Below are 57,671 nucleotides of genomic sequence, written 5' to 3'. Positions count from 1 at the left end.
GACCAGGTGCGCGACGCCGTCGCCGGCCTGCCGTGGGTGGAGCGGGTGGAAGTGCGCAAGCGCTGGCCCGACCGCCTCGAGGTGAGCCTGACCGAGCACACGCCGGTGGCGCGCTGGCCCGACGGCCGCCTGCTGTCCGAGGACGGCAAGCTGTTCGCGGCGCCCGAGGGTGCCGGTGCCGGCCTGCCGCTGTTCGAGGGTCCGGAAGGTCGCGCCAGCGAGCTGATGTCCTTCCACAGCCTGGCGCGTCCGCTGTTCCTGACCGTCGGCGCCAAGGTCGAGTCGGTGCAGCTCAGCGCGCGCGGCAGCTGGAGCCTGAAGCTCGACGACGGCACCGCGGTCGAAGCCGGCCGCGGCGACCCACAGGCCCGCCTCGCCCGCTTCGCGCGCCTGCTGCCCAAGCTGCGCGACAACGAGCCGCGCGTGCTGGTGCGCGCCGACCTCCGCTACACCAACGGCTTCACCCTGGTCTGGGGCGATCCGCCGCCGGCCATCCCGAACGAACCCGAGGCATCGCCCGGCGACGCCCCCGCCGGCACGCAGGAAGGAAACGCATGAACCGCAAAGGCGACAAGTCGCTGATCGTCGGCCTCGACATCGGCACCTCCAAGGTCACCGCCCTGGTGGGTGAGTACTCGCCCGGCCACGAGATCGAGGTGATCGGCATCGGCTCGCACGAATCGCGCGGCATGAAGCGCGGCGTGGTGGTGGACATCGAGTCCACCGTCCAGTCGATCCAGCGCGCCGTGGAAGAGGCCGAGCTGATGGCCGGCTGCGAGATCCGCTCGGTCTACGCCTCGATCACCGGCAGCCACACCCAGTGCCGCAACTCGCCGGGCATCGTGCCTGTGGCCGGGGGCGAAGTGACCTACGCCGACCTCGACCGCGTGCTCGAGGCCGCGAAGGCGGTCGCGGTGCCGGCCGACCAGAAGATCCTGCACGCCATCGCCCAGGAATACATCGTCGACAACTCGCAGGAAGGCATCCGCAACCCGGTGGGCATGAGCGGCGTGCGGCTTGAGGTGCGCGCGCACCTGGTCACCGGCGCCCAGTCGGCGGCCAGCAACGTGATGAAGTGCGTGCAGCGCTGCGGCCTGCAGGTGGACGACCTGATCCTGAGCTCGCTGGCGTCCAGCACCGCGGTGCTGACCACCGACGAGAAGGAGCTGGGCGTGGTGCTGGTGGACATCGGCGCCGGCACCACCGACATCGCGGTGTTCGTGCAGGGCGCGATCCGCCATTCGGCTTCGCTGCCGATCGCCGGCGACCAGGTCACCAACGACATCGCCCACCTGCTGCGCACGCCGACGCCGGAGGCCGAGCAGATCAAGGTCCGCTACGCCTGCGCGCTGGCGCAGCTGGCCACCGCCGAGGAATCGATCCAGGTGCCGAGCGTGGGCGACCGCCCGCCGCGCCGCCTGGCCCGCCAGGCCCTGGCCGAGGCGGTGCAGAACCGCTACGAGGAAATCTTCGAGATGGTGCAGGCCGAACTGCGCCGCTCCGGCTTCGAGGAGCTGGTGCGCGCGGGCCTGGTACTGACCGGCGGCGCGTCGCGGATGGAGGGCGTGGTCGAGCTCGCCGAGGAAATGCTGCACATGCCGGTGCGGGTGGGGATTCCCCAGCACGTCTCCGGCCTGGGCGAAGTGGTGGGCAACCCGGTGCACGCCACCGGCGTCGGCCTGCTGCTGTGGGGCAGCCAGTTGGAACACCCGCGCCGCCCGACGCTGTCGGCGGGCAAGGCGGGCACGGTTTGGACGAAGTTCAAGAACTGGTATCGCGGTGAGTTCTGAACGGCGTCACTGAGGTAGCGGCAAACGCAGCGAACAAGAAAACACAAACCCCTGGATTCGAATCACGGAGGACGCGGACATGGCACATTTTGAACTGATCGAGAAGTTGGCACCCAATGCGGTAATCAAGGTCATCGGCGTTGGCGGTGGCGGTGGCAACGCCGTCGCGCACATGGTGAACGCGGGCGTCGAGGGCGTGGAATTCATCACCGCCAACACGGACGCGCAGGCGATCAAGCAGTGCGGCGCCAAGCTGCAGCTGCAGCTCGGCGGCAACGTCACCAAGGGCCTGGGCGCCGGCGCCAATCCGGAAGTGGGCCGCCAGGCCGCGCTTGAGGACCGCGAGCGCATCGTCGAGGCGCTCGAAGGCGCCGACATGGTGTTCATCACCGCCGGCATGGGCGGCGGCACCGGCACGGGCGCCGCCCCGGTCGTGGCGCAGCTGGCCAAGGAGCTGGGCATCCTGACCGTCGCGGTCATCACCAAGCCGTTCCCGTTCGAGGGCCGCCGCCGCATGCAGGTGGCGCTCAAGGGCATCGAGGAGCTGAGCCACCACTGCGACTCGCTCATCACCATCCCGAATGAAAAGCTCATCACCGTGCTGGGCCGCCAGGCCACCATGGTGCAGGCCTTCCGCGCGGCCAACGACGTGCTGCTGGGCGCCGTGAAGGGCATCGCCGACCTGATCGTCAGCCCGGGCCTGATCAACGTCGACTTCGCCGACGTCCGCACCGTCATGTCCGAGATGGGCCTGGCGATGATGGGCACCGGCGTGGCCCGCGGCGATGACCGCGCCCAGGCCGCCGCCGAGGCCGCGATCTCCAACCCGCTGCTCGACGAGGTGAACCTGTCCGGCGCCAATGGCGTGCTGGTCAACATCACCGCCGGCCCGGACTTCACCATGGCCGAGTTCGACGAGATCGGCCGCACCATCGAGGACTTCGCCTCCGAGGACGCCACCGTCGTCATCGGCACCTCGCTGGACCCGGACATGCAGGACGAAGTGCGCGTCACCGTGGTGGCCACCGGCCTCAACCGCGGCGTCGTCCGCCAGGCCGCCCCGCGCGCCCCGGAGAGGGAGGCCTACCGCGCCCCGGTCAAGCTGGTGCGCAACGCCAGCACCGGCCAGGTGGACTACGACGCCATGGCCAACGTGACCGCGGCCCCGCCGCAGGCCCACGGCCACATGGGCCTGCGCGCCAGCCGCTCGGCCGAGCCGGCGTCGGCCGCGACCAGTGCCCTGTCGGACTTCCCGACCGACCACAGCTACCTGGACATCCCGGCCTTCCTGCGTCGCCAGGCCGACTGAGTCGAAAGGCGGCCGGCCGCCCGCGCCCGACCAGGCGTGGCGGTGCGGTTCGCAGCCGGCCGGCCAGGAAGGTCGCGTCCGGATAGGGTCTGGTCCCGCTTGCGGGGTTAGGCCTGCTGTCCCCAGGGGGTCAGGAAACCTTGGCCCGCCGGCCCTGCCGGCGGGTCCTTTTCCGGCCGAGGGGTCCAAAGACGGGCTTAAAAGTGTGATCCAGCGCACATTTGTTGCTGAAATGGGACGCTGGGAATAATGTTAGGTTTTCGTTCATTGCGCCCTGTGCTATGGTTCGAGCGGTTTTGCGCGCTCCTCCCGGAGAACGCCACAAAAATGATCAGACAAAGAACCCTCAAGAACGTCATCCGCGCCACCGGCGTCGGCCTGCACAGCGGCGAAAAGGTCTACATGACCTTGCGTCCGGCTGCGCCCGATACCGGCATCGTCTTCCGGCGCGTTGACTTCGAATCGCCGGTCGAGATCCACGCCAAGGCCGAAAAGGTCGGCGACACCAGCCTGTGCACCGCGCTGGTCGAGGGCAATACCCGCGTCATGACGATCGAGCACCTGCTGTCGGCCATGGCCGGCCTGGGCATCGACAACGCCTACGTGGACCTGTCCACGGCCGAAGTGCCGATCATGGACGGCTCCGCCGGTCCCTTCGTGTTCCTGCTGCAGTCCGCGGGCATCGAGGAGCAGGCCAAGGCCAAGCGCTTCATCCGCATCCTCAAGCCGATCAAGGTCGAGGACGGCGACAAGTGGGCCCGCTTCGAGCCCTTCGAGGGCTTCAAGGTCGGCTTCACCATCGATTTCCAGCACCCCATCTTCAACAAGTCGACCTCCAGCACCGAGATCGACTTCTCGACCACCTCCTTCGTCAAGGAAGTGAGCCGGGCCCGTACCTTCGGCTTCATGAAGGACATCGAGTTCCTGCGCGAGCGCAACCTGGCGCTGGGCGGCTCGATGGACAACGCCATCGTCCTGGACGATTACCGCGTGCTCAACGAGGACGGCCTGCGCTACGAGGACGAGTTCGTGAAGCACAAGATCCTCGACGCCATCGGCGACCTGTACCTGCTGGGCCACAGCCTGATCGGCGCCTTCTACGGCTACAAGTCCGGCCACGCGCTCAACAACCAGCTGCTCCGCACCCTCCTGGCCGACACCTCGGCCTGGGAAGAGGTCACCTTCGAAGATCCGGCCCTGGCGCCGATTTCCTACGCCCACCCCGCCCAGGCGGTGTAAGGCGGCTGTCATCCCGCGGTAGCGGAATGAGACAGGGGTCACAAAGTTTGACCCCCATTTAACGCCTGCTTAACGACTCGACCCCGAGGCCGGGGCATCATGCCCCGTCGGTGCCTGACCGGGACGACGAGGCCAGCCGCAGAAGCTGAGCCCGGAGCTCCGGATCGGAAACCGATTGGGCGGTGGCCCGCAGTGAATCGCGGACTGCCTCGGAGAGTGGACGGGCGGTACCGGTCCCCGTGGGGACGGGCAACACCGGAGCGGACACTTTCACCACGAGCGACCGGCCCCTGAGGCCAGCCGCGGCCGCCGCGTCCAGCAGGGCGTCGGCATGCAGCCGCAGCTTGGCCTTCCAGACCGGCGCGCTCACCAGGAATACCAAGTGCTTGTCATCCACGTTGGCCAGCTTGCACTGGCCGGCCAAGGTGGCGGGGAGACTCTGGCGCAGCAAAGGGTCAAGCGCAGCCAGCCATTTGGCGCGCTCGACCACGTTGGCGAGCCCGGAACCAGCCAGCGCTTCAAGCGCCAGCGGGGGCAGGGCAGGCAGCGATGCGGCGCCGCGGACGCGGGTTTTAGGTGGTTCAGACATGATGAATGTCATCATCGCAGCAAAATTCCTCCGGGCGCCAAAAAAACTGGCGTTCGACCAACCGAAGGTCGCGGGGATTGCACTGGGCGCCATCGCGCTGGTGCTGGCCACCGCCTTCGGGCTGGGCTACCTGGCCCGCGGCGCCAACGGCGCGGCCCTCCAGGAAATCGCCCGCATGCAGTCCCAGCTCGACGCCCAGGCGGTCGAGCTCGCCCAGGCCCGCGAAGAGGCCCAGCGCGAAGTCAACGCCATCGCCGCCCGCGTCGGTGAGCTCCAGGCCCAGGCCAACCGCCTCAACGCCCTCGGCGACCGCCTGACCCGCGTCGGCAAGCTCAAGGACGGCGAGTTCAATTTCGGCGAGCTGCCCGGACAGGGCGGTGGCGAGACCGCCGGCGACATCGCCGCCGGGGACCTGCTCGCCAGCCTCGACCAGCTACAGTCGCAGTTCGACCATTCCGGCCGCCAGCTCGACGTGCTCGAGGCCCTGTTGTTCGACCAGGACGTGGACGCCAAGCGCACGCCGTCCGGCATGCCGGCCCCGGGCTACATCGTCTCGGGCTACGGCAGCCGCAACGATCCCTTCGGCCGCGGCCGCGCCCACCACATGGGCATCGACATCGATGCCAACGGCGGCGACCCGATCACCTCCGCCGCCGACGGCGTGGTCAGCTACTCCGGCTGGCGCAACGGCTACGGCAACACCATTGAGATCGACCACGGCAACGGCTTCAAGACCCTGTATGCCCACAACGCGGCGAACCTGGTCAAGGCGGGCGACGTCGTGCGCGCCGGCCAGCTGATCGGCAAGGTCGGTTCCACCGGTCGCTCCACCGGTTCGCACCTGCACTTCGAGATCATGCTCGACGGTCGCCAGGTCAACCCGCGCCAGTACCTGGACCGGGTCCGCGGCTGAGCACCCCGGGCGGGCTTGATAGTCCCGCCCCCGTCCCCAAGTTAGACTAGACGGCCGCGACGCCCCCCGAGGGCTGCCGCGGCCGTTTCGTTTCGCGCCCTGCGCGGTCCTTTCCCTTACCGGTTTTCCCCATGCTCAACAGCTTGCTCACCCGCATCTTCGGCAGCCGCAACGATCGACTGCTGCGCCAGTTCCAGAAGAACGTCGCCGCGATCAACGCCCTGGAGCCCGAGCTGGAGCGTCTCAACGACGCCGCCCTCAAGCGCAAGACCGAGGAATTCCGGGAGCGGGTCGCCAACGGCGCCAGCCTCGATTCGCTGCTGGTGGAAGCCTTCGCCGTCTGCCGCGAGGCCTCGCGCCGCGCCCTCGGCCTGCGCCACTACGACGTGCAGCTGATCGGCGGCATGGTGCTGCACTCGGGCCGCATCGCCGAGATGCGCACCGGCGAGGGCAAGACCCTGGTCGCCACCCTGGCGGTCTACCTCAACGCGCTGGCCGGCAAGGGCGTGCACGTGGTCACCGTCAACGACTACCTGGCCAAGCGCGACTCGGCCTGGATGGGCAAGCTCTACAACTTCCTCGGCCTGACCGTGGGCGTGGTCTACCCGGGCATGCCGCATTCGGACAAGAAGGGCGCCTACGCCGCCGACATCACCTACGGCACCAACAACGAATATGGCTTCGACTACCTGCGCGACAACATGGCGCTGTCCAAGGACGACCGCTTCCAGCGCGGCCAGTTCTTCGCCATCGTCGACGAGGTCGACTCGATCCTGATCGACGAGGCCCGCACCCCGCTGATCATCTCCGGCCCGGCCGACGATTCCCCGGAGCTGTACGTCAAGACCAACCGCATCGTCCCGCACCTGGTGCGCCAGGAGAAGGAAGACGGCGAGGGCGACTACTTCGTGGACGAGAAGGGCAAGCAGGCCCACCTCTCGGAGCAGGGCATGGTCCGGGCCGAGGAACTGCTGCGCAAGGCCGGCATCATCGGCGAGGACGACACGCTGTACTCGGGCAACAACCTGGCGGTGGTTCACCACCTCAACGCCGCGCTGCGCGCGCATGCGCTGTTCCAGCGCGACGTGGACTACATCGTGCGCGACGGCGAGGTCATCATCGTCGACGAGTTCACCGGCCGCACGCTGGCGGGCCGCCGCTGGTCGGACGGCCTGCACCAGGCCATCGAGGCCAAGGAAGGCGTGCCGATCCAGCGCGAGAACCAGACCCTCGCCTCGATCACCTTCCAGAATTACTTCCGCATGTACGGCAAGCTGGCCGGCATGACCGGCACGGCCGACACCGAGGCCTATGAGTTCCAGACCATCTACGGCCTGGAAGTGGTGGTGATCCCGACCCACCGGCCGATGGTGCGCAAGGACCACGCCGACCTCGTCTACCTGGCGCGTCCGGCGAAGTACGACGCGGTCATCGAGGACATCAAGGACTGCTACGGCCGCGGCCAGCCCGTGCTGGTGGGCACCACGTCCATCGAGACCTCCGAGCTGCTGTCGAACCAGCTCAAGAAGGTCGGCATCCCGCACGAGGTGCTCAACGCCAAGCAGCACGAGCGCGAGGCGCAGATCGTCGCCGACGCCGGCAAGCCCAAGGCCGTCACCATCGCCACCAACATGGCCGGCCGCGGCACCGACATCGTGCTCGGCGGTTCGCTAGAGTCCGAGCTGCACAAGCTCGGCGAAGAGGCGACCGACGCCGACAAGGCCCGCGCCAAGGCCGAGTGGCAGAAGCGCCACGACGAAGTGAAGGCCCTCGGCGGCCTGCACATCATCGGCACCGAGCGCCACGAGAGCCGCCGCATCGACAACCAGCTGCGCGGCCGCGCCGGCCGCCAGGGCGACCCGGGCTCGTCCCGCTTCTACCTGTCGCTCGAAGACAACCTGATGCGCATCTTCGCCGCCGACTGGGTGCAGCGCGCCATGCGCGGCATGGGCATGAAGGAAAACGACGTCATCGAGTCGGGCCTGGTGACCAAGCAGATCCAGAACGCCCAGCGCAAGGTCGAGGCCCACAACTTCGACATCCGCAAGAACTTGCTCGACTTCGACGACGTCGCCAACGACCAGCGCAAGGTCATCTACCAGCAGCGCAACGAGCTGCTCGAGTCCGACTCGGTCGAGGACGCCATCCTCGCGATCCGCGAGGACGTGGTCACCGAGATCGTGCGCCGCCACGTGCCGGCCGAATCGATCGACGAGCAGTGGGACCTGCCGGGCCTCGAGCGCGCGCTGGCCGACGAGTTCGGCCTCGAGGTCGACCTGCAGGGCCCGGCCCGCACCGAGTCGGAGATCGACGACGAGCGCATCCTCGACCTGGCCCAGCAGGCGGCGACCCGCCTGTTCGAGGCCAAGCAGGCCCAGCTGGGTCCCGAGATGATGCGCAGCCTCGAGAAGCACCTGATGCTCAACGTGCTCGACCAGAACTGGAAGGAGCACCTGGCGCGCATGGACTACCTGCGCCAGGGCATCCACCTGCGCGGCTTCGCGCAGAAGCAGCCCAAGCAGGAGTACAAGCGCGAGAGCTTCGAGCTGTTCGGCGACATGCTGGCCAAGGTGAAGCTGGAAGTGGTGTCGCTGCTGGCCCGCGTCCGCGTCCGCAACGAGGAAGAAGTGGCGGCCATGGAAGCCGCCGAGCGCCAGCGCCTGGCCGCCAAGTCGCAGCAGATGCAGTTCCAGCATCCCGAGACCGGCGGCTATGGCGCGGACGAGGAAGCCGCCGAGGCCCAGGCCCAGGCGGCCCGCGGCGAAGGCGTGCTGGCCACCCCGGTCCTCCGCGACGAGCCCAAGGTCGGCCGCAACGATCCCTGCCCCTGCGGCAGCGGCAAGAAGTACAAGCAGTGCCACGGGCGCCTGGAGTGACCCCGGCGCATGCCCGGCGACCGACCTAAACCCCCGGTGCACGTGGTCGCGGCCGTCCTCCGGGACGCCCGCGGCCGGATCCTGCTGGCCCGCCGTACCGCCGGCCGCGACCTGGCAGGCGCCTGGGAGTTCCCGGGCGGCAAGGTCGAACCCGGTGAAACCGCGCTGGAGGCGCTCGAGCGCGAGCTTCGCGAAGAGCTGGGCATCCGCATCGGCCCGGCGCGTCCACTGGTGTCGGTGCCGCAGGCCTATCCGGGCAAGCGCATCGTGCTCGACGTCTACGAAGTGGACCAGTTCGAGGGCACCGCCCGCGGCCTGGAGCGCCAGGCCCTGGCCTGGTCGCCGCCGGAGAAGCTGGCCAGCTACCCGATGCCGCCCGCCGATCGCCCGGTGGTGGCCGCGCTGACCGCCGCCGATCGCTACCTGATCACCCCCGAGCCCGCCGATCGCGCCGGCTTCCTTTCGAAACTGGACAAAGCCCTGGCCGCCGGGGCGCGCCGCATCCAGCTCCGGGCCAAGGCGATGGCCCCGGCCGACCTCGCCATCCTGGCCCGCGACGCCCAGATCCGCTGCCGCGCCAAGGGTGCCCAGCTGCTGCTCAACGGCGAGCCCGGGCTGGCGGCCGGGTTGGGCCTGGGGCTGCACCTGCGCTCGGCCCAGCTGATGGCCCTGTCCTCGCGCCCGGCGCTGGCCGAGGGCCAGCCCGTGGCGGCCTCCTGCCACGATGCCGAAGAGCTGGCGCAGGCCGAGCGCCTGGGCCTGGATTTCGTGGTGCTGGGGCCGGTGCGCGCCACGGACTCCCATCCCGGGGTCGAGCCCATGGGCTGGGACAAATTCGCCGCGCTGCGCGAAGGCGTCTCGCTGCCGATCTATGCGCTGGGCGGCATGAAGCCTGCCGACGTGGCCGTGGCGCGCCGGCATGGCGGACAAGGCGTGGCGGGGATCCGGGGCCTTTGGCCCAAGTAAAGCTTCGGGACTGAAGTCCCTCCTACAGCGCCTCGTGCAGGAGGGACTTCAGTCCCGAAGCTTCTGTGCCAGGGACCGGTACCGCGGATGCAGCTTTCGCACCGCCGCCACCAGGTCCTGCACCGAACCATCGTTCACGATCACATCGTCCGCGATCGCCAGCCGCTGTTCGCGGCTGGCCTGTGCCGCGACCATGCGTGCTGCCAGCTCCGCCTCCAGCTGGTCGCGCTGCATCAGCCGGGCCTGCTGGACCGCGCGGGGCACGTCGACCACCAGGATGCGGTCCAGCCACGGGTAGCTGGCGCGACCGCCGCCCTCGGCCAGCAGGGGGATGGCCACCACGGCGTAGGCCCCGGGCGCGGCGGCGCAGGCGGCCTTGAGCCAGGCGCGGATGCGGGGATGGAGGAGGGCCTCGAGGTCGCGCTTGGCGGCTGGGTCGGCGAAGACGCGGCGGCGCATCGCGACTCGGTCGAGCTGGCCGTCGGGCAGCAGGCTGTCGGCGCCGAAGCGCGCGACGATGTCCTGCAGGGCCGGCTGGCCCGCGGCCACGATGTCGCGCGCGGCGATGTCGGCATCCACCACCGCTACGCCCAGGCCCTCGAAGGCACGCGTGGCCTCGGACTTGCCGGAAGCCACGCCGCCGGTCACGGCGACCAGGGTCGCGGCCATGGGCTCAGTCCAGGCCGGAGATGTCGCGGTAGGCTTGGATCAGCTGGGCGCCCCAAAGCAACTGCACCCAGCCGGCGGCCGCGAGGTAGGGGCCGAAGGGGATCGGCGTGGCGCGGTCGGCGCCGCGCCAGGTGATCCAGAGCGTGCCGACGACTGCGCCGATCAGCGACGAGATCAGCACGATCGGAAGGATGGCGGTGGCGCCGCACCAGGCGCCCAGCGCGGCCAGCAACTTGAAGTCGCCGTAGCCCATGCCCTCCTTGCCGGTCAGCCACTTGAACAGCTTGTACACCGTCCAGAGGCTGAGGTAGCCCGCCATGGCGCCGAAGATGGCCTGGCTGGGGGAGGTGAACAGCGTGACGGTGGATAGGCCCAGGCCGATCCACAGCAGGCTCAGCGTGAGCTGGTCCGGAAGCAGGGTGGTGCGCAGGTCGATGCCGGCCAGCGCGACCAGGAAGCCGGTGAACACCATCGCGGCCAGCGCCTCGGGGCTGGCGCCAAAGCGCCAGACGCAGGCCGCGAACAGCAGGCCCGTGACCAGCTCGACCACCGGGTACTGGATCGAGATGGCGCCGCCGCAGCCCCGGCAGCGGCCGCGAAGGGCGATCCAGCTCAGCACCGGGATGTTTTCCCAGGGCGCCAGCTTGTGGCCGCATTTCGGGCAGGCCGAGCCCTGCACGACGATGCCGGGCGGGGCCGGCTCGTAAGGCTCGGGCAGCTCCAGCATTTCGCGGCTGGTCTTGCGCCACTCCCACTCCAGCCAGGGCGGCAGGCGCAGGATGACGACGTTGAGGAAGCTGCCGACCAGCAGGCCGAAGACAAGGGCCAGGCCGAGCGCGAAGCCCGGCGTGGCCTGGATCAGCTCGAGCATCGGGTCAGCCGACGGTCGCGGCCAGCTTGAAGATCGGCAGGTACATGCCGATGACCATGCCGCCGACCAGCACGCCGATGACCACCATGATGAAGGGCTCGATCAGGCTGGCCAGCGCATCCACGGAGTTGTTCACTTCCTGCTCGTAGAACTCGGCCACCTTGAGCAGCATGGTATCGAGCGCGCCGGCCTCTTCGCCGATGGCGGTCATCTGCACCACCATGTGCGGGAACACGTTGACCTGCTTCATGGCGACGTTGAGCTGGTAGCCAACCGAGACGTCGTCGCGGATGCGCATGACGGCCTCGTTGTAGACGATCGAGCCGGTGGCGCCGCCGACGGTCTCCAGCGCCTCGACCAGCGGCACGCCGGCCTTGAAGGTCAGGGCCAAGGTGCGGGCGAAGCGGGCGATGGCCGACTGGTGCAGGATCATGCCGATCACCGGCAGCTTCAGCATCATCCGGTCGACGTTGCGCTCCAGTGCCGGCGAGCGCTTGTAGATGAACAGGAAGCCGAAGATGGTGCCGAGGATGATGCCCAGCACCGCCCACCACCAGGCCGTCAGGAAGCGCGAGGCGTTGACGATCATCTGGGTGAAGGCGGGCAGGTCGGCGCCAAAGCCCTTGAAGACGTCCTCGAACTGCGGCACCACGTAGATCAGCAGGATGGCGCTGACCAGGATCGCTACCGCGATGACGGCCGCCGGGTAGAACAGGGCCTTCTTGATCTTGCCCTTCAGGGCCTCGGTGCGTTCCTTGTAGGTGGCGACCGTGTCGAGCACGGTGTCGAGCACGCCGGCGCCTTCGCCGGCGCGGGTGAGGTTGCGGTAGAGCGAGTCGAACTGCACCGGGTGCCGCGCCATGGCCTCGCTCAGCGAGCTGCCGCCGGCGATGGAGTCGCGGATGTCGAGCAGCATGTCGCGCATGCGCGGGTTCTTCTGGCCGCCGGCCAGGATCTCGAAGCTCTGCACCATCGGCACGCCGGCCTGCAGCATGGTGGCGATCTGGCGGCTGAAGACCGAGATGTCCTGGGCGGTGATGGCCTTGCCGGCCGAGCCGAACAGGGGTTTGGCCTTGGTGCGGACTACCGTCGGGTTGATGCCCTGCTTGCGCAGCTCGGCCTTGAGCAGGTTGGCATTCCTGGACGTGGTCTCGCCCTTCATCTTGACACCGCGCTTGTCGGTGCCCTCCCAGATGAACTGCTCCATCGCGTTGGTGCGCTGGGGGGGAGTTTTGGCAGCGGTCGTCGCCATGGCTTAGTCCTTCGTGACGCGGTTGATTTCGGCCAGGCTGGTGACGCCCTGCCTGGCCTTGAAGAGGGCGGACTGCCGCAGGTCGCGGACGCCGGCTTGCTGCGCCGCCTGGGCGATCTGCAGGGCATTGCCGCCCTCGAGGATGATGGCCTGGATGTTCTCGGCCATCGGCATCACCTGGTAGATGCCGACGCGGCCCTTGTAGCCGTCGTTGCAATCCTCGCAGCCACCGGGCTCGAACAGGGTGATGCCGGCCTTGATGTCCTCGTGCGTGAAGCCTTCGGCCAGCAGGGCGTTCTCGGGCAGGCTGATCGGCTTCTTGCAGGCATCGTGCAGCCGGCGCGCCAGGCGCTGGGCGATGATGATGGTGACCGACGAGGTGATGTTGTAGGGCGCGATGCCCATGTTCATCAGGCGCGAGACGGTCTGGGGGGCGTCGTTGGTGTGCAGGGTGGACAGCACCAGGTGGCCGGTCTGGGCCGCCTTGACCGCGATCTCGGCGGTCTCGAGGTCGCGGATCTCGCCGACCATGATCACGTCCGGGTCCTGTCGCAGGAAGCTGCGCAGGGCCGCGGCGAAGGTCATGCCCTTCTTGACGTTCATCTGCACCTGGTTGATGCCCGGGACGCGGATTTCGACCGGGTCCTCGGCGGTGGAGATGTTGCGCTCCTCGGTGTTGAGGATGTTCAGGCCGGTGTACAGCGAGACGGTCTTGCCCGAGCCGGTGGGGCCGGTGACCAGGATCATGCCGTAGGGCTTGGCCAGGGCGTCGAGGTAGAGCTGCTTCTGGTCTTCCTCGTAGCCCAGCTTGTCGATGCCCAGCTTGGCCGCGCTGCCGTCGAGCAGGCGGAGCACCACCTTTTCGCCGAAGAGCGTGGGGCAGGTGGACACGCGGAAGTCCATCTGCTTGGTCTTGGAGATGTTGAGCTTGATGCGGCCGTCCTGCGGAAGGCGGCGCTCGGCGATGTCGAGCTGGGCCATGACCTTCAGGCGCGCGGTGATGCGCGGGTGCAGCTTTACCGGGGCCTTGGCCACGCTGCGCAGGATGCCGTCCATGCGCAGGCGCACCCGGAACTCGGTCTCGTAGGGCTCGAAGTGGATGTCCGATGCGCCGCGCTTGATCGAGTCGAGCAGCACCTTGTTGACGAAGCGCACCACGGGGGTGTCGTCGCCGCCCTTGGCGTCGGCGATGTTGTCGTTGCCGTCGTCGTCGCCGCCGGTGGACTCGAGGTTCTCGAGGCCCTCGTCGTCGCCCATGCTGTCGCCCATGCTGTCGCTGGCGGTCAGGGCCTGCTCGATGCTGCGGCGGAGCTTCTCCTCGTCGACCAGGATCGGCTCGACGGTGAGGTTGGCGGCGAACTTGATCTCGTCCAGCGCCCGGGTGTTGGTGGGGTCGGCGATGCCCACGAACAGGCGGTTGCCACGCTTGAACAGCGGCAGCGCCTGGTGCTTGGTGATCAGCTCTTCGCTGACGAGCTTGGTGGCGGCCTGGTTGAGGTCGAGCGCGGCGCTGTCGAACAGCGGCATGCCGAACTCGACCGCGTTGGCCCCGGCGATGTGCGCGCTGGTGACCAGCTTCTTCTCGAGCAGGTAGAGGTGGATGGGCCGCTTCTGCTTGCTGGCCTCGTCCAGGGCCTTGCGCGCATCGGCCTCGCCCAGGACGCCGTCCAGCACCAGGCGCCGGGCGATGCCGGTGATACCCACCAGGTTGGCGGTCGCGTTGGCGTTCACTCTGCTCCCCAGAGACGCACGGATGCCCCAACTGTACCCGAAAACAGGCCGCTGGCCAGCCTCTTGCAACACCTTCTTATAGTCAGGAGGGGGGTGGGATCAAGTAAGCTTGGGGTCGGGTCCATTCAGGGGTGGCCATGAAGGTCAGCGTGGTGTTGCCTGCCAAGAACGAGGCCGAGGGGCTGCGGCGGACACTGCCGGCCCTGGCCGCGACCCTGCCCGGGGCCGAGGTGATCGTGGTCGACGACGGCTCCACCGACGACACCGCCGCCGTGGCCGCCGCGCTGGGCGCCCGGGTGCTGTCGGCCCCGTATTCGATGGGCAACGGCGCCGCCATCAAGCGGGGCGCGCGCCTGGCCACCGGCGAGGTCATCGTGTTCATGGATGCCGATGGCCAGCACGACCCGGCCCTGATCCCCCAGCTGCTGGCCCGCCTCGAGGCCGGCCACGACATGGTCGTGGGGGCCCGTGATGGCAGCGGCCAGGCCAGCGTCGGGCGCTCGCTGGCCAACCGGTTCTACAACCGGCTCGCCAGCTGGATGACCGGCCACGACGTGAGGGACCTGACGTCCGGCTTCCGGGCGGTGCGCGCCGATAAGTTCCGCGAATTCCTCCACCTGCTGCCGAACGGCTTCAGCTATCCCACCACCAGCACGATGGCCTTCTTCCGCAGCGCCTACCCGGTGGACTACGTGTCGGTACGCGTGGACAAGCGGGTGGGCACGGCCAGCCACATCCGGCCCCTGAAGGATGGGGTCCGGTTCCTGCTGATCATCTTCAAGATCGCCACCCTGTACTCGCCGTTGAAGCTGTTCCTGCCCACCAGCGCGGCCTTCTTCCTGCTGGGGGTGGGCTACTACAGCTATACCTTCGTGACGCAGGGGCGGTTCACGAACATGAGTGCGCTGTTGTTGAGTGCGGCCGTGATCATTTTCCTGATCGGCCTGGTTTCCGAGCAGATCACCTCCCTCACCTATCGCCGGGATGCCTGACCTGGATCGTGACCCGCGACCGGTGCTGATGGTTCTCGCGTCGACGTATCCCCGTTGGGCCGACGACCGGGAACCCGGATTCGTACACGAATTGGCAAAACGGATGGTCGGAACATTCCGGGTCATTGCCATAGTGCCGAGTGCGCCTGGCGCGGCTGGGCGAGAAGTATTGGACGGGGTTGAGGTTGTCCGATTTCGATACGCCCCACGTCGTTGGGAGACTTTGGTCAACGACGGGGGGATATTGGCGAACCTAAAGCGATCAGGGATGAAATACCTCCTCCTTCCCGGCTTCGCCATTTCCCAGTTGGTTACCGCAGGCAGATGCCTTCGCCGGGAACAAGTTGACATCGTCCATGCCCACTGGCTGCTGCCGGCAGGAGCGGTTGCCGCGTTGCTCAGGATGTCGTCGGGTGCGCGAACGCCTTATTTGGTGACATCTCACGGCGCCGATCTTTTTGCACTGAGATCGGGCATTTTCCAGCGACTGAAGCGTTGGGTCGCGAAGGGCGCGGCGGGAATAACGGTGGTGAGCACCGCCATGCGGAGGGAACTGGCCGCGATCGGGGTGCCTCCATCCCGCGTGAGCGTCCAGCCCATGGGGGTCGACCTTAGCGAAAGATTCACTCCCATCGCCAATGTGCCGCGTTCGCCCGTGGAAATATTGTTCGTTGGTCGGATTGTGGCGAAGAAGGGGCTAATTCACCTGATCGACGCAATGCCCGCAATCCTCGCTGAACACCCGTCCGCATTCCTGACCGTTGTTGGATTTGGACCGGAAGAGGCGGCCTGCAGGGGTCGGGTCCGGGAGCTGTCAATTGACGACCACGTGCGATTCGTCGGAGGAGTCTCGCAGACAGCGTTGCCTGAACTGTATCGGCGTGCGGCTGTATTCGTGGCCCCATTTGTCCAGGCGAGTGATGGAGACCAAGAAGGGCTCGGATTGGTCGTAGTCGAAGCTGTTGGCTGCGGCTGCCCGGTCGTCGTCAGCGATTTACCAGCCGTTCGGGATGTATTTGCCAATGAGTCGCCGGCGGCGCTGGTCAAGTCGGGCTCACCTTTGGAACTGGCGAGGGCGGTATCTGCGGTCCTCTCCAGCCCTCCAGGGACGGAGAGCCTCAGGAAAAGCCTGCTTCATAGGTTCGATTGGTCAGTGGTGGCGAACGGGTACGTCGACTTGCTGGGCCAGCTTGTCGGTGCCAGGGGGCGTTCCCTTTGATCGGTCCGGGCCCCGGATTTCGGATGGAATTGGTTGCGCCGCCTTGCCCGGGTGGCGCGCGTGAAGCGTGCGGTTTTTCATTGAAGTCGGGGACACAGTGAACTCAATTCCTGTCCGCCAGCCTCATGCCGTCCTCGATCTGCCTTCGAGGCGTTCGAAAGCCCTGAAAATTGAGAAATTGCTGCGGCTCGACGAGATAAGCGTTCCCGTTCGAATCCTGGAGGTTGGAACGGGTAGTGGTGGGATAGCGCACTACTTTGGAACCCATGCCAGTGGTCGGTTCGAGGTCCACGCCGTGGATGTCTTTGACAGTCGAGTGGTGCGGGAGGGCTATGAATACCAAACGGTCGAGGGTGTCGAACTGCCCTTCCCGGAAGACTATTTCGACGTGATCCTGACAAACCATGTGATCGAACATGTCGGGGGTCGCTCCGAGCAGCTACGGCATCTGTCGGAAATTCGTCGTGTAATGGCTAACGGTGGGTTGGGATACCTGGCGGTTCCAAATCGTTGGATCCTGGTCGAGCCACACTTCCAATTGGCCCTGCTGAGTTGGCTTCCGCGCTCGTGGCGCAGCTCCTATGTAAGGCTAAGGGGGCGCGGCGCCTGTTACGATTGCGAGCCTTTGCAGCTTCCGGAGCTGGAGGGGTTGCTCGCTTCGTCCGGGCTTCGCTTCAAGAACATGGGCACGCTGGCGTTGCGCGTACTGCTGGAGATCGAGCGGCCCGGCTCCGCAGGTGATCGCATTTTGCGGCATGTGCCGGACTGGCCTTTGGACCTCTTCGCCAGGTTGTTGCCGACGCTAATCTACCGGTTGCAGAAATGAAGTCGATCGTCGGCAATCGCTTGGCAGGTTTGCTGGCGTCTACCACTGGCGCGGTGGCAGTCAGAGCCAGCAAGGTGCTTGCATGGAATGCTCTGCGCCTCGGATTCCAGCTCGTCTGGGCGATTGCGCTTGCCCGGACATTGGGTGCCGAGGGCTACGGAATTTTCTCCGGGGTTGCCGGTCTGGCTGTCGGATTGAGCGGATTGGTGGGCGCTGGACTGGGCCTGCGAATGTATCAGGACGCCGTTACGAACCCCGCCGTCTTTGATCGGCGATGGGCGCAAGCCAAGCGTGCCCTGGCGTGGAGCGGCTTGTTCCTTGGCAGCGCCTTCGTGGCCGCGGCTGCCGTGTGGGATTTTTTGCCCGACGCGACGATAGTGCTGTTTGTCGCGGTGGCCATTTCTGAGCTGGTAATGGCTCCGGCAGTCACCCTGATTGCCTTCGGCTACGCAGCGAAAGGCAGGATGGCGGACTCCGCGATGGCGCCGGCGCTCCTTTCGCTGGCCAGAATGGTCGCGGCAGGCGTCTTCCTGCTTGCACCGGTTGGCGCAACCTTGTCTAGCTATGCTGTTCTGCATGTCGCGGCAACGGCGCTGGCAGTGCTGCTATTGACCTGGCAGTTCCGGCGCACGGTTCCGATCGGTTCCGCCAGTTCGGCGGTTGACTCCGGGGACATAGCCATCGGCATGGGTTTCACATCAATTTGGTTCAGTGGCGCGGCTTTGGGATCATTTGACAAGGCGGCAGCGCTTCATTGGGGCGGTGCGGTGAGTGCCGGCGCCTATACCGCCTCCCATCGCTTCGCCAGCCTGTTGGCGCTGCCTGTCGAGGCTTTGCTCATGACCGCTCTGCCGCACTTGTTCAAGGCACGCTTCGAGCCGGAAAACGGCTGGGGCGTGATAGTGAAGCTGCTTTTGGCAACGACCGGCTACGGCCTACTTGCAGGGGTGGCTTTGTGGTGGCTTGCGACGGCGTTGCCATGGATACTCGGATCCGCCTTCAATGAATCGGTAGAGGCCGCCCGTGTCCTGGCGTGGTACTTGCCGGTCTTCTGCCTGAGGTCTTTGGCGGCGAATATTCTGCTCGCATTCCAGCAGAAGGCGTGGCGCTTCTCGTCGGAGATGGGTGCCTTGCTGGTCTTGCTCGTTCTGGTTGCGTCGTGGGCTCCCGCTGGCGGGGGCGTGGCACCTGCAAAGGCATTGCTGATGACCGAAATGGTCCTGATGTTGGCAATGTGGGCCAGAGTTCTTCCATTGTTTTGGAAACTTCGAACCGGTACCCAATGAGCATCGACTATCTGCACGGCATCCGGGATTTCGAGTTGGATGTTGCCATAAGAGATTTCCCTTCCCAGGCCACGGGCGGGAAAGAGGTGCGTGTTCTGGATCTCGGCGCCGGAACCGGACGTCAGGCCGCCAGGCTGCAGCAGTACGGTTACTCTGTAATCGCGGTGGATATGCCGAGCAGTGCCTACGCCAACGCCCGGATATTCCCTGTGCAAGACTACGATGGCAAAAACATACCCGTCGAGGCCCAGGCGTTGGATGTGGTTTTCAGTTCAAACGTGTTGGAGCACGTTGCTGATTTGGACGTCCTTCTGGCGGAGACGAGAAGGGTGCTCTCGCGTAACGGAGTTGCAGTACATGTGCTTCCTACTCCTGCCTGGCGAATATGGACCACGCTGACCCATTTTCCTTGGCTGGTGAAGCGCTCGATAAGCACTGTTCTTGGACTTCGCCGCACTTCGGCTACCGGCCCGGCGGAGTACTCGCGCGGTGGCTTCTGGGCAGATCTTTTTCCGAGGCGCCATGGTGAGCGCGGAAACGCAATCACCGAGGCTTGGTATTTCTCAAGCAGGTGGTGGAGCAAGGCTTTTGCGCGAGCGGGCTTCGTAGTCCTGGCCACACGTCCGGCCGGGATCTTCTATACAGGCAGCCTCCTGTTCGGACCCCGGCTAAGGACCGATTTCAGGCAGTGGGTTTCCAGATTCTTGGGTTCATCCTGCAGAATATACGTATTGCGGCCCGCGGGGCCTGCGAAAAACCTCAGCTCAAGCGCGAACAGTGAGTCGTAACGGATGAAATTTGATCGGCAGCCTCCATTGGTCAGCCCAGCAACAGGATCGCCGCTGAGGCTGGAGAGTGGTCGGTGGGTTGGCGACGCCAATGAGCATTACCCGATCGTTGACGGGATCCCGAGGTTCGTGCCTGACGATAATTACGCGTCGGCGTTCGGCGACCAATGGCAGCGGTTCCCCAGGACCCAGCTGGACTCGGCGACTGGTGTCCCAAACTCCACCGAACGCTTGGCGAGGTGCCTTGGCGGTCCTCTTTCGTCGCTTCAGGGCAAGCTGGTGCTGGAGGCCGGGTCCGGGGCAGGGCGATTCACTGAATTGCTGCTCAAGAACGGGGCGATCGTTGATTCGTTCGATTACTCCAGCGCTGTCGCCGCTAATTCGGCGAACAACGGCCATAACGACCAACTGAGGCTGGTCCAGGCTGATATTCGAAAGATTCCATTTCCGCCAAACTCCTACGATTTGGTTGTATGTCTCGGAGTGATACAGCACACGCCGGATCCGGAGGAAACCATCCGCTCGCTCTGGTCCCGGGTGAAGCCTGGGGGGCGTTTGGTGATCGATCACTATCGCGCGAAAATTCGGAATTTCCTGCCGCCGCCGTTTGGTGTCGCAGGCATGTTCTACCGTTGGTATTTTCTATCGCTGCCCAAAGAGCGCCAGTTTGATTCCGTGAAGAAGACGTTTGACCGGTGGTTTCCGTTGGTCTGGAAGTATCGTCATTCTGCTTTGGCTCAGTTTCTGCTCAGTCGCTTGAATCCCATCGTCAATTACTACCCGCATTTCCGCTTGCGTGATAGGGAAATGTATTACGAGTGGATGCTGCTTGATACTCACGATGCGATGACCGACGTGTACAAGCACAGGCGAACGCGTGGCCAAATAAGACGCCTTCTGGCGTCGTTGGGTGCGGAGGAGATTGACGTCTGGCACGGCGGTAATGGGATTGAAGCTTCTTGCCGGAAGCCAGTCTGAATGCCGTGAAGTAATCTCGGCACGGTTCCCGCATCAAACCAGGAATGCATGAAATGCTTCGATTGATAAAGAAGATGCGTGATGCGCGGCAGATTGCCCGGTTGCGGGACGTGCCCGAGTGGCAACGTGATGTGGTCAAGCAAGTTGCGCCATTCACCATGACCACTCTTGAGCGTGTACTTGCGACCATTGCGGCGGTGGAGTACGTCGTTACCGCCGGCGTCGACGGGGATATCGTGGAATGTGGTGTTTGGCGCGGCGGTCAGATGATGGCTGCTGCGCTGACGCTCAAGCATTTTGGCGTTGAGCGCGACATTCGACTTTACGACACCTTTTCCGGCATGACCGCGCCGGCAGCGGTCGATTTGGACTTTGCAGGCGAAGCTGCTCAGCCAGTGTATGAGAAGTCGCTGTCCCGGGAGCCTGGTGGGCGTTGGTGCGAAGCCACGTTGCCTGATGTTAGAACGAACCTGCTTTCGACCGGCTATCCATCCAGCCGAATTCATTTCATCGAGGGGGATGTCGAATCCACAATCCCCGAGTTCGCCCCGGACGCTATTTCCTACCTTCGGCTTGACACGGATTGGTACGCGTCCACGGCGCATGAGTTCCTGCATCTCTATCCGCGCGTGACTCGATTGGGCGTCATTGCAGTCGATGACTACGGACATTGGCAGGGTGCCCGGATGGCCACCGATGAGTATTTGGCCAAGCACGGCATCAAGGTCCTCATGAATCGTATCGACTACACCGGCCGGCAGTTTCTCAAGGTCTGAGGATCAATGATGCGAAGGCTTTGGCCAAAATGTGCGGGATAGCCGGATTGCTCGGCAGTGGCGCCAGCGGGGCTGCTGAACTGCTTCTCGCCATGGGTGAGGCCCTGAGGCACCGGGGGCCTGATGGTGCTGGTGTTTGGACAGATGGTTGCACGATCGGCCTGGTGCATCGAAGGTTGTCGATACTCGAGCTCACGGAGGCGGGGCATCAGCCCATGCATTCCCGTGACGCGCGTTGGACGCTTTCATTCAATGGCGAGATCTATAACCACGCTCTCTTGAAGCGTGAGCTTGAGGCCATCAGGCAGCGAAGCTGGCGCGGCCGTTCGGATACCGAGGTGCTGGTAGAGGCTATCGCGGAATTCGGAGTCGAGGGTGCGCTGCAGCGGTGCGAGGGGATGTTCGCGCTGGCAGTCTGGGATGCCCGGCTTCAAGTTCTGCACCTTGCTCGCGACCGCTTCGGAGAGAAGCCGCTCTATGTCGGTTGGATTGGAGGCGACATCGTGTTCGGGTCCGAGCTTCGGGCCTTGCGAGAGCACCCTGGTTGGCGACATGCCGTCGAGCCCCGGGCGCTCGATTGGTATTTCCGTGTTGGCTACGTACCTGCGCCATGGAGCATTCATCCTGGAGTTTACAAGGTGCCCGCGGCAACACTCATCAGTTTGGGTCCAGGTGACACCGGCGCTGCACCAGGTGTTGGTGGTTTCCGTTCGCGGCTACGGCGCTATTGGAGTGTCGAGGAGGCTGTTTCTGCATCCTTGTCCGATCCTTGGGAAGGGAGTTACTCCGAAGCAATGGAGGCCGTCCAGGGGGTGTTGGACGCCTCGGTCCGGTCCAAGATGTTGGCGGACGTGCCGATCGGAGCGTTGTTGTCTGGGGGTATCGACTCCACGCTTGTCGTAGCGAGCATGGCTCGACAATCGGTCGGTCAGGTCAAAACCTTTACCGTTGGCTTCGAGGTTGGTGCGTCGGATGAGTCGGAGCCGGCAAGCCAAACGGCAAGTTATTGGGGAACTGATCACCAAACTGTCCTCTTGCCTGCGGACTCTGCCTTGAATATGGTTGATCGCTTGGCAGATGTGTATGACGAGCCGTTTGCCGACGCGGCTCAGCTTCCCGCCATCCTGGTCAGCCAGGCATTGAACGGCAAGGTGAAGGTTGCCCTGACGGGAGATGGTGGCGACGAGCTGTTTCAGGGCTACCAGCGCTATTTGGATGCGGACAGGAACTGGAGGATGTTGCGGCTCGTGCCAGCATCATTGCGGCCTTCACTCGCAGCTGCTGTCCGGGCCGTATCAGGCATATCGATCCGAGGCGCCTTTGCGGAGCGGATGCTGCGTCAGTCCGAGCGGATCGGCGCGCGGGACTTGGAGAGCTACGGCCTTTCGCTCATGACCTTTGTGGGCGCCTCAGCCGGCTTTTCGCCTGACGGCAACGCATGGCCAGGTATTCCAAAGGTGCTATCCAACACCTCGCCGGGGCCGTGCTTGCGCTGGCTCGACCAATCGTTCTCGCTGCCAGAGGGGATCAACACCAAGCTTGACAGAGCAAGCATGTCCACTGGGATTGAGTTGAGGGCCCCCTACTTGGATGTTCCCTTGTTTTCGCTTGCATGGAGGCTGCCTGAATCCTGGCTCGCAACCGGTGGGGTGGGTAAGTGCATATTGCGCAGTCTCGCCAGGACCCAGGCGCCGCCTCAGATATCAACCCTTAGAAAGCAGGGTTTTGATGTCCCGATTGCAGAATGGTTAAGGGGCCCTCTGCGCGATTGGGCGAGTGATTTGCTGTCGATTCCCGCACTAAAGGAAGACCCGTTCTTGGATCCAACCCGGATTCGCCGAATGCTGGAGGACCATCTTGCGCGAAGGGCGGACCATGCCCACGCGTTGTGGGCCGTCCTGGTCTATCGTGTATGGGCGGTACGCCATGGATGAGCAGCTCCGAATACTGGTCATTGGCAACCTTCCACCGCATGTTCTCGGCGGTGCTGAGAACCAGGTGGCCCGGCTTGTGGCCGAATGGTGTGCGATGGGCGCGCACGTGGAGGTGGCAGGACATCGGATTCCTGATGGGCGGCAGACACTCGGGCGGTTCGATGTTCGAACCCACAGGCTCTGGAGCTGGTCTTTCGCTGGAAGGGTGGGTAAGGCGATCAGTTACTTCCTGTCGTTGACCATGCTCTGTCTGAGACGGCGTTCAGATTTCTCGGTTGTTTATTGCCGCGGGTTGGGAGACGGGGCTGTTTCGCTTGCGGTCTTGTCTGCTGTTGGGTTGTGCAGATGGGGCCTGGTCGGCGTCCCCATCAACGCGCGTGGCACCGGAGACGCCCACTTCCTGAGGTCCATTCCCGGGTGGCGATACCTTGCCTTGCTGTTGAATCGGCACCTGGACGTCGTCAATCTCATCAATGCCGACATTGCCTGCGATCTGGATGCGCTGGGGATAACCCGGCCGCCGCGCCGTCGGATTCCAAATGGTGTCGTGCTCCATCCGGCCATCGTCAGGGTTGGCGTCGCCAGGAAGCGCCGGTTGGTTTGGACCGGAAGGTTCGAGCGCCAAAAGGGATTGGACCTTCTCCTGCCTGCGTTGGCTGCTTGTGTCGGGGCCGGGGCGCAGTTCGAACTTCGACTGTATGGCAGTGGGCCGCTTCGATACTCGCTAGAGCAACAAGCCAATGGTTTGGGGCTCGGTGGCATGGTTCGATTCATGGGCCCGGTTGAAGAAAGCATGGTTCGTTCGGCTTTGCGCGACTGCGATGTATTCCTGCTGCCCTCTCGCTATGAAGGGATGTCCAATGCCGCCTTGGAGGCCATGGAGGCGGGTATGCCGGTGTTGTGCACGAAGTGCGGAGGCATTGACGTGGCCGTGGCCTCCGGGGCTGGCTGGGTGTGCGCCCCGGACAGCGAGGATGCACTCCTGGGGGCATTGAAGGAATTGTTCGCGGAATCCGACGAGGCGCTGTTGGCCAAAGGACGGCGTGCCAGGCGAATCGTCGAAGACCATCACGCTATTTCGGAGGTTGCCCGCCACAATCTGGAAATGCTCTCCGACGTGGTTCGCTTGAGAAGGGCCCGGTGATGCGGGTGCTAGTGATCAGCAAGCGGCAGTACACCGGCAAGGATCTCTTGGACGATCGGTATGGACGTCTGTTTGAACTTCCTGCCGGCCTGGCTCGCGCGGGCGTGGCTGTGCATGGCATCTGTGCAAGTTATCGGAGGAGGAAGGAGGGCGAGTTTCGATTCGCTGAACTGCCAAACCTCAGTTTGCAATCAGTCAATTTGGCGTCGGGGTTGATTCGTCTACACGCGACAATTCGCCGGGCAATGCATGAGTTCAAGCCCGACGTGATTTGGGCGAGTTCCGATGTCCCGATGCTTTGCGCTGGCGCATGGATCGCCAAAAAGTACGGCGTGCCATTCGTGGCGGATCTTTACGATAACTATGAAAGCTTCGGCTTGAGTCGCTTGCCCGGCGCTGTTCCTGCGCTCCGCTGGGCTTGCAGGCGCGCAGATCGGATTACTGTGGTCAGTCACACCCTCCGCGATTACATCAGAGAGAGCTACGGTTCCACTGCCGGGATCGATGTCTTGGGGAATGGTGTGCGTGCCGATATTTTTTACGCCGGTGATCGTGCATCTGCTAGGCGAGAATTGGGGTTGCCTGACGGCGCTCGCCTGATAGGCACCGCGGGCGCCTTGGTGCGTGGGCGAGGCATCGGTGACCTGTTGAAGGCCTATGGGCTTTTGGCTGAGACAGATGCCAATTTGCATCTGGTGCTGGCCGGTCCGCGCGATGATTCCATCTCGGCTTTTTCCGGGGATCGGGTCATAGATTTGGGGATCCTGCCCCACCAGAAGGTAGGCACCTTGTTTCGTGCGCTGGATGTTGGCGTGATCTGCAATCTTGACAGTTCATTCGGTCGCTACTGTTTTCCACTGAAGCTGCATGAGATGCAGGCGTCGGGAATTCCCGTGGTGGCCGCCGCTGTCGGAGACGTGGCTGCCTACCTTTCGTCCTGCCCTGACAGCCTTTACATGCCCGGTGATGCCGTGACCTTGGCCTCTGCTGTCAGGTCGCATCTGGATGGTGCCGGAAGATGCCCGTCGTTGTCGCCAGATGGATGGGACTCGGTTTCCTTGCGACTCAAGCAGGTTCTCGAGGCCGCTGTTTCAGCGCCTGTGTAACGGGCTCCAAGTCGATGGGCGGCTTCGGGAGGCCTCGGTTCCGTGTACCTGGACTCCCATGGGCTGGGTCTGCGTATCTGACTGTCAAGGATCCAATGGTTTCCCGGGTGCGTCGCCGACGCTGATGACGATGCTGCCCACGTCCAGTGCGCCCAAGTGTTCGGCCCGGGCCAGCAGTCGCTGGGCCTGGGCCAGCTCGCCCCGGGTCACCATGCCGGTGATCAGGCTGGCGAGGTATTCCGGGTCGCGGCCGCTCTGGCGGATGGCCATGTCGTAGCCGCGGTCGGCCAGCTCCGGATCGCCCAGCTTGTTGAGCGCGTGGTTGGCGAACTGGACGTACATGTCCGGGGGCAGTCCCTGGCGCTCGATCAGCGCGCCGTACGCCTCGGCCAGGCGCTTGTCGTCCAGCACCAGCCCGGCATCCCGCTGTCGGACCAGGTTCGACAGCGCGCTGCGTTCCTGCGCGCCCACCGGGTTGTCCCGGAGCTTGGCCACCAGGCTGTCCCACCAAGCGTCCTGCACGGGTTGCCCGGAGGAGGCGGCGAGCAGGATCAGGCCTTGTTCGGAAAGCGGCGACGAACGGGGCAGGGCCGCGCCGCGGGCGTATTCGGCCATGGCCTTGGCATACCAGGGCGAGCTGGCGTCGCCGTCGGCGAGGCCGGCGTACAGCGTGGCCAGGTCGTTGCTGGCGCGCTGGGACTTCGGATTGCGTTCCGCCAGGTCCATCGCCAGCTGGAACGGGTCACCCCAGGTGGCGGTACGCATCAGGGTCAGGGCCGACAGCAGCAACAGCGCCGCCGCGAGTACGGCGCGCGTCGGCATCGCCCGCCGCAGCGCCGGCGCCAGCAGGTCCGCCACCGCCAGCAGCACGCCGAGCAGGGCCAGGTAGTTGCGGTGTTCGAACACCAGCTCGAGATTGAAGATGTTGCTGGTGATCAGGTGTGCCACGAAGAACCACATCAGGCCCAGCGCCAGCAGCGGGCGCAGGCGGCGAATGGCCAGCGCCAGCGCCGCCAGCGCGACCAGCAGCAAGCCGCCCCACAGGGTGGTGGCCGGCTGCAGCAGCGAGCGCGAGACCTCGAAATCATCGCGATAGAACACGAGGAAATCCGGCAGCGGCAGCAGCATCCAGCCCAGGTACATCGGCAGCACCCGCAGCTGGGTCAGCACCCGTTCCACGGCGGTGAAGTCGCGCCTGAAGAAGGCGCCGTCCTGCAGATTCATCGGCAGTGCCCAGAAAACGAACACCAGCACGACCGCCGCGACCAACAGGCCATAGGCCCAGCCCAGGAAGCGCCGTGTGCGGGCCTCGGCCGCGCCAAAACCAAGCAAGGTCAGCTCAAGCGCCAGCGTGAAGGCCGGGAACAGCACTGCCGTCTCTTTGCTGAGCAGGGCGACACCCGCCAGCAGGGCGCTGCCCACCAGCCACGGCCAGCCGGTGCCGCCGGCGATCTGCAACAGGCGACCACGCAGGTAGGCCAGGAAGCCCAGCAACAGGAAGGTGACCGCCAGCGTCTCCATGCGCTGCACGATGTAAAGCACGCTGGAGACCTGGATGGGATGGACTGCCCACGCCAGCGCGACCAGGGCCGCGGCGAGGTCGCTGGCGGGCAAGGGCGTTCGGCCAGCGGCCACGGCCAGCAGGCGCCGCACCAGCCAGAACACCAGCAGCGCATTGACCAGATGCACGCCCAGGCTGGTGAGCTTGTAGCCCCACGGATCCCGGCCGCTCGACAAATAGTCCAGCGCAAAGCTGATGGTCGCCAGCGGCCGGCCGATCATTCCCGAGTAGCCGCCCGCGGCGGTGGCCAGGCTGTCCAGGTCCAGCTGCTGCGGCTGCACGCGGGTGTTGGCGACGATATTGGGGAAGTCGTCGAACAGGAAGTCGCCCGACAGGCCTGGCCAGAAGAGCGCGGCGGTGACCAGCACCAGCGCGAGAGCCAGCCATCGGGGGGGCAGTGTTGGATTCATCAACGAGGGCCACCGGGGAGACGACGGTGGAGTGTAGCGGCTGGCAGCGCCGGGAGGCCGGTATCCGGTTCAGAGGCCTTCGCCGCGACGAAGCGTCGGCGATCAGGGAGCGTTGCAGCCCTCGGGGCGGTGCTTGGCAGCTGCGATGTCGGTCTCGCAGGACCAAGTGCCCGTGGGGCCGCGGCGGAGCGTGATGGCTTTGCTGGCGATCAGGGGACTGCCATTGAGGGTGCAGCGGATGAAGCCCGTAGGTGCGGGATCAAGATCGACGGTGCAGCGGGTCGTGGGGGTGCGCAAGCCCAACTCGACGGGATCGAAGAGGGTCTGGCCCTCCGCAATCAGCTTGGATTCGAACGCGCTTTTGCCGGGGGCGATCTCGGCGAGCCCGGCGGCTGCCTGGGCGCGGGCGTTGTAGTCCTGATACGCCACGATGCCTATCGCCGCCAGGATGGCGATGATGGCCACGACGATCATCAATTCGATAAGAGTGAAGCCCTGTGCCTTGCGCATGGCGATGCCGCCTAAGGGGTGCCCGGAGTGGATGGAGCGCAGCTTTCGGAGGGGGCGGGGCAGTATGGCTTGTTGCGAAGGGGGGGGGAGGGGCGGAGACCGCCCCTCCCTGTGCCACGTTGTCTCGTAACTTGGGTGGCGAGCCAATGCCCGCCGCCGAAATTACGGGGTGGTGCAGCCCGTCGGGGCGTACTTCGGCTGCAGGCCGCCGGTCACGCTGCACGCAAACGCGCCGGTGGTGGCGCTGCGGGTCAGGGTGACGACCTTGCCGACCACGACCGGGTTGCCCAGCAGGGTGCAGGTGATGGTGCCGCCAGCAGCGCCGGCCACCTTGATCTGCGAGCAACGGGTGGTGGTGTCCTGGAGGCCAATGCTCGCCGTCAGGTTGAAGGTGGTCGAACCGCGGTTGATCTTCTCTTCGAACGCGGTCACGCCGCCACGGATGTCGGCCAGGCCAGCAGCGACCTGCGAACGGGCGATGTAGTCCTGATACGCCGGCAGCGCGATCGCGGCCAGGATGGCGATGATCGCGACCACGATCATCAGCTCGATCAGGGTGAAGCCTTTCTGGATGTTCTTCATGGGTAAATCCCCTAGGGTGGATTGTGATTGTCACGAACCCGACCAACTCCCCTTCCGTGGGTGGCTGGATCGAAGAACGTGCTTAACGATGATGCACCAACTGTGCCAGCCCCTCATAGGGTGGTCACAGGCCGGAATATAGGCATAGCGATGAACGCAAGGCCAGACAAATCCGGGACACAGGGCCCATTATTTTTGACCCGGGTCATATTGTGACGCTTTGCGTCCAAAACTGACGCAACGATGTGTGATGCGGTTCTCAGAACGGTTCCGATGCCGGCGGGGGCGGGGATTGGGCTATGCTCCGCCGGCGGCACAGCACATCAGGGGAAACGGCGGCATGGCATCCAGGTTCGGCGGTTTGGAGCGGGCGCTGCTCGCGCTTTTCGTGGCTTCCGGCTTCGCCGGGCTCATCTACCAAGCGATCTGGTCGCACTACCTGGGCCTCAGCCTGGGCCATGCGGCGTACGCCCAAACCTTGGTGCTTGCGATCTTCATGGGCGGCATGGCGCTGGGCGCCTGGATCGTCAGCAAGCGCAGCGTCCGCTGGCCGCGGCTGATCTTCGCCTACGCCGTGGTGGAGATCGTGGTGGGCCTCGCCGGCCTGGCCTTCCACCCGCTTTTCCTTGGCTACACGGTGTTCTCTCAGGACAGCGTCTACCCGGCGTTGGAGTCGGTGGCCGCCGTACGCGCCTGGCAGTGGGGTAGCGCGGCGATGCTGATCGCGCCGCAGAGCATCCTGTTGGGCATGACCTTCCCGCTGATGAGTGGTGGTTACCTCCGGGTGGCTCCCAAGGCCGATGGCGAGATCCTTGGCGGACTGTATTTCACAAACAGCATCGGTGCGGCCTTCGGCGCCCTGTTCGCGACGTTCGTGCTGCTGCCCTGGGTGGGCATGCCCGGCGCAGTGGTCGTGGCCGGCCTGGTCAACCTTGCCGTCGGCGTGTTGGCTTGGGTGGTTTCGCGGCGGGCCGATGCCCAGCCAGTCGCTGTCGAAGCCGTGGTCCCGAAGCCCGGTGCGGTGGCCGCACCGGGCGTCGGGCGCGGTTTCTACACCATGATGCTGGCGGCGGCAGCGATCACTGGCGCCAGTTCGTTCGTCTATGAGATCGGCTGGGTACGCCTGCTCAACCAGGCCTTGGGCACGACCGTGCATTCGTTCGAGCTGATGCTGGCCGCGTTCATCCTTGGCCTGGCATTCGGCGGCCTCTGGATCCGAAAGCGCAGCCAGGCTATCCGTGATGCCGTCGCCTACGCCGGCTACGCTCAGGTCTGGATGGGCATCGCGGCGCTGGTCTCGATTCCTGTCTTCAGCCAGAGCTTCCGCTGGGTTGGCGCGATGATCGGCGCGCTGCCCAAGACCGAAGCGGGCTACGCCCTCTTCAGCCTCGGCAGCGGCGGCATCGCCCTGCTGGTGATGTTCCCCGCGGCCTTCTTCGCCGGCATGACGCTGCCGTTGTTCACCATGGCCCTGCTGCGGCGCGGAGCTGGCGAAGCCAGCATCGGCCGGATCTACGCCGCCAACACGCTTGGCGCAATCCTCGGTGTGGTGCTGGCCGTGCACGTTCTGATACCAGTGCTGGGCCTGCGGCTGGCGGTGACGCTGGCGGCGGTGGCCGACATTCTCCTGGGCCTGGTCTTGCTGAGGAAGTTCGCCGAAGGCGTCCCGGCCCGACGCATGCTTTCGGTCACGGCGGCCGGCATGGTCGTGGTGGTGCTGAGCCTGGGCATGGGGCAGCTCGATCCGCGATCGCTTGCCTCGGGCGTGTTCCGCCACGGTAACGCCTCGCTGGACCAGGACGACGAGGTGCACTATCTGCGCGACGGCAAGACCGCCAGTGTCTCCTTCGTCAGCCGCGGCACCATCGGCATTATCGCCACCAACGGCAAGCCCGACGCCTCCATCGAGATGCAGCGAGGCGGCCAGCCGACTGCCGACGAGATCACGATGGCGATGGCGGCGGCGCTGCCGCTCGCCTTGCATCCGTCGCCGGACGAGATCGCGGTCATCGGCTGGGGTTCGGGCCTCACCACCCACACCTTGCTCGGGTCGCCTGCCCCCAAGCGCATCGACTCGATCGAGATTGAACAAGCCATGGTCGATGGTGCCCGGAATTTCGGCAGCCGCGTGGTCCGCGCTTACCAGGACGAGCGTTCGCAGGTCCACATCGACGACGCCCGTACTTATTTCTCCACCGGCCAGCGCCAGTACGACATCATCATTTCGGAACCGTCCAACCCCTGGGTGAGCGGCGTTTCCAGTCTGTTCACCCGCGAGTTCTATGGGTTCCTGCGCAGCCATCTCAAGGACGACGGAATCGCCATCCAGTGGCTCCAATCCTACGAACTCGACGAACGGCTGCTCGCAACGATGGTCGCGGCGCTGGTGGCGGAGTTCAAGCACGTGGATGTCTACACCACCAATGGCGCTGACCTGCTTTTCGTGTTGGCGGACAAGCCGATCCCGCCCTTGGACTACTCCCGTCTGGAGAGTCCTTCACTGCAGTCCGAGTTGGTGCGGCTAGGCCTGACGAGCGTAAGCGATTTCAAGGTTCGCCAAGTGGGCACGCTCGCCACCCTGCAGTCACTGGTGGCGCTTTACGACGGGGTGCCGCACTCGGATTACCATCCGGTGGTGGCGCTGGAGGCGCCGCGGACCCGCTTCGTGGGCTCAAGCGTGCAGTTCTTCAACCTGCTCGCCCGGGCAGGCATGCCTTTGCTGGAGCTCACGGGTGGCCGTGAACCCGTGGGTCTGGATGCCCAGGTCGATCGAACGACGAACGGCGCCGGCGCGAGCGACCACTGGATCGCGCGATCAGTGCACGAGGCCATGAGCACCGGCAACCTCGAGCCGATCCGGCAGAGCGAGGTCTCCGTCGCCAAGCACGTGGAATCGTTGCGCCGCCTTTCGGCCCAACCGCTGGAGCCTGGCCAGGTCGATGAATGGCTGATGTCGGCGGCGGTGGTGGCGGACTATTCCATCGGCTACCTGCCTGCGGCAGACCAGCAGGGCATCTGGATCGCGCCCGTCTGGATCGACGTGGCCGCACAGCCGGCGCCGGTCCGGGAGGTGATGACGGCGTTCGCCGCCGCCGCCGCCCGCGACGGGGATGCCATGGAGCAGGCGGGACTCGCCGCACTCGCGGCGCTGCCCAGTTCGCGTCCGGCAGGCATCCGCGAGCAGATGCTGGTCATCGCCATGCTGGGCGCCATCGCCGATGGCCGTCCGGCTGACGCCGTCGCGATCGAGCGGGCGCACGGTGCTGACGTCTCACCCGGCGCCGTCTACGGCCTGGGACGCGCCTACCTGATGGCGTGGTCGGACGTGGTGGCGGGGAAGTAAGGCGCGCGCGCCTTACTCCATCCCCAGCTTCTTGAGCTTGTAACGCAGCGCCCGGAAGGTAATGCCGAGCGCCGCCGCAGTCTTGGTCTTGTTGTAGCGGTTCGCCTCCAGCGCCTTCTGGATGGTCTCGCGCTCCATCTGCTCGATGGCGTCCGGCAGCGGCGTGCCGTCGGGTCCGAAGGCGGTGGGCGAGGGCGGGGCGATCGTGCGCAGCGGGGCGTCGGCCTCCTGGCCGATCAGGCTGTCCACCTGCGGCAGGTAGAGGTCGGCGACCTCGATGCGGTGGCCTTCGCACAGCGCCACGGCACGCTCGAGCACGTTCTCCAGTTCGCGCACGTTGCCCGGGAAGGGGTAGGCGGCCAGCGCCGCCTCGGCTTCCTCCGACAGTGCGGGCAGGGCGTCGGCCTGCTCGCCGGCGAGGCGCTTGAGGATCGCGGCCGAGATCACCGGGATGTCCTCGCGGCGCTGGCGCAGCGGCGGCACGGCGAGTTCGATCACGTTGATGCGGTAGTAGAGGTCCTGGCGGAACTTGCCTTCCTCCACCAGCTTCGCCAGGTTCTTGTGCGTGGCCGAGAGGATGCGCACGTCCACCGGCAGCTCGGCCGGCGCGCCCACGGGGCGGACGCACTTTTCCTGGATGACGCGCAGCAGCTTCACCTGCATGTGCAGGGGCAGCTCGGCCACTTCGTCCAGGAACAGGGTGCCGCCGTTCGCGGTCTGGAACAGGCCTTCCTTGTCGGCGTGGGCACCGGTGAAGCTGCCCTTCTTGTGTCCGAACAGTTCGCTTTCCATCAGCTCGGACGGGATCGCGCCGCAGTTCACCGGCACGAAGTTGCCGCCGGCGCGCGAGCCCTGTTCGTGGATCAGCCGCGCCACCAGCTCCTTGCCCACGCCCGACTCGCCGCTGATGTAGACCGGCGCCTGGCTGCGGGCCACGCGCCCGATGGTCTGGCGCAGCTGCTGCATGCGCGGCGAGTCGCCGATCAGGCGGTTGCTGGCGGGCGTGGTGCTGCGGCGCTGTTCGTTGAGGTCGAGGGCGTGCTGCACCAGCCGGCGCAGCACCGAGAGGTCCACCGGCTTGGTGACGAAATCAAACGCGCCGGCCTTGAGCGCCTGCACCGCGGCCTCGACGTTGCCAAAGGCGGTGATCATGGCCACCGGCGTGTCGGGGTAACGCTGGGCGATGTGCTCGATCAGGTCCTGGCCCGAGCCGTCGGGCAGGCGCATGTCGGTCAGGCACAGGTCGTAGCTGCCCTGGGCGAGCTGGGCGCGCGCGCTCGACAAATCGGCCGCCGTGTCCACCCGCAGGCCCATCCGGCCCAGGGTCAGGACCAGCAGCTCCCGGATGTCGCGTTCATCATCGACCACGAGGGCGCTGCGGGGGGTCGTCATCACTTACCGGTCGGGGCGGGAACCCCTACACATTAGCTGAAGGCGTGGGTCTCAAGCCAGATTGAGCCGACCCGTCGGGCTGTCGTCCTGCATCAGGGTCATGCCCGGCGGCAGGATGATGCGGAAGCAGCTGCCGCCGCCCGGCACCGGCTGGTAGCTCAGGGTGCACTGGTTGGCCTCGCAGAGCTGCTTGGCGATGTAGAGGCCCAGGCCGGTGCCGTGCTCGCTGGTCGTGTAGAACGGGGTGAAGATCTGCTCGGCGACCGCCGCCGGGATGCCCGGGCCCCGGTCGAGCACGTTCAACTCCGGCGGTGCTCCGGGCGGCGCGCTGGGCACCGACACGGTCACCTTGGCCGGCTCGCCCGGCATGCGGCCGTAGGTCAGCGCGTTCTGCACCAGGATCGTCAGCACCTGGTGCAGGTGGCGGGGATCGGCCATGGCCAGCGTGCTGCGGTGGCTGATCGCCTGCAGGATGTCGGTCTCCAGCGGGTGGCTGGCCCGGTACTCGTCCACGAAGCGCCGGGCGAACTGGCTGATGTCCACTGTCTCGGGCTGCGAGCGCTCGCGCCGGGCCAGGCCCAGGATGTCCTGGACGATGCCGTTCATGCGCTGGCACTGGGTGTGGATGATTTCCAGCAGCCGGCGGTCGGCTTCGGGCAGCACCGCGGTTTCCTCCAGCAGCTGCACCGAATAATTGATGGCGGCCAGCGGGTTGCGGATCTCGTGGGCGATGCTGGCGGACAGCCGGCCCAGGGTGGCCAGGGTCAGCTCCTCGGCGCGGTCGGAGTAGATGCGGCTGTCGTCGAGGAAGATCAGGAACAGGTTGTCGGTCAGGCTCAGCGACACGAAGCGGGGCAGCACCTCGGGGGCACCCTCGGCCAGGGTCATGGCCCGCGGGATGTCGCCCCGGCCCTGGCGCCACAGCAGCAGGGCGCGGTGCAGGTCCATGGCGATGTCGGCCAGCTGCTGGCGGTCGGGCGAAGGTTTGCCGAGCAGGCCCCAGGCCGCCTCGTTGCAAACCTTGACCCGGTGCTCGCCGTCCACGACCAGGATGCCGGTGCGCATGCGCCGGATGACCAGCTCGTTGATCTCGGCCTGGTTGGCCAGCTCCTCGCCGCGCTTCTCGGCCAGGGCCTGGGACTCGGAGACCTGGCGGCTGAGCAGCTCGCACAGCACCGCCGTGGCCAGGTAGGTCACGCTGAACATCACCGACTCGGCCAGCGGGCGGGCGTTGAGCGGGTCGAAGGTGCGGTTGAGCAGGCTGTCGGCCAGCACCAGCAGCGCGGCCGCGGTGGCGAAGCCGAGGCCCGCGCGCTGGGGCAGGATCAGGGCGCCCGCGCCGACATTGAACAGCAGCAGCAGGGCGATCCCGCCCTGGCTGCCGCTGGTGGTGGCCAGCACGCCGCCCGCCACCAGCAGGTCCAGGCCCAGGCCCAGCGCGGCCTGCCGCCGCGGCGGCATCTGGCTGCGGAAGCTGGCGTAGACCATGCCGAGCGCCGCCGCGAGGTACACCATCACCAGCACCTGAAGGACGACTGGCTGCCGGATCTCCAGCATCAGCTCGCCCAGCGGGCTGAAGGCCACCAGGGCCAGCAGCGCCACCTCCAGCAACCGGTAGAGCGTGAAGAAATACAGCTCGCGCCGCTGCGGCGAGGCGGCGTGGGCGTTGCGGTGGTTGGGGGGCGCCATGGCCCGATTATGCCTGCGAACCCGCGCTGCCAGGCCCGCGGGGCAGGCCCCGGGGCCGACGGGCCGGGCCTTTTGCCTTTGCCGGAGGGGTCGGCGACAATACCGCCCCTCGCTCGCGAGCCCTCCCCAAGCACAGGTAGCCGCATGAACTTCCACGAATACCAGGCCAAGCAACTGTTCGCCGACTACGGCATCGCCGTCCCGGCCGGTCGCGTCGCCCGTACCCCTGAAGAGGCCGTGGATGCGGCCAAGGCCATCGGCGGCGACTTCTGGGTGGTCAAGGCCCAGATCCATGCCGGCGGCCGCGGCAAGGCCGGCGGCGTCAAGCTGGCCAAGACCCTGGACCAGGTCCGCGAGTACGCCAAGGGCATGCTCGGCACCAAGATGGCCACCTACCAGACCGCGGGCATCGCCCTGCCGGTCGACACGGTGCTGGTGACCCAGGCCACCGACATCGCCAAGGAACTCTACCTCTCGGTGCTGGTCGACCGCGGCACGCGCTCGATCACCTTCATCGCGTCGGCCGAAGGCGGCATGGAGATCGAACAGGTCGCCGCCGAGAACCCGGACGCGATCAAGACCCTCAACGTTAACTTCGTGCAGGGCCTGCAGCCCTACCAGTGCCGCGAGATGGGCTTCGCCCTTGGCCTGAACGCCAAGCAGGTGGGCCAGCTCAGCAAGATCATGCTGGGCCTGTACAAGCTGTTCAACGAGAAGGACCTGGCGCTGGTCGAACTCAACCCGCTGGCCATCCTCACCAACGGCGACCTGGCGGTGCTCGACGGCAAGATCAACTCCGACGACAACGCCACCTTCCGCCACCCGGAGCTGGCCGCGATGCGCGACATCCGCCAGGAAGACGAGACCGAGGTGCTGGCCAGCCAGCACGACCTCAACTACGTCACCATGGACGGCAACATCGGCTGCATGGTCAACGGCGCCGGCCTGGCCATGGCCACGATGGACGTGATCTCGCTCAACGGCGGCTCGCCGGCCAACTTCCTCGACGTCGGCGGCGGCGCCACCAAGGAGCGTGTCACCGAGGCCTTCAAGCTCATCCTGTCCTCGGACAAGGTCAAGGCCATCTTCGTCAACATCTTCGGCGGCATCGTCCGCTGCGACATGATCGCCGAGGGCATCATCGCCGCGGTGAAGGAAGTGGACGTCAAGGTGCCGGTGATCGTGCGCCTCGAGGGCACCAACGTCGAGAAGGGCAAGGAGATCCTCAAGAACTCCGGCCTGGCCATCCAGGCCGCCAACGACATCAACGACGGCGCCAAGCTCGCCGTCGCCGCTGCAGCCTGAGGACAGAATTCCATGAGCGTTTTGGTCAACAAGAACACCAAGGTCATCGTCCAGGGCTTCACCGGCCAGCAGGGCACCTTCCATGCCGAGCAGATGCTCGATTACGGCACCAAGGTCGTCGGCGGCGTCACCCCGGGCAAGGGCGGCACCACCCACATCGGCCTGCCGGTGTTCAACACCGTGCGTGAAGCGGTCGAGGAAACCGGCGCCGACGCGTCCGTGATCTACGTGCCGCCGCCGTTCGCGGCCGACGCGATCCTGGAAGCGGCCGACGCCGGCATCCGGGTCATCGTCTGCATCACCGAGGGCATCCCGGTGCTGGACATGCTGCGCGTCAAGAACACCCTGATGGGCTACGACGACGTCGTGCTGATCGGCCCGAACTGCCCCGGCGTGATCACCCCGGGCGAGTGCAAGATCGGCATCATGCCGGGCCACATCCACATGCCGGGCAAGATCGGCATCGTCTCGCGCTCGGGCACCCTGACCTATGAAGCCGTGAAGCAGACCACCGACGCCGGCCTCGGCCAGTCGACCTGCATCGGCATCGGCGGCGACCCGATCAACGGCACCAACTTCATCGACGCGCTCAAGCTCTTCCAGGAAGACCCGCAGACCGAGGGCATCATCATGGTCGGCGAGATCGGCGGCAGCGCCGAGGAAGAAGCGGCCGAGTTCATCGCCGAGTACGTCACCAAGCCGGTGGTCGGCTTCATCGCCGGCGCCTCGGCCCCGGCCGGCAAGCGCATGGGCCACGCCGGCGCGATCGCCTCCGGCGGCCAGGGCACCGCGGCGGGCAAGTTCGCCGCGCTCGAGAAGGCCGGCGTCACCACGGTCAAGTCGCCCGGCGACCTGGGCAAGGCCATCGCGGCCCGCCTGAAGAAGTAAACTCGCGCCATCGACCGACCCGAAGGGCCGCCGCGTGCGGCCCTTCGTCGTTCCGGGCCCACCACGGATCGCACGGATGAACTGCTAGCGATGAGCCCACTGGCCTACCGTCGCGAGATCGACGGCCTGCGTGCGATCGCCATCGTCGCGGTGGTGGTCTACCACCTTGACGCCGCGATCCTGCCGGGCGGCTTCGCGGGCGTGGACGTCTTCTTCGTGCTGTCGGGCTACCTGATCACCTTGCTGCTGGCGAGGGAATGGCAGGCCAAGGGTCGCATCGACCTGCCGGACTTCTATGCCCGTCGCGTGCGCCGGCTGCTGCCTGCGCTGCTGCTGGTGGTGGCGGCCGTGCTGCTGCTGTCGGTTTGGCGGCTGGGACCGCTGGGGGCGCCCTTCCGCCCGCTGACCGAGTCGGCGCTGGCCTCCGTGTTGTTCGTGGCCAACGAGTATTTCCTGGCCACGGCGGGCGATTACTTCGCCGGCCCGACCGACCAACTGCCCTTGCTGCACCTGTGGTCGCTGGCGGTGGAGGAGCAGTTCTACCTCGTGTTCCCGCTGTTGCTTGGCCTGCTCCTCGCGCGCGGCTTGCGCGCTGCGAGGGCGTGGTTGCTGGTGCTGTCGCTGGCGTCGCTGCTGCTCGCCGAGCATTGGCTGCAGTTCGCGCCGCAGCAGGCTTTCTTCCGCATGCCCTCGCGCTTCTGGGAGTTGGCTGCCGGTGCGCTGGTGGCGCTGTCGCCGGCCGTGGCGCGGCCGTCGCCGCGCGGCGTGGCCTGGCTCGCGACGGCGGGATTGACGCTGGTGCTGGTGGCGTTGGCGGCGGGGGCGTGGCAGGACCACTTCCCGGGGCTCGGCGCGCTTCTGCCCGTGCTGGGCACGGCCATGGTGCTGCGCGCCGTTCACGTCTCCCCGGACCTGGGCTGGGTGGGGCGCGGCTTGTCGACGGCGCCGATGGTTTGGCTGGGGCTGTGGTCCTATTCGCTTTACCTGTGGCATTGGCCGCTGCTGGCGCTGGATCGCGCCACCTCGCCGGGGCCGTCATCACTGGCCTGGCGGGCTGGGCTTTGCCTGCTGGCCCTGGGACTGGCGGCCCTGACCCATCGCTACGTGGAGCAGCCGATCCGGCGCGGCTGGCGCGCGCCGCCGCGCCGCGTGCTGCTGGCGGGCGGCGCGTTCGGCACCGCGGTGCTGGTGCTGGCGCTGGGCCTCGGGCGGCTGGACCTGGTGCCCCCCGAACGCCGGGCGATGGTGGAGCGCACGCGCGCCGATCGCCCCCAGGACATGGCCACTTGCCACTACCACGCCACCGCCATCGTAGTCGGGCCAACGCCGCCGGCGTGCCCGACCGTCGACGGCGCCCGGCTCGTGGTGTGGGGCGATTCGCATGCTTTCGCCTTGCGGCCGTTCGCCGAAGTCTTCGCGCGCGCGCGCGGCACCCGGGTCCGGCCGATGACGATGGATTCCTGCCCGCCGCTGGCCGGACCGATTCCACCGCACCCGCGCGATCCGCTGCGCAAGCCGCGCTGCGAGGCACGCAACCGGCTCGCGCTGGAAGCCATCACGGCACCGGGGGCCTACGACACGGTGGTGCTGGGTGGCCTGTTCAGCAGCCATCTGTCCGGACCCTGGGACCTGGCCTGGCTGTCGTCCGAACTCGACCGGACGGTTTCGCGCCTGGCCGACGTGCGCGAAGTGGTGCTGGTGGCGTCGGTGCCGGCGCTCCGGCAGCCGGCGCCGGTTTGCATCGCCGCCGGGCGCGTCGCGGATTGCGCGCTGCCGCGCGACGCCTTCGAGGCCCGCGCCGAACCGCTTCGGCGAATCCTGCGCGCACTATCGGCTCGCCACCCCAACCTGCGCGTGGTGGATCCGACGGCTTTCTTTTGCGGCGATGTCGAATGCCCGGCGACCCGGGACGGCTATGCGCTGTTCTGGGACGACGACCACGTGTCCTCGACCGCGGCGCGCGCCTTGGGCGAGGACTTCCTCGCGCATCCGTCGCGCTACACTCTGGCCCCCGCCCCGACCCATCCGCCTGACCCGCCTGGCCCCGGAGCCACGGAGTAGAGAATGCCCCGCACCCTACGCATCGCGCTCGCCCAGTTCGATTTCCCCGTGGGCGCCGTGGCCTCGAACACGCAGCGGATCAAGGCGATGCTGGCGGAGGCGCGCGACGTGCACGGCGCCGACCTGGTGCTTTTCCCGGAGCTGGCGCTGTCGGGCTACCCGCCCGAGGACCTGCTGATGCGGCCCGCTTTCCTGGCCGCCTGCGAGCGTGCGATCCACGAAGTCGCGGCCAGCTGCCGCGGCATCACCGCGGTGGTGGGCTGGCCGCAGGCCGCCGGTTCGGTGGTCTACAACGCGGCCAGCGTGATGCGCGACGGCCGCATCGACCTGACCTACCGCAAACGCGAGCTGCCCAACTACGCCGTGTTCGACGAGCGCCGCTACTTCGCGGTGGATCCGGACGGCGAGGCCTGCTGCTTCGAGGTCCAGGGCGTGAAGGTCGGGCTGGTGGTCTGCGAGGACCTCTGGTTCGCCGAGCCCATGGCCGAGACGGCGGCGCTGGGCGCCGAGCTGGTGCTGGTGCCGAATGCCTCGCCCTTCGAGAGCGACAAGACCGCGCAGCGCGACGCGCTGCTGGCCCAGCGCGTGCAGGAGTCCGGCGCGGCGCTGGCCTACCTCAACCTGGTCGGTGGCCAGGACGAACTGGTGTTCGACGGCGCCTCGGTGCTGGCGGACGGCGACGGCGGGGTGCACCCGGCCGCGCGCGCCTTCGAGGACCACTGGCTGGTGGCCGACTTCGACGCCGATGCGCGCCGCTTCACCCGCCTGCGCTGGCCGGAAGAGGACGACGAGACCCGTGAGTCGCTGGCCTACCGCGCCATCGTGCGCGGCATCCGCGACTACTGCGGCAAGAACGGCTTCGACCGCGTCTGGCTCGGCTTGTCCGGCGGCATCGACTCCGGGCTGGTGCTGGCGCTGGCGGTGGATGCGCTCGGCGCCCGCAACGTCGCCGCCGTGCGGTTGCCTTCGCGCTACACCTCCGACCTGAGCAACGACCTGGCCGAGGAGCAGGCGCGCCTGCTGGGCGTGCGGCTGGAAACCGTGGCCATCGAGGCGCCGTTCACCGGCTTCCTCGAGGCGCTGTCGCCGCTGTTCAACGGGCTCGAGCCGGGCATCGCGGAGGAGAACCTGCAGTCGCGCTGCCGCGGCGCGCTGATGATGGCGCTGTCGAACAAGTTCGGCGGCCTGCTGCTCACCACCGGCAACAAGAGCGAATATGCGGTCGGCTACGCCACCATCTACGGCGACATGTGCGGCGGCTTCGGCCCGATCAAGGACCTGTACAAGACCGAGGTGCAGGCCCTGTGCCGCTGGCGCAACGCGCGCTCGCCGGCGATCCCGGGGCAGGTCATCACGCGCCCGCCCTCGGCCGAGCTGCGCGAGAACCAGACCGACCAGGACTCGCTGCCGCCCTACGAGATGCTCGACGCCATCCTGTTCCGCCACGTCGACCAGGAGATGTCGCTGGGCGAGATCGTCGGCGAGGGCTACGACCGCGACACCGTCGAGCGCGTGCTGCGGCTGGTGCGCATCAGCGAGTGGAAGCGGCGCCAGTCCGCGCCGGGCCCGAAGCTGTCCAAGCGCGCCTTCGGCCGCGAACGCCGCTACCCCATCACTTCGGGCTGGCGCGACTGAAACGAAAACGCCGCCCGGTGGGCGGCGTCGCGTCGGGCCGGCGGGCGTGCCCGGTCAGTCGAAGGGGTTGATGCGGCTGATGATGCCGGTGCCCTGCGGCCACTTGTCGCCCTGCGACAGGTAGGCGTGGTCCGGGTGGTTGGCTTCCAGCACCTTGCGGGCGTCGGCGGCCAGGTCGTCCTGGCCGAGGGCGGCGTAGGACGCGGCCATCAGGGCCAGGGCGTCGCCGTCGTGCTCGCTCTGCGGATAGGTCTGCAGCAGGTACTTGCCGCGGTTGGCGGCGGCCACGTAGGCGCCGCGGCGCAGGTAGTACTGGCCGACGCCGGCCTCGTGGCGGGCCAACAGGTTGCGCAGGTACACCATGCGCTGCCGGGCGTCCGGGGCGTAGCGGCTGTTGGGGTAGCGGCGCACCACGTCGGCGAAGTCGTTCAGGCTCTGGGTCGGCGCGCCGAGGTCGCGGGTGGCCAGGTCCTGGCGGGTCAGGCGCAGCAGCGCGCTCGAGCTGCGGTCGAAGTTGATCAGCGCCTTGAGGTAATAGGCGTAATCGATGTGCGGGTGGGTCGGGTAGGTGCGGATGAAGCGGTTGATCGTGGAGGTGGCCTCCTCGGTCATCGCCAGCTTGTACTGCACGTAGGCCAGCTCCAGCTGGGCCTGCTCGCTGTACTCGCCGAACGGGAAGCGCGCGACCAGGCGCTGGTAGTAGCGGCCGGCGCGGGCGTAGTTGCGGTTCTCCAGCGCCTCCTTGCCGGTGGCGTACATTTCCTCGACCGGCAGGATCTCGGTTTCGTCGCGCTTGTCGCCGAACCAGCCGCCGATGGTCGAGCACCCCGCCAGGCCGGTGGCCAGCATCAGGATCAGGAGGAAACGCGTCATTCCGTGCAGTCGGGTCATCAGGTTCGGCAGGTCAGGGCGCTGGAGGCAGCGAGTTCAGGGATAATACCGGAAAGCCCGCTGTCGCCTCCATGAATGCGGCCCCGGGCCCGCCCCGGCCCCACGAGACCCCCATGTCCCAGCCCAATCCGCCAGAAAACGACGACAACGAGCGTGAACTGCTCGAGTCCAGCATCCCCCAGGCCTCGGCGGGACGGCGTTTCGACCAGGTCCTGGCCGAGCTGTTCCCCGACTTCTCCCGCTCCCGGCTCACCGAGTGGATCAAGGCCGGGGATGCCCTGCTCGACGGCCGCCTGGTCAAGCCCAAGGAGGCCGTGCGCGGCGGCGAGCCGGTCACGCTGTCGGTACGGATCGAGGTGGAGACCGGCGAGGCCCTGCCCGAGGACATCCCGCTGGACATCCTCCACCAGGACGACGACGTCCTGGTGGTCAACAAGCCGGCCGGCCTGGTCGTGCACCCCGGCGCCGGCAACCCGCGCGGCACGCTGGTGAACGCGCTGCTGCATTTCGACCCGCGCCTGGCCGGCCTGCCGCGCGCGGGCATCGTCCACCGCCTCGACAAGGACACCTCGGGCCTGATGGTGGTCGCCCGCAACCTGCGCGCGCACACCTCGCTGGTGGAGCAACTCTCCGGCCGCGAGGTGCACCGCCAGTACCTCGCGGTGGTGCAGGGCACGATGGTCGCCGGCACCACCATCAACGCGCCCATCGGCCGCCATCCCACCGACCGGGTGCGCATGGCCGTGGCCAAGGAAGGCGCGCCCGGCCGCGACGCCATCACCCATTACCGGGTCCGCGAGAAGTTCCGCGCCCACACCCTGGTCGAGTGCCGCCTCGAGACGGGCCGCACCCACCAGATCCGCGTGCACATGGCCTACGTCCGCCATCCGATCGTCGGCGACCCGCTGTACGGCGGGTCGTTCCGGCTGCCCAAGGCGGCCACCGAGGACCTGGTCGCGCGGCTGCAGGGCTTCAAGCGCCAGGCGCTGCACGCGGAGAAGCTCAGCTTCAAGCACCCGGCCAGCGGCGAGTTGGTGACGGTGGAGTCGCCGATGCCCGAGGACATGCAGGGCCTCGTGCTCGACCTGCGCAACGACACCGCGGCCGCCAAGAAGGCGGGATGAGCGCCACCGGCGCCTGGACCGAGGCCAACTGGCCGGCGCCGCCCGGCGTCCGTGGCGGCACCAGCCTGCGCGGGGGCGACGGCCTGTCGCCGCCGCCGTTCGATCGCCTCAACCTCGGGCTGCGCTGCGGCGACGACCCCGCGCTGGCCCGCGCCAACCGCGACCGCCTGGCCGGCTGGCTGGGCCTGCCCTCGGCGCCGCACTGGCTGGACCAGGTGCACGGCACCACCGTGGTCCGCGTCGATGTGCCGCCCGCGGGCGGGCCCGAGCCGGTGGCTGATGCCGCCGTCACCTCCGCGCCCGGCGTGGTGCTGGCGATCCTGACCGCCGATTGCCTGCCGGTGCTGTTCGCGGCCCGCGACGGCCGCGAGATCGGCGCCGCCCACGCCGGCTGGCGCGGCCTGGCCGCCGGGGTGCTCGAGGCCACCGTGCGCGCGATGCACGCACCGGCGGGCGAGATCATCGCGTGGCTGGGGCCGGCGGCCGGACCCCGGGCCTACGAGATCGGCGCGGAGGTGCGCGAGGCCTTCTTGGCCCACGATCCGACGGCGGCCGAAGCCTTCACCGACACGCGCCCGGGCCACTGGCGCGTGGACCTTTACGCGTTGGCGCGCCAGCGGCTGGCGGCCGTCGGCGTGCGGGACGTCCATGGCGGCGGCGAGTGCACCATCAGCGATGCGGCGCGCTATTTCTCGCATCGCCGGGACGGGCGCAGCGGGCGGCTGGCGACCCTGGCCTGGCGCCAAGGCTGAACCGATGGCGATTTCCTGCCTTCTGGCAGGCTGACGCCGCGCGGCGCCCGTGTCATGGTCGCGCCTCCCCGGCCCGAGACCTCCGCATGCGAGCATCCCTCCTTGCCCTGACCCTGCTGCTGGCGCTGCCCTTCGCGGCCAGCGCCGCCACCGTCGCCGAAGCCACGGCCTGGCTGGTGGCCAAGGATGCGCGCGCCGCGCCCGCCATCACCGCCCTGCTCAAGGCCCAGCCGCGCAGTGCCGACGTGCACGTGCTGCACGCGCGCCTGCTGCTGCAGCAGCGCGAGCCGGAGGACGCGATCGAGGCGGCCGAGCGCGCGGTGGCGCTGGGCCCGGTCAACGCCCAGGCGCACTACTGGCTGGGCAACGCGCTGGGCCAGCGCATCGGCCAGGTGAACATGCTGCGGCAGGCCTCGATGGCGCCGAAGCTGCGCGAAGCCTTCGAGCGCGCGCTCGAACTGGACCCGGCGATCCACGAGGCGCGCCTAAACCTGATCGAGTTCTACCTGCAGGCGCCATCCTTCGCCGGCGGCAGCGTCGACAAGGCGCGGGCCCACGCCGCCGAGCTGGTGCGCCGGGATCCGCCGCGGGGCCACTACGCGGCGGGCCGCCTGGCGCAGCACGCCGAGGACCTGCCCGCGGCCGCCAAGGCCTACGGCGCCGCCTACCGTGCCCGGCCCGACAACACCAATTTCCGCATGGCCGCCGGCACCGCCTGGCAGGCCGCGCAGCAGTGGGACGAGGCCTTCGCGCTCTACCAGGCCTGGACCAAGGAAGACCCCGCGGCCGCCGGCGCCCAGTACCAGCTGGGCCGCACCGCGGCGCTGTCCGGCCGGTTCCTGCCCGAGGGCGAGGCCGCGCTGCGCCGCTACCTCGCGCTGCCGCTGGCGCCGGGCCAGCCGCCGCACCACCACGCATGGTACCGGCTGGGGCAGGTGCAGGCCCACGCGGGCAAGAAGGACGCCGCGCGCGTTTCCTTCCAGAACGCGCTCAAGGGCGAGCCCGGCAACGACGACTTCGAGGCCGCGCTGTCCGCGCTCTGAACCGGCGGCCGGGGCTTCGCTTGAAAGGCCCGCGCCGGGGCGCCATTTGCTGGGCATACGGGCGGCAACCCGCCGCCCCGGATTCCCAAGGGGTTCCCCGATGCGCATGGACAAACTCACCTCGCGTTTCCAGCAGGCGTTGAGCGACGCGCAGTCGCTGGCCGTGGGCCGCGACCACAACTTGATCGAACCGCTGCACCTGATGGTTGCCCTGCTCGACCAGCAGGGCGGCAGCACGCGCCCGATGCTGGCCCAGGCCGGCGTCAACGCCGCCGCGCTGCGCCAGCGGCTGGGCGAAGCGCTGGACAAGCTGCCCAAGGTCAGCGGCCAGGCCGGCGAGGTGTCGCTGGGCAACGACCTGGCGCGGCTGCTGAACGTCTGCGACAAGCTGGCGCAGCAGCGCGGCGATGGCTTCATCGCCAGCGAGCTGTTCGTGCTGGCGGCGCTGGAGGACAAGGGCGCGCTGGGCCAGGCGCTCAAGGCCAGCGGCGCGCAGAAGGCTTCGCTGGAGCAGGCCATCGAGGCCCTGCGCGGCGGCGAGAAGGTGCAGGACGCCAACGCCGAGGAAAACCGCCAGGCGCTGGAGAAGTACTGCATCGACCTCACCGCCCGCGCCGAGGCCGGCAAGCTCGACCCGGTGATCGGCCGCGACGAGGAGATCCGCCGCACCATCCAGGTGCTGCAGCGGCGCACCAAGAACAACCCGGTGCTGATCGGCGAGCCCGGCGTCGGCAAGACCGCGATCGTCGAAGGCCTGGCCCAGCGCATCATCCACGGTGAAGTGCCCGAGGGCCTGCGCAACCGCCGCGTGCTGTCGCTGGACATGGGCGCGCTGATCGCCGGCGCCAAGTTCCGCGGCGAGTTCGAGGAGCGGCTCAAGGGCGTGCTCAGCGACCTGTCCAAGCAGGAGGGGCAGGTGATCCTTTTCATCGACGAGCTGCACACCATGGTCGGCGCGGGCAAGGCCGAGGGCTCGATGGACGCCGGCAACATGCTCAAGCCGGCGCTGGCCCGCGGCGAGCTGCACTGCATCGGCGCCACCACGCTGGACGAGTACCGCAAGTACGTGGAGAAGGACGCCGCGCTCGAGCGCCGCTTCCAGAAGGTGTTCGTGGGCGAGCCCAGCGTCGAGGACACCATCGCCATCCTGCGCGGCCTGAAGGAGCGCTACGCCGTGCACCACGGCGTCGAGATCACCGATCCGGCGATCGTCGCCGCGGCCACGCTGTCGCATCGCTACATCGCCGACCGCCAGCTGCCCGACAAGGCCATCGACCTGATGGACGAGGCCGCCTCGCGCATCCGCATGGAGATCGACTCCAAGCCCGAGGAAATGGACCGCAAGGAGCGCCGCCTGATCCAGCTCAAGATCCAGCGCGAGGCGCTGAAGAAGGAGAAGGACAAGGAGTCGCAGCAGCGCCTGGCCGACCTGGAAGCCGAGATCGCCACGCTCGAGCGCGAGTTCAACGACCTCGAGGAAATCTGGAAGGCCGAGAAAGCCACGCTCACCGGCGCCACCCGGGTCAAGGAGCAGCTGGAGCAGGCGCGCCTGGCGCTGGACGCCGCGCACCGCCAGCAGGACTTCGCCAAGGCCAGCGAGCTGCAGTACGGCCGCATCCCCGAGCTCGAGAAGCAGCTCGAATCGGCCCAGGCGGTCGAGACCAAGGGCTTCCAGCTGCTGCAGGACAAGGTCACCGCCGAGGAAATCGCCGAGGTGGTGTCGCGCTGGACCGGCATCCCGGTCAGCAAGATGCTCGAGGGCGAGCGTGAGAAGCTGCTCAAGATGGAGGACGCGCTGCACCACCGCGTGGTCGGCCAGCACGAGGCGGTGAAGGCGGTGTCCGACGCGATCCGCCGCTCGCGCGCGGGCCTGTCCGATCCGAACCGGCCCAACGGCTCGTTCCTGTTCCTCGGCCCCACCGGCGTGGGCAAGACCGAGCTGTGCAAGGCGCTGGCCGGCTTCCTGTTCGACACCGAGGACGCGATGGTGCGCATCGACATGAGCGAGTTCATGGAGAAGCACTCCGTGGCCCGCCTGATCGGCGCGCCCCCGGGCTACGTGGGCTACGAGGAGGGCGGCTACCTCACCGAGGCGGTGCGGCGCCGGCCCTACAGCGTGCTGCTGCTCGACGAGGTCGAGAAGGCGCATCCTGACGTGTTCAACATCCTGCTGCAGGTGCTCGACGACGGCCGCCTCACCGACGGCCAGGGCCGCACCGTGGATTTCCGCAACACCGTGATCGTGATGACCTCCAACCTCGGCAGCCAGCACATCCAGGAGCTGAGCGGCGAGGGCGACGCGGCCTACATCCAGATGAAGGCGGCGGTGATGGGCGTGGTGCAGTCGCACTTCCGCCCGGAGTTCATCAACCGGCTCGACGAGATCGTGGTCTTCCACCCGCTGGGCCGCGAGCAGATCCAGTCCATCGCCCGCATCCAGACGGCGTACCTGTCCAAGCGCCTGGCCGAACGCCAGATCAAGCTGGAAATCGACGACGCCGCGCTGGCCCTGCTGGGCAACGTCGGCTTCGACCCGGTGTACGGCGCCCGGCCGCTCAAGCGCGCCATCCAGCAGCAGCTGGAAAACCCGCTGGCCCAGAAGATCCTGGCCGGCGAATTCGGCCAGGGCGACACGGTGAAGGTCACCGCCGAAGGCGGCACCCTGGCCTTCCTCCGCGCCTGACGGAAAAAGGGGTCAGAGTGATTATTTGCTTGAAGCAAATAATCACTCTGACCCCTTTTTCGCGGCGGGCTTTTACCAGGTGTAGCTGGCGTTGGCGTACAGGTAGGCGCCGTTGAAGCCGAACGGCGAGCTGCCGCTGTAGGGCAGCTGCCCGGAGGTGGAGTTGGCGAACAGCACTTCGTCCGGGTAGCTGTCGAGCACGTTGTCCGCGCCCAGAGTGAAGCGCCAGCGCTCATGCGTATAGCTGGCCGACAGGTCCAGCGTCCACTCCGCGCCGTAGGTCTGGTCGCGCGAGGTGTCGGCCGGGTTGTTGCCGAACAGAACGGTGAACTCGCCGTAGCGCGTCGCCGTGGCCGCGAACTCGAAGGCCCCGGTCTTCCACACGCCGCCCGCCACCAGCTTGTCGCGCGGGGCGCCCACTTCGAAGCGGGCCAGCTCGACGCGGCCGAAGCGCAGCGCGGTCGGGTCGATCGCGGTGAGCGCGGCCGGGTTGGCCGCCACGCGGTCGATGTCGGTCTTGTTGTAGTTGTAGCCCAGCGTCAGGTCGAGCGTGCTGTCCTGCAGCTGCCAGGCGTAGGTGCCCACGATGTCCACGCCGCGCGTGGTGGTGTCGATGGCGTTGGTGAAGTAGCGGCCGCCGCCCAGGCCCGGGAAGCCGTTGGCGTTGAGGTAGTTGCGCACCGCGGTGCTGGTGAGGTTCTCCGACAGCGTGATGCGGTCGTCGACCTCGATCTGGTAGGCGTCGATCGTCACGTACAGGCCTTCGGCCGGCTGCAGCACGAGGCCGATGCTGGCGTTGGTGGATTCCTCGGCGCGCAGCGGCTCGGCGCCGAGGGCGATCGCGGCCGGGTTGTTGACCCGCAGCGTGGCGATGTCGAACGGCACGCCACCGATGAAGTTGGTGGCGGTGGACTGGAAGTACTGCTGCTGCAGCGACGGCGCCCGGAAGCCGGTGGAAACCGTGGCGCGCACCGCGACCGCGCGGTTGAATTCGTAGCGCGAGGACAGCTTCCAGTTCGAGGTGGTTCCGAAATCCGTGTAATCCTCGTAGCGCGCGGCCACGCCTAGCGACAGGCGCTCGGTGACCTCGCCCTCCACGCCGGCGTACACCGAGACGTTGCGGCGGTCGAAGCTGCCGCCGTCGCTGGGACGGAAGCCGGGGAAGACCTGCGCGCCCGGGATGTTCGCGAACGTGCCCAGCGCGTACGACAGGGGCTCGCCCGGGCTCTGCGTGAAGCTGTCCTGGCGCCACTCGGCGCCGTACGACAGCGTCACCGGGTAGGCCAGGCCCCAGTCGAGCTGGTTGCTGAAGTCGAGGTTGAACACGTCCTGCTCGACCTCCAGCGCGCCGGCGTAGAACTCGGTGGGCGAGGTCGGGCCGAGGCTGCGGTTGAGCGTGTTGAGGATGTCGAAGGTCAGTTCGTTGGTGCCGTAGGTGTAGCTCACGTCCACCGAGGTGCCGTTGGCCAGCGTGCCGCGCACGCCGAAGCCCAGGTGGGTGTCGGTGGAGACGTTGTTGATCTGCGGCAGGAAGCCGTTCGGATAGATGGCCGGGATGTTGCGGGCGTCGCCGGCCGGGCGGAAGAACCCGTTCGAGAGGGCGTCGCGCTCGGTGTAAATGCCGGTGCCGTAGAACGAGAAGACTTCGCCGAGCGCGACCTCGCCGTTGAAGGTGAGCGAGCCGTAGTCGACTTCCGGGTCGCCCTGGCGCTGCACCACCACGCCCAGCGGCGGGGTGGTCGGGCCGGGCGTGCCGATGAAGGGGCGGGCGCGGTCGGTCTGGTTCTGCTGGCCGACCTGGGCCGAGAGATGCAGGAAGCCGTCGGCGCCCAGCGCGAAGCCGGCGTCGGCGCCGACCTGGGCGATCTCGCCGTCGCCGGCGCTGTACTGGCCGTAGCGCGCGTTGACGCTGCCGCCCGAATCGCTGCCCTTGAGCACGATGTTGATGACGCCGGCGATGGCGTCCGAGCCGTACTGCGCCGAGGCGCCGTCGCGCAGCACTTCCACGCGCGAGATGGCGGAGATCGGGATGGTGTTGAGGTCGACCGGCGACGAACTGCGGCCTTGCGAGCCGTTGACGTTCACGAGGGACCCGGGGTGGTAGCGCTTGCCGTTCACCAGCACCAGCACGTGGTCGGGCGAGAGGCCGCGCAGCTGGGCCGGACGCACGGTGTCGGTGCCGTCGTTGATGGCCGGGCGCGGGAAGTTCAGCGAGGGCAGGGCGCGCGACAGCGCGGTGGCCAGTTCGGGCGTGCCGGTGGCGGTGAGGGCTTCGGGCGTGAGGATGTCGATCGGCGCCGTGGACTCGGCCACGGTGCGGTCGGCGACGCGGGTGCCGGTGACGATGACCGCGTCGAGCAGGGCGGTTTCGTCGGGGGTTTCCTCCGGCGCGGTCTGGGCGAAAACGGGGCTGGCGGCGAGGGCCGCCAGCAGCGCGAGGGTCAGCGGGTTGCGGCGCATCGGGTCTCTCCTGCGGGGCTGGGGACGGCCTTTGATACCACGATGCCGGCCGCCGGGCACCCAAGCTTCCGGCATGTCCTCATGCCATCCCTGCCACAAGGGGTTCACGGCCCTCCGGGCAGGCTGTCGCCATGCCCGTCCAACTCGTCTGGTTCAAGCGCGACCTGCGCACGCAGGACCATGCGCCCCTGTGCGCCGCGGCGGCGCGCGGGCCGGTGCTGCCGCTGTACGTGGCGGAGCCGGGCTACTGGGCGCTGCCCGACGCCAGCGGGCGGCAATGGGCGGCCACGGCCGAGGCGCTGCAAGAACTGCGTGATGACCTCGCCCGCCTCGGCCAGCCGCTGGTCGTGCGCACCGGCGACGTGGTGGACGTGCTGGACCAGCTGCACCGTCGTCACGGCCTGGCCGGCCTGTGGTCGCACGAGGAAACCGGCAACGACTGGACCTTCGCCCGCGACCGCCGGGTCGCGGCCTGGGCGCGTGCGAACGGGATCGCGTGGAATGAAGCCCCGAATGGCGGCGTGCAGCGCCGGCTCCGCAGCCGCAACGGCTGGGCGGCGGAGTGGGAGCGCCGCATGGCGCCGGCACCGCTGGCCGAGCCGACGATCGCGCCGGTCCCGGATGTCGCGCCGGGCGACATCCCTTCGGCGGATGCCCTCGGCCTCGCGCCGGATCCCTGTCCGGGTCGCCAGCGCGGCGGCCGCCGGCGCGGCGAGCGGGCGCTGCACACCTTCCTTTCGGGCCGCGGCACGGGCTACATGCGCGGCATGAGCAGCCCGCTCAGCGCCGAGACCCGCTGTTCGCGGTTTTCGCTGGCGCTGGCCACCGGCGCGCTGTCGCTGCGCGAAGTGGTGCACGCGGTCCGCGGCGCCCGCAGCGAGGGCAGCCCGGTCCCCGCGCGCGACCTGGCCTCGCTCGAGAAGCGCCTGCACTGGCACTGCCACTTCATCCAAAAGCTCGAGAGCGAGCCGGAGATCGAGTTCCGCAATGTCCACCGGGGCTTCGACGGATTGCGCGAGGACGACTTCCACCGCGAATGGTTCGGCGCCTGGCAGCGCGCGGAAACCGGCTGGCCCTTCGTGGATGCCTGCCTGCGTTCGCTGCAGCAGACCGGCTGGATCAACTTCCGGGCGCGGGCGATGCTGGTCTCGATCAGCAGCTACCACCTCTGGCTGCACTGGCCGGAGCCGGCGCGCCAGCTCGCGCGCTGGTTCACCGACTACGAGCCCGGCATCCACTACCCGCAGGTGCAGATGCAGGCCGGCGTCACCGGCATCAACATCCCGCGCATGTACAACCCGGTGAAGCAGTCGCAGGACCAAGACCCGGACGGCGCCTTCATCCGCCGCTGGCTGCCCGAGCTCGAGGCCGTGCCGGACGCCTGGATCCATACGCCCTGGCAGATGGGCGCGGCGCAGCAGCGCGCCGCCGGACTGCGGCTGGGCGAAACCTATCCGCTGCCCGTGCGCGACCACGAACAGGCCGCCCGCGAGGCGCGCGCGAAGCTCACCGCCTGGAAGCGCGCCTACGTCGCGCGCGAGGAAAGCCAGCGCGTGTTCGAGAAACACGGCAGCCGCAAGCGCCAGCCGGCGCGCGGGCGGGCGAAGCAGGCGGTGTCCGTTGCGCCGCTGCCGTCGGAGCAGGGCGACCTGTTCTAGCCACGACCTTGTGGGAGGGACTTCAGTCCCGATGCTTCTGGGCGCCAGGCATCGGGACTGAAGTCCCTACCACAGGATTTGGCGTCAGGCGCGCTGGTGGCGGAAGGGCGGGGCGGAGAGGGCCATCTCGGCCATGCTGTGGGCGAGCTCCTTTTCGGCCAGCACGGCGCCGTCGGCGCCGTGCCGGAGCAGGTGCTTGACCTCGGCATCGCTGTGCGCGCGGGCCAGGATGGTCAGGCCGGGATTCAGCGCGCGCAGGCGGGCCACCACTTCGCCGGCCTCCAGGGCCTGCGGGATCGCCAGCACCACCAGCAGGGCGGCGGCTGGCGAGGCTTCGTCCAGCACGCGATGGGTCGCGGCGTTGCCGCGGATGGCCGGGAAGCCGGCGTCGCGCGCCTTCTGCACCAGGTCGGCATCGTCATCGATCACCACCAGCGGCACGTCGCGATCGCGCAGCAGCTTGGCGATCTCGCTGCCGACGCGGCCGTAGCCGATCAGGATGGCGTGGCCTTCGGTCGGCAGCGCCGGGCCCGGGTTCCCGGCCGACGCCGGCTCGGCGGGAACGCCACGCTCCGCGTCCGCGGCGGCCCGTCGCGCCTCGAGCTTGTCCAGCGCCGCGAAGATCAGCGGGTTGGCGATGATCGACAGCAGCGCGCCCGCGAGCACCAGGTCGCGGCCCATCTCCGGCAGGATCGCCAGCGACACGCCCAGCCCGGCCAGGATGAAGGAGAACTCGCCGATCTGCGCCAGGCTGGCCGAGATCGTCAGCGCGGTGCCGTTGGGATGGCCGAAGGCGCGCACGATCAGGTAGGCCGCCAGCGACTTGCCCACCGTGATGATCAGGAAGGTGCCAAGCACCGGCAGCGGCTGCGACACCAGGATCATCGGATCGAACAGCATGCCCACCGACACGAAGAACAGCACCGCGAACGCGTCGCGCAGCGGCAGCGAATCCGAGGCCGCCTTGTGGCTCAGGTCGCCGTTGAGCAACATGCCGGCGAAGAACGCGCCCAGCGCGAACGACACCCCGAACAGCTTGGCCGAACCGAAGGCCACGCCCAGCGCGATCGCCAGCACGCTCAGCGTGAACAGCTCGCGCGAGCCGAAGCCCGCCACCCGCTCCAGCAACCACGGGATCGCGCGCTTCCCCACCAGCAGCATCAGCGCCACGAAGGCGCCGACCTTGAGCAGGGTCCAGCCCAACGACGCCATCACCGGGCCCAGCGCGAGCGTGCCGTCCTTCGCGCCTTCGCCCATCGATTCGGCCAGCGCCGGCAGCAGCACCAGCGCCACCACCATCACCAGGTCCTCGACGATCAGCCAGCCCACCGCGATGCGGCCGCGCCGGGTTTCCAGCAGGCGCCGGTCTTCCATCGCGCGAAGCAGCACCACCGTGCTGGCCACCGACAGCGCCAGCCCGAACACGATGCCCTGCAGCGTCGGCCAGCCCAGGAACCAGGCCAGGCCCCAGCCCAGCACCGTGGCCACGCTGATCTGGACGATGGCGCCGGGGATGGCGATCGCCTTCACCTCCATCAGGTCCTCGACCGAGAAGTGCAGGCCGACGCCGAACATCAGCAGGATCACGCCGATCTCGGACAGCTCCATCGCCAGCGCGGGATCGGCCACGAAGCCCGGCGTGAACGGCCCCACCAGGATGCCCGCCACCAGGTAGCCCACGATCGGCGACAGGCGCAGCCGGTGCGCCAGGCTTCCCAGGACGAACGCCAGCACCAGGCCGACGGCGAGCAGGGCGATCAGGGGGGTGTCATGGGGCATCGGCGGTCCTCGGGCGTGGGGGCGTCCGGGGCAGGGGGGCGCCGGACCGCCTGTTAGACTACCCGACCCTTGCTCCAGCCCACGTCATGATCGCCTTCCGCAATTTCGCCCTCCGCCGGGGCGAACGCCTCCTGCTCTCCCAAGTGGACCTCAGCCTGCACGCCGGCTGGCGCATCGGCGTCATCGGCCGCAACGGCTGCGGCAAGTCCAGCCTGTTCGCGGCGATCATGGGCGAGGTCGAGGCCGACCAGGGCGACATCGACCTGCCCGGCAAGGTGCGCATCGCCAGCGTGGCGCAGGAAACCCCGTCGCTGCCCGACGCCGCCATCGACTTCGTGCTCTCGGGCGACACCGAGGTGCACGCCATCCTGCAGGCCGAGGCCGCCGCGATGGCCGCCGAGGACTGGGACGCCGTGGCCAACGCGCACCAGCGCCTCGCCGAGATCAACGGCTACGACGCCACCGCGCGCGCCGGCAAGCTGCTGCACGGCCTGGGCTTCCCGGCCGACACCCACGCGCGCGCGGTGTCCTCGTTCTCCGGCGGCTGGCGCGTGCGCCTGAACCTCGCGCGGGCGCTGATGATGCCCTCCGACCTGCTGCTGCTCGACGAGCCCACCAACCACCTCGACCTGGACGCGGTGCTGTGGCTCGAGGCCTGGCTGCTCAAGTACCCGGGCACCCTGCTGATGATCTCGCACGACCGCGAGTTCCTCGACGGCGTCAGCACGCACACGCTGCACCTGCACGAAGGCCGCGCCAAGCTCTACGCCGGCGACTACACCAGCTTCGAGCGCCAGCGCGCCGAGCACCTGCGCCAGCAGCAGATCGCGCACGACAAGGAACAGGCGGAGCGCGCCCACCTGCAGAGCTTCATCGACCGCTTCAAGGCCAAGGCCAGCAAGGCCCGCCAGGCCCAGAGCCGCATGAAGCGCCTGGCCAAGCTGGCCGGCACCGAGGCCGTGCGCGCCGAGCGTTCGTTCCGCATCGTCTTCGCCGAGCCGGCGCGCCTGCCGCACTCGCTGATCCGCCTCAACCACGTCGACGCCGGCTACGCCGCTCCCACGGGCGCCACGAAAATCCTGGCCGACGTCGGCTTCGGGCTGGAGGCGGGCGATCGCGTCGGCCTGCTGGGCCCGAACGGCGCCGGCAAATCCACGCTGGTGAAGACCCTGGTCGGCGAGCTGCGCCCGCTGGCCGGCGAGCGCGTGGCGCATCCCGACCTGCGCATCGGCTACTTCGCCCAGCACACCGTCGAGAGCCTGCACGAAGGGCAGAGCCCGCTCTGGCACCTCAAGGAGCTGGCGCCCAACGCCGGCGAACAGGTGCTGCGCAATTACCTGGGCCGCTGGAACTTCGTCGGCGACCGCGCCTTCGAGAACATCGACGGCTTCTCGGGCGGCGAGCGCGCGCGCCTGGCGCTGGCCCTGATCGCCTACCTCGAGCCGAACGTGCTGCTGCTCGACGAACCCACCAACCACCTCGACCTCGACATGCGCGAGGCCCTGGCCGAGGCGCTGAGCGATTTCCCCGGCGCCATCGTGCTGGTCTCGCACGACCGCCACCTGATCGGCCTGGTCTGCGAGAGCTTCTGGCGCGTCGCCGACGGCAAGGTCGAGGAGTTCAATGGCGACCTCGACGAGTACGCCGCCTGGCTGCGCAGCCGCAACAACGAGCCGCGCGCCGCCAAGCCTTCGTCCGTGCCTGTGGCCAAGCCGGCGCCCGCGCCCAAGCCGGCGCGCAGCAAGCACGAGATCGAGGTCGCCGGCCGCCGCCTGCGCCAGGTCGAGGCCCGCGTCGCCGAACTCGAGGCCGCGCTGGCCGAGGTCGAGGGCCAGCTGGCCGATCCGGCGATCTACGGCAACGACGGCGGCGTCGAGGTCGCGCAGCTGGCCCAGCGCCAGGAAAAGCTGGCCCGCGAGAAGGAAACCCTCGAGGCCGAGTGGCTCCAGCTCCTCGAAGCGACCGACGCCTGAGGCCCGCACCCCTGTGGGAGGGACTTCAGTCCCGATGCCTTTCACCCAACAGCATCGGGACTGAAGTCCCTCCCACAGGGGGCGGGGCTTGAATGACCGGGGCCAAACCCCACTAATCCACCCACCCACCCGGCCACCGGCCGCACGAGCTCCCGCGACCATGCCCATCTATGCCTTCGAGTGCGCCCACTGCGGACACGCCTTCGACCGCCTCCAGAAGCTCTCCGACCCCGACCCGACCGACTGCCCCGAGTGCGGCCAGCCCCAGGTCCGGCGCCAGCTGACCGCGCCGAGCTTCCGCCTGGCCGGTTCGGGCTGGTACGAGACCGATTTCAAGAAGGACGGCGACAAGAAGCGCAACCTCGCCGAGGGTGGCGCCAAGTCCGAGTCCGCGGCCAAGCCCGAGCCCGCCGCCAAGCCGGCCGAATCGAAGCCGACGCCCGCGGCCGACTGATTGCCGCCCGCGCCCGCGGCGGGGTAGGGTCGGGGCATGAAAACCCCGACCTACGCCGCGAGCCTGCTCGCCACCGCCGTCCTGCTGGCCGCCTGCGCCGGCTCCGAGACCACCCGTGCCGACGCCGCCCGCCCCGATGCCGGCGCGCAGTTCGGCCTGCCCGAGCCGCTGCCGCCGCCCGGAATGGGTGATCCGGCGGTGCAGGTGGCGCCGGTCGACGCCTTCCTGGCGCGCCTCGCCACCCACTGTGGCCAGGCTTTCGAGGGAAGGGTACGGGTGGACACCCCGGCGCAGCCCGACAATGCCTTCGCCGGCAAGAAGCTGGTGATGCACGTACGTGGCTGCGACGCCGACGAACTGCGCATTCCCTTCCATGTCGGCGAAGACCGCTCGCGCACCTGGGTGCTGACCCGCACCGCCACCGGCCTGCGCCTCAAGCACGACCACCGCCACGAGGACGGCAGTTCCGACGCCGTCACGATGTACGGCGGCGACACCGCCACGCCCGGCAGCGCGCGCCGCCAGGCCTTCCCGGTGGATGCGGAGTCGATCGCCACCTTCCGCCGCGAGGGACTGATGGCCTCGCTGGAGAACACCTGGGCGATGGAAATCGAGCCCGGCCAGGTCTTCGTCTACGAGCTCTCGCGCCCGAACGGCCGCCTGTTCCAGGTCGAGTTCGACCTCAGCCGGCCCGTGCCGGCCCCGCCGGCACCCTGGGGCAGCGAGCTGGCGCCGGAGTAAGCGGCCCGCCGCCGGACGCCCCGGCGTTTGCCGGGGCAGGCCCGCCGGCCCTAAAATCCCGGGTCCTCCGCCGCCCGTCCGGGCCCGGCGAATTCCCTTCGGAGCAAGCATGCGCAGCCATTTCTGCGGCCTCGTGGACGAGTCCATGATCGGCCAGACCGTCACCCTCTGCGGCTGGGCCGACGTCGCCCGTGACATGGGCGGGCTGTGCTTCATCGACCTGCGCGACCACGAGGGCATCGTCCAGATCGTGGCCGAGCCCTCCGCCGACGCCGGCAACGCCGCGGTGGTCGCCGCCGCCGCGAAGGTGGGCTACGAGGACTGCCTGCGCATCACCGGCGTCGTGCGCGCCCGCCATTCGGTGAACGAGAAGATCCGCACCGGCAAGGTCGAAGTGCTGGCCACGCAGATCGAGCTGCTCAACAAGGCCGAGCCGCTGCCCTTCCACGCCCACGAGAACGCGGGCGAGGACGTGCGCCTGAAGTACCGCTACCTCGACCTGCGCCGCCCCGAGATGCAGAAGATGATGCGCACCCGCATCCGGCTGGTGCAGGCGCTGCGCCGCTGGCTGGACGCGCGCGGCTTCCAGGACATCGAGACGCCGATCCTGACGAAGGCCACGCCGGAAGGCGCGCGCGACTTCCTGGTGCCGGCGCGCATGCACCCGGGCGAGTTCTACGCGCTGCCGCAGTCGCCGCAGCTGTTCAAGCAGATCCTGATGGTGGCCGGCTTCGACCGCTACTACCAGATCGCGCGCTGCTTCCGCGACGAGGCGTTGCGCGCCGACCGCCAGCTCGAGTTCACCCAGCTCGACATGGAGTTCGCGTGGGTGCGCGAGCGCGACGTGCAGGATGCCGTCGAAGGCATGATCCGCGAGGTGTTCAAGGAAGTGATCGGGGTCGAGCTCGACGCTGCCTTCCCGCGCATGACCTGGGCCGAGGCCATGCGCCGCTACGGCTCCGACAAGCCCGACCTGCGCAACCCGCTGGAGCTGGTGGACGTGGCGGAGCTCGTGAAGTCCTGCGAGTTCAAGGCCTTCACCGACGCCGCGAACGATCCCGACGGCCGCGTCGCCGCGCTGCGCATCCCCGGCGGCGCCGCGCTCAGCCGCAAGCAGATCGACGAGTACGCCGCGCACGCCGCCAAGTACGGCGCCAAGGGGCTGGCGTACGTGAAGCTCGACGAGGCCGGCGCGGTCAATTCGCCGATCGCGAAGTTCTTCGCCGAGGACGCGTTCAAGGCCCTGCTCGAGGCGATCGGCCTGCGCAACGGCGACATCGCGTTCTTCGGCGCCGGCGCCTACAAGACCGCCAGCGACTTCATGGGCGCGCTGCGGCTCAAGGCCGGCAAGGACTTCGGCCTGGTCGAGGACCGCTGGGCGCCGCTGTGGGTGACCGACTTCCCGCTGTTCGAGTGGGACGACGAAGGCGGCCGCTACGTGGCGCTGCACCACCCGTTCACGGCGCCGGCGGTCGATTCGATC

44 protein-coding genes (1 of these 44 running past the window's edge) are annotated in these 57,671 nt (G+C 67.8%); 31 read left to right on the top strand and 13 right to left on the bottom strand.

All coding sequences use genetic code 11. The annotated features are described in order from the left end of the window. The 4 genes from VFV21_RS04830 to lpxC form a co-directional block, all read left to right on the top strand. Nucleotides 1-558: the 3' portion of a cell division protein FtsQ/DivIB gene (locus tag VFV21_RS04830; protein WP_329668353.1), read on the top strand. The gene continues 210 nt to the left of window position 1, outside the view; the window shows 558 of its 768 coding nt (coding positions 211-768); its start codon lies off the left edge, out of view; the stop codon is at nt 556-558. Then, nucleotides 555-1,790 (top strand): cell division protein FtsA, encoded by a 1,236-nt coding sequence (gene ftsA, locus VFV21_RS04825; RefSeq protein WP_329668352.1) that lies wholly within the window; start codon nt 555-557, stop codon nt 1,788-1,790. Before VFV21_RS04830 ends, ftsA begins: the two co-directional genes overlap by 4 nt. A 79-nt stretch (nt 1,791-1,869) precedes the next feature. Next, nucleotides 1,870-3,099 (top strand): cell division protein FtsZ, encoded by a 1,230-nt coding sequence (gene ftsZ, locus VFV21_RS04820; RefSeq protein ID WP_329668351.1) that lies wholly within the window; start codon nt 1,870-1,872, stop codon nt 3,097-3,099. A gap of 327 nt (nt 3,100-3,426) precedes the next feature. Then, entirely contained in the window at nt 3,427-4,338 is a 912-nt protein-coding gene (lpxC, locus tag VFV21_RS04815; protein ID WP_034210819.1) for a UDP-3-O-acyl-N-acetylglucosamine deacetylase, read from the top strand. 97 nt (nt 4,339-4,435) lie between these two features. On the opposite strand, the gene VFV21_RS04810 is transcribed toward lpxC, so the two are convergent. Next, nucleotides 4,436-4,939, bottom strand: a complete 504-nt coding sequence (locus VFV21_RS04810; protein ID WP_329668350.1) for a DciA family protein — start codon at nt 4,937-4,939, stop codon at nt 4,436-4,438. Between VFV21_RS04810 and VFV21_RS04805 the strand changes: the two genes are divergently transcribed. The 3 genes from VFV21_RS04805 (at nt 4,926) to VFV21_RS04795 (ending at nt 9,682) form a co-directional block, all read left to right on the top strand. Then, complete coding sequence (locus VFV21_RS04805; RefSeq protein WP_414638488.1) at nt 4,926-5,840, top strand: M23 family metallopeptidase; 915 nt, start codon at nt 4,926-4,928, stop codon at nt 5,838-5,840. The two genes, VFV21_RS04810 and VFV21_RS04805, sit on opposite strands and share 14 nt — an antisense overlap. 131 nt (nt 5,841-5,971) lie before the next feature. After that, on the top strand, nt 5,972-8,716 hold the full coding sequence (gene secA, locus VFV21_RS04800; RefSeq protein WP_329668348.1) for a preprotein translocase subunit SecA: 2,745 nt from the start codon (nt 5,972-5,974) through the stop codon (nt 8,714-8,716). 9 nt (nt 8,717-8,725) lie between these two features. Next, complete coding sequence (locus VFV21_RS04795; RefSeq protein WP_329668347.1) at nt 8,726-9,682, top strand: Nudix family hydrolase; 957 nt, start codon at nt 8,726-8,728, stop codon at nt 9,680-9,682. Between the two features lie 48 nt (nt 9,683-9,730). On the opposite strand, the gene coaE is transcribed toward VFV21_RS04795, so the two are convergent. From coaE to pilB, 4 genes are read right to left on the bottom strand one after another with little or no spacing between them, the layout of a single operon-like run. Next, on the bottom strand, nt 9,731-10,351 hold the full coding sequence (gene coaE / locus VFV21_RS04790; protein ID WP_329668346.1) for a dephospho-CoA kinase: 621 nt from the start codon (nt 10,349-10,351) through the stop codon (nt 9,731-9,733). A gap of 4 nt (nt 10,352-10,355) precedes the next feature. Beyond that, the gene (locus VFV21_RS04785) at nt 10,356-11,222 is read right to left on the bottom strand and encodes an A24 family peptidase (protein ID WP_329668345.1); all 867 of its coding nucleotides are present in this window, start codon (nt 11,220-11,222) and stop codon (nt 10,356-10,358) included. Nucleotides 11,223-11,226: 4 nt separating this feature from the next. Beyond that, entirely contained in the window at nt 11,227-12,474 is a 1,248-nt protein-coding gene (locus tag VFV21_RS04780) for a type II secretion system F family protein (protein WP_329668344.1), read from the bottom strand. 3 nt (nt 12,475-12,477) lie between these two features. After that, entirely contained in the window at nt 12,478-14,205 is a 1,728-nt protein-coding gene (gene pilB, locus VFV21_RS04775) for a type IV-A pilus assembly ATPase PilB (RefSeq protein ID WP_329668343.1), read from the bottom strand. Between the two features lie 137 nt (nt 14,206-14,342). On the opposite strand from pilB, the gene VFV21_RS04770 reads away from it, so the two are divergent. The 10 genes from VFV21_RS04770 to VFV21_RS04725 all read left to right on the top strand — a co-directional run bounded on the left by VFV21_RS04770 (nt 14,343) and on the right by VFV21_RS04725 (nt 25,254). Further along, nucleotides 14,343-15,197, top strand: a complete 855-nt coding sequence (locus tag VFV21_RS04770) for a glycosyltransferase family 2 protein (protein WP_329668342.1) — start codon at nt 14,343-14,345, stop codon at nt 15,195-15,197. Continuing rightward, a complete protein-coding gene (locus VFV21_RS04765) occupies nt 15,190-16,416 on the top strand; it encodes a glycosyltransferase (protein WP_329668341.1) in 1,227 nt (408 codons plus the stop codon). Before VFV21_RS04770 ends, VFV21_RS04765 begins: the two co-directional genes overlap by 8 nt. A 178-nt stretch (nt 16,417-16,594) precedes the next feature. Continuing rightward, entirely contained in the window at nt 16,595-17,242 is a 648-nt protein-coding gene (locus tag VFV21_RS04760; protein ID WP_329668340.1) for a class I SAM-dependent methyltransferase, read from the top strand. Then, nucleotides 17,239-18,528 carry a hypothetical protein gene (locus VFV21_RS04755; RefSeq protein WP_329668339.1) on the top strand — a complete coding sequence of 430 codons (1,290 nt, stop codon included), beginning with the start codon at nt 17,239-17,241 and terminating at the stop codon, nt 18,526-18,528. Before VFV21_RS04760 ends, VFV21_RS04755 begins: the two co-directional genes overlap by 4 nt. After that, nucleotides 18,525-19,316: a class I SAM-dependent methyltransferase gene (locus VFV21_RS04750; RefSeq protein WP_329668338.1), complete on the top strand. Its 792-nt coding sequence runs from the start codon at nt 18,525-18,527 to the stop codon at nt 19,314-19,316. The genes VFV21_RS04755 and VFV21_RS04750 overlap by 4 nt, the downstream gene beginning before the upstream one ends. A gap of 129 nt (nt 19,317-19,445) precedes the next feature. Beyond that, nucleotides 19,446-20,294 (top strand): class I SAM-dependent methyltransferase, encoded by an 849-nt coding sequence (locus VFV21_RS04745; protein WP_329668337.1) that lies wholly within the window; start codon nt 19,446-19,448, stop codon nt 20,292-20,294. A gap of 44 nt (nt 20,295-20,338) precedes the next feature. Beyond that, entirely contained in the window at nt 20,339-21,070 is a 732-nt protein-coding gene (locus VFV21_RS04740) for a TylF/MycF/NovP-related O-methyltransferase (RefSeq protein ID WP_329668336.1), read from the top strand. A 29-nt stretch (nt 21,071-21,099) separates the two neighbouring features. After that, on the top strand, nt 21,100-23,004 hold the full coding sequence (asnB, locus tag VFV21_RS04735) for an asparagine synthase (glutamine-hydrolyzing) (RefSeq protein ID WP_329668335.1): 1,905 nt from the start codon (nt 21,100-21,102) through the stop codon (nt 23,002-23,004). Then, nucleotides 22,997-24,148, top strand: a complete 1,152-nt coding sequence (locus VFV21_RS04730; protein WP_329668334.1) for a glycosyltransferase family 4 protein — start codon at nt 22,997-22,999, stop codon at nt 24,146-24,148. The genes asnB and VFV21_RS04730 overlap by 8 nt, the downstream gene beginning before the upstream one ends. Nucleotides 24,149-24,153: 5 nt before the next feature. Next, a complete protein-coding gene (locus VFV21_RS04725) occupies nt 24,154-25,254 on the top strand; it encodes a glycosyltransferase (RefSeq protein WP_329668333.1) in 1,101 nt (366 codons plus the stop codon). Between the two features lie 84 nt (nt 25,255-25,338). Here VFV21_RS04725 and VFV21_RS04720 read toward each other — a convergent pair whose 3' ends face one another. From VFV21_RS04720 to VFV21_RS04710, 3 genes are all read right to left on the bottom strand, one after another. Then, nucleotides 25,339-27,225: a hypothetical protein gene (locus VFV21_RS04720; protein WP_329668332.1), complete on the bottom strand. Its 1,887-nt coding sequence runs from the start codon at nt 27,223-27,225 to the stop codon at nt 25,339-25,341. Nucleotides 27,226-27,327: 102 nt separating this feature from the next. Continuing rightward, nucleotides 27,328-27,735, bottom strand: a complete 408-nt coding sequence (locus tag VFV21_RS04715; RefSeq protein WP_329668331.1) for a pilin — start codon at nt 27,733-27,735, stop codon at nt 27,328-27,330. Nucleotides 27,736-27,897: 162 nt separating this feature from the next. Further along, a complete protein-coding gene (locus tag VFV21_RS04710) occupies nt 27,898-28,317 on the bottom strand; it encodes a pilin (protein ID WP_329668330.1) in 420 nt (139 codons plus the stop codon). Nucleotides 28,318-28,657: 340 nt separating this feature from the next. Between VFV21_RS04710 and VFV21_RS04705 the strand changes: the two genes are divergently transcribed. Then, nucleotides 28,658-31,660: a spermine synthase gene (locus VFV21_RS04705; protein WP_329668329.1), complete on the top strand. Its 3,003-nt coding sequence runs from the start codon at nt 28,658-28,660 to the stop codon at nt 31,658-31,660. Nucleotides 31,661-31,672: 12 nt separating this feature from the next. Here the strand turns inward: VFV21_RS04705 and VFV21_RS04700 are convergent, their stop codons facing one another. Then, nucleotides 31,673-33,052 carry a sigma-54 dependent transcriptional regulator gene (locus VFV21_RS04700; RefSeq protein WP_329668328.1) on the bottom strand — a complete coding sequence of 460 codons (1,380 nt, stop codon included), beginning with the start codon at nt 33,050-33,052 and terminating at the stop codon, nt 31,673-31,675. A gap of 51 nt (nt 33,053-33,103) precedes the next feature. Then, the gene (locus tag VFV21_RS04695; protein WP_329668327.1) at nt 33,104-34,741 is read right to left on the bottom strand and encodes a HAMP domain-containing sensor histidine kinase; all 1,638 of its coding nucleotides are present in this window, start codon (nt 34,739-34,741) and stop codon (nt 33,104-33,106) included. Between the two features lie 144 nt (nt 34,742-34,885). Between VFV21_RS04695 and sucC the strand changes: the two genes are divergently transcribed. From sucC to VFV21_RS04675, 4 genes are all read left to right on the top strand, one after another. Further along, on the top strand, nt 34,886-36,046 hold the full coding sequence (gene sucC, locus VFV21_RS04690; protein ID WP_329668326.1) for an ADP-forming succinate--CoA ligase subunit beta: 1,161 nt from the start codon (nt 34,886-34,888) through the stop codon (nt 36,044-36,046). Nucleotides 36,047-36,058: 12 nt separating this feature from the next. Next, nucleotides 36,059-36,934: a succinate--CoA ligase subunit alpha gene (gene sucD / locus VFV21_RS04685; protein ID WP_034210840.1), complete on the top strand. Its 876-nt coding sequence runs from the start codon at nt 36,059-36,061 to the stop codon at nt 36,932-36,934. Nucleotides 36,935-37,024: 90 nt separating this feature from the next. Then, a complete protein-coding gene (locus VFV21_RS04680) occupies nt 37,025-38,995 on the top strand; it encodes an acyltransferase family protein (RefSeq protein ID WP_329668325.1) in 1,971 nt (656 codons plus the stop codon). Nucleotides 38,996-38,998: 3 nt separating this feature from the next. After that, entirely contained in the window at nt 38,999-40,630 is a 1,632-nt protein-coding gene (locus VFV21_RS04675) for an NAD+ synthase (protein WP_329668324.1), read from the top strand. 54 nt (nt 40,631-40,684) lie between these two features. On the opposite strand, the gene VFV21_RS04670 is transcribed toward VFV21_RS04675, so the two are convergent. Continuing rightward, nucleotides 40,685-41,503 carry an outer membrane protein assembly factor BamD gene (locus VFV21_RS04670; RefSeq protein WP_329668323.1) on the bottom strand — a complete coding sequence of 273 codons (819 nt, stop codon included), beginning with the start codon at nt 41,501-41,503 and terminating at the stop codon, nt 40,685-40,687. Nucleotides 41,504-41,634: 131 nt separating this feature from the next. Between VFV21_RS04670 and rluD the strand changes: the two genes are divergently transcribed. The 4 genes from rluD to clpB all read left to right on the top strand — a co-directional run bounded on the left by rluD (nt 41,635) and on the right by clpB (nt 47,123). After that, a complete protein-coding gene (gene rluD / locus VFV21_RS04665; protein WP_329668322.1) occupies nt 41,635-42,645 on the top strand; it encodes a 23S rRNA pseudouridine(1911/1915/1917) synthase RluD in 1,011 nt (336 codons plus the stop codon). Beyond that, nucleotides 42,642-43,397: a peptidoglycan editing factor PgeF gene (gene pgeF / locus VFV21_RS04660; RefSeq protein ID WP_329668321.1), complete on the top strand. Its 756-nt coding sequence runs from the start codon at nt 42,642-42,644 to the stop codon at nt 43,395-43,397. Before rluD ends, pgeF begins: the two co-directional genes overlap by 4 nt. Before the next feature lie 86 nt (nt 43,398-43,483). Beyond that, nucleotides 43,484-44,440, top strand: a complete 957-nt coding sequence (locus tag VFV21_RS04655; protein WP_329668320.1) for a tetratricopeptide repeat protein — start codon at nt 43,484-43,486, stop codon at nt 44,438-44,440. A 100-nt stretch (nt 44,441-44,540) separates the two neighbouring features. After that, complete coding sequence (gene clpB, locus VFV21_RS04650) at nt 44,541-47,123, top strand: ATP-dependent chaperone ClpB (protein WP_329668319.1); 2,583 nt, start codon at nt 44,541-44,543, stop codon at nt 47,121-47,123. Between the two features lie 72 nt (nt 47,124-47,195). On the opposite strand, the gene VFV21_RS04645 is transcribed toward clpB, so the two are convergent. Further along, nucleotides 47,196-49,583: a TonB-dependent receptor gene (locus tag VFV21_RS04645; protein ID WP_329668318.1), complete on the bottom strand. Its 2,388-nt coding sequence runs from the start codon at nt 49,581-49,583 to the stop codon at nt 47,196-47,198. A 131-nt stretch (nt 49,584-49,714) separates the two neighbouring features. Between VFV21_RS04645 and VFV21_RS04640 the strand changes: the two genes are divergently transcribed. Then, nucleotides 49,715-51,241 carry an FAD-binding domain-containing protein gene (locus VFV21_RS04640; RefSeq protein ID WP_329668317.1) on the top strand — a complete coding sequence of 509 codons (1,527 nt, stop codon included), beginning with the start codon at nt 49,715-49,717 and terminating at the stop codon, nt 51,239-51,241. An 84-nt stretch (nt 51,242-51,325) separates the two neighbouring features. Here the strand turns inward: VFV21_RS04640 and ybaL are convergent, their stop codons facing one another. Next, nucleotides 51,326-53,020, bottom strand: coding sequence for a YbaL family putative K(+) efflux transporter (ybaL, locus tag VFV21_RS04635; RefSeq protein ID WP_329668316.1), 1,695 nt, complete (start codon nt 53,018-53,020; stop codon nt 51,326-51,328). An 86-nt stretch (nt 53,021-53,106) separates the two neighbouring features. On the opposite strand from ybaL, the gene VFV21_RS04630 reads away from it, so the two are divergent. The 4 genes from VFV21_RS04630 to aspS all read left to right on the top strand — a co-directional run. Continuing rightward, nucleotides 53,107-54,993: an ABC-F family ATP-binding cassette domain-containing protein gene (locus tag VFV21_RS04630; protein WP_329668315.1), complete on the top strand. Its 1,887-nt coding sequence runs from the start codon at nt 53,107-53,109 to the stop codon at nt 54,991-54,993. A gap of 160 nt (nt 54,994-55,153) precedes the next feature. Then, nucleotides 55,154-55,447 (top strand): zinc ribbon domain-containing protein, encoded by a 294-nt coding sequence (locus VFV21_RS04625; RefSeq protein ID WP_329668314.1) that lies wholly within the window; start codon nt 55,154-55,156, stop codon nt 55,445-55,447. Nucleotides 55,448-55,630: 183 nt separating this feature from the next. Continuing rightward, entirely contained in the window at nt 55,631-56,188 is a 558-nt protein-coding gene (locus VFV21_RS04620; RefSeq protein WP_329668398.1) for a hypothetical protein, read from the top strand. A 109-nt stretch (nt 56,189-56,297) separates the two neighbouring features. Further along, the coding region (gene aspS / locus VFV21_RS04615; RefSeq protein WP_329668313.1) for an aspartate--tRNA ligase at nt 56,298-57,671 on the top strand (1,374 nt) is incomplete at its 3' end.

Source organism: Arenimonas sp., from assembly GCF_036275555.1.
Classification (GTDB): Bacteria; Pseudomonadota; Gammaproteobacteria; order Xanthomonadales; family Xanthomonadaceae; genus Arenimonas.
This window is presented reverse-complemented; position numbering and strand designations above follow the sequence as displayed.

What these genes read in the sequence shown, in the direction of transcription:
- VFV21_RS04630 (WP_329668315.1), top strand. Translation starts at nt 53,107, where the DNA reads ATGATCGCCTTCCGCAATTTCGCCCTCCGCCGGGGCGAACGCCTCCTG.
- VFV21_RS04805 (WP_414638488.1), top strand. Translation starts at nt 4,926, where the DNA reads ATGATGAATGTCATCATCGCAGCAAAATTCCTCCGGGCGCCAAAAAAA.
- VFV21_RS04680 (WP_329668325.1), top strand. Translation starts at nt 37,025, where the DNA reads ATGAGCCCACTGGCCTACCGTCGCGAGATCGACGGCCTGCGTGCGATC.
- VFV21_RS04770 (WP_329668342.1), top strand. Translation starts at nt 14,343, where the DNA reads ATGAAGGTCAGCGTGGTGTTGCCTGCCAAGAACGAGGCCGAGGGGCTG.
- VFV21_RS04740 (WP_329668336.1), top strand. Translation starts at nt 20,339, where the DNA reads ATGCATGAAATGCTTCGATTGATAAAGAAGATGCGTGATGCGCGGCAG.
- sucC (WP_329668326.1), top strand. Translation starts at nt 34,886, where the DNA reads ATGAACTTCCACGAATACCAGGCCAAGCAACTGTTCGCCGACTACGGC.
- VFV21_RS04750 (WP_329668338.1), top strand. Translation starts at nt 18,525, where the DNA reads ATGAGCATCGACTATCTGCACGGCATCCGGGATTTCGAGTTGGATGTT.
- VFV21_RS04645 (WP_329668318.1), bottom strand. Translation starts at nt 49,583, where the DNA reads ATGCGCCGCAACCCGCTGACCCTCGCGCTGCTGGCGGCCCTCGCCGCC.
- ybaL (WP_329668316.1), bottom strand. Translation starts at nt 53,020, where the DNA reads ATGCCCCATGACACCCCCCTGATCGCCCTGCTCGCCGTCGGCCTGGTG.
- ftsZ (WP_329668351.1), top strand. Translation starts at nt 1,870, where the DNA reads ATGGCACATTTTGAACTGATCGAGAAGTTGGCACCCAATGCGGTAATC.
- VFV21_RS04675 (WP_329668324.1), top strand. Translation starts at nt 38,999, where the DNA reads ATGCCCCGCACCCTACGCATCGCGCTCGCCCAGTTCGATTTCCCCGTG.
- lpxC (WP_034210819.1), top strand. Translation starts at nt 3,427, where the DNA reads ATGATCAGACAAAGAACCCTCAAGAACGTCATCCGCGCCACCGGCGTC.
- VFV21_RS04700 (WP_329668328.1), bottom strand. Translation starts at nt 33,052, where the DNA reads ATGACGACCCCCCGCAGCGCCCTCGTGGTCGATGATGAACGCGACATC.
- asnB (WP_329668335.1), top strand. Translation starts at nt 21,100, where the DNA reads ATGTGCGGGATAGCCGGATTGCTCGGCAGTGGCGCCAGCGGGGCTGCT.
- VFV21_RS04755 (WP_329668339.1), top strand. Translation starts at nt 17,239, where the DNA reads ATGAAGTCGATCGTCGGCAATCGCTTGGCAGGTTTGCTGGCGTCTACC.
- ftsA (WP_329668352.1), top strand. Translation starts at nt 555, where the DNA reads ATGAACCGCAAAGGCGACAAGTCGCTGATCGTCGGCCTCGACATCGGC.
- VFV21_RS04620 (WP_329668398.1), top strand. Translation starts at nt 55,631, where the DNA reads ATGGGTGATCCGGCGGTGCAGGTGGCGCCGGTCGACGCCTTCCTGGCG.
- VFV21_RS04780 (WP_329668344.1), bottom strand. Translation starts at nt 12,474, where the DNA reads ATGGCGACGACCGCTGCCAAAACTCCCCCCCAGCGCACCAACGCGATG.
- VFV21_RS04810 (WP_329668350.1), bottom strand. Translation starts at nt 4,939, where the DNA reads ATGACATTCATCATGTCTGAACCACCTAAAACCCGCGTCCGCGGCGCC.
- VFV21_RS04785 (WP_329668345.1), bottom strand. Translation starts at nt 11,222, where the DNA reads ATGCTCGAGCTGATCCAGGCCACGCCGGGCTTCGCGCTCGGCCTGGCC.
- VFV21_RS04705 (WP_329668329.1), top strand. Translation starts at nt 28,658, where the DNA reads ATGGCATCCAGGTTCGGCGGTTTGGAGCGGGCGCTGCTCGCGCTTTTC.
- clpB (WP_329668319.1), top strand. Translation starts at nt 44,541, where the DNA reads ATGCGCATGGACAAACTCACCTCGCGTTTCCAGCAGGCGTTGAGCGAC.
- coaE (WP_329668346.1), bottom strand. Translation starts at nt 10,351, where the DNA reads ATGGCCGCGACCCTGGTCGCCGTGACCGGCGGCGTGGCTTCCGGCAAG.
- VFV21_RS04655 (WP_329668320.1), top strand. Translation starts at nt 43,484, where the DNA reads ATGCGAGCATCCCTCCTTGCCCTGACCCTGCTGCTGGCGCTGCCCTTC.
- VFV21_RS04730 (WP_329668334.1), top strand. Translation starts at nt 22,997, where the DNA reads ATGGATGAGCAGCTCCGAATACTGGTCATTGGCAACCTTCCACCGCAT.
- sucD (WP_034210840.1), top strand. Translation starts at nt 36,059, where the DNA reads ATGAGCGTTTTGGTCAACAAGAACACCAAGGTCATCGTCCAGGGCTTC.
- VFV21_RS04720 (WP_329668332.1), bottom strand. Translation starts at nt 27,225, where the DNA reads ATGAATCCAACACTGCCCCCCCGATGGCTGGCTCTCGCGCTGGTGCTG.
- VFV21_RS04625 (WP_329668314.1), top strand. Translation starts at nt 55,154, where the DNA reads ATGCCCATCTATGCCTTCGAGTGCGCCCACTGCGGACACGCCTTCGAC.
- VFV21_RS04715 (WP_329668331.1), bottom strand. Translation starts at nt 27,735, where the DNA reads ATGCGCAAGGCACAGGGCTTCACTCTTATCGAATTGATGATCGTCGTG.
- VFV21_RS04695 (WP_329668327.1), bottom strand. Translation starts at nt 34,741, where the DNA reads ATGGCGCCCCCCAACCACCGCAACGCCCACGCCGCCTCGCCGCAGCGG.
- VFV21_RS04640 (WP_329668317.1), top strand. Translation starts at nt 49,715, where the DNA reads ATGCCCGTCCAACTCGTCTGGTTCAAGCGCGACCTGCGCACGCAGGAC.
- VFV21_RS04765 (WP_329668341.1), top strand. Translation starts at nt 15,190, where the DNA reads ATGCCTGACCTGGATCGTGACCCGCGACCGGTGCTGATGGTTCTCGCG.
- VFV21_RS04670 (WP_329668323.1), bottom strand. Translation starts at nt 41,503, where the DNA reads ATGACGCGTTTCCTCCTGATCCTGATGCTGGCCACCGGCCTGGCGGGG.
- VFV21_RS04795 (WP_329668347.1), top strand. Translation starts at nt 8,726, where the DNA reads ATGCCCGGCGACCGACCTAAACCCCCGGTGCACGTGGTCGCGGCCGTC.
- secA (WP_329668348.1), top strand. Translation starts at nt 5,972, where the DNA reads ATGCTCAACAGCTTGCTCACCCGCATCTTCGGCAGCCGCAACGATCGA.
- pgeF (WP_329668321.1), top strand. Translation starts at nt 42,642, where the DNA reads ATGAGCGCCACCGGCGCCTGGACCGAGGCCAACTGGCCGGCGCCGCCC.
- rluD (WP_329668322.1), top strand. Translation starts at nt 41,635, where the DNA reads ATGTCCCAGCCCAATCCGCCAGAAAACGACGACAACGAGCGTGAACTG.
- VFV21_RS04710 (WP_329668330.1), bottom strand. Translation starts at nt 28,317, where the DNA reads ATGAAGAACATCCAGAAAGGCTTCACCCTGATCGAGCTGATGATCGTG.